This window comes from Litchfieldia sinesaloumensis (assembly GCF_900156865.1).
Taxonomy (GTDB): Bacteria; Bacillota; Bacilli; order Bacillales; family Bacillaceae_L; genus Ferdinandcohnia; species Ferdinandcohnia sinesaloumensis.
Genome location: NZ_LT732529.1, coordinates 1,681,422 through 1,739,092 on the forward strand (window position 1 = coordinate 1,681,422; position 57,671 = coordinate 1,739,092).

Sequence of the window (57,671 nt, forward strand, 5' to 3'; positions counted from 1 at the left end):
TAACCCGCCGCTCAAAAGCGACTTTAATAATATATCATTTCGCATTAACCTTAGTCAATACTTTTTTTGAAAATCTATCAAAAGTAATTTCCCAATAGATATCTCAAAGATAAAATTATTGTAACATAATAATTTCCCGGTGTCAAAACGTTGATGTTTTGTAATAACGAATCAACAATATGTATAGTATCATGTTGTAAAACTCTTATCAACAACCAAAATATGACAATACCATTTTTAAAAAAGTTATTTTTTATATAACAATATTGTATTTAATGTTTATTCCATTTCAGTCTACTCAGAAATAACAAATCAGATTTGATAATGATTATCTTTAAGTATAGATAGTATATCTTCTTTTGAAACCACTTGGTCGTCAAACTCTACTTTTACTTCACCGTCAACCGTATCGATTAATACCCGCTCTACCCCTTCCAATTGATTAATCAGATATTCTACCTCTTGTATATCTTTCTCATTAGTTGCTTCTTTTATAAAGATTGTCGCTTCACTCATTGAATATTCTCCTTCCATTCATATTGTGCTCTATGATAAAACCTACTTCTTTTATATTTTTCCCCTATATTGGGAATTTTATTTTTAATGGGTTCATATAGAAGAATTGTCCGCTCTTGAAGTAACAAATCTATATTCAAACATTGTTACTAACTTTTTAGGAACTTGTATGGCTACCGCTTTTAGTCAAGTCACGGAATCTGAAAAGGTTCGGAAATACATACTTAGAGGAAAAGAAATTTCACTAAAGCAAATAAAAGTAATGGAGAGTTACATGGAGATGTGCTCACTTCCTACACCAATGTCAATAGAACATGAAATAACAGATTCAACTGAATCACCCTTTTCGGATAAATTGATCATGTTTCATTTTGGGCTGATGATTTATGCGGGAATTGGCAACTATGGGGTGGCTATCTCCGAGAGTCAACGAAGCGATTTAATTGTAGACTACACACGACTTACATCTGAGATCATGAAGTATTCAGAGGATGGAGTAAATCTTATGATTGCAAACAAGTGGCTAGAACAGCCGCCATTATCGGCTAATCGTAGAGACTTAGCAAAATAGTTGCGGAGATTCATTGTAAAAGGGACAGATCCAATGGAAACTGAAACTGTCCCTTGTTTCGTATTTTAGGTTAGTTGTTGTTCAGCAAAGCTACGGTATAATTCATGTTTGTCGATTAATTCTTGGTGTGTTCCTTTTCCTGTTACTTTTCCTTTTTCGATGAAAATAATTTGGTCCGCATCGACAATAGTTGATAATCGATGGGCGATAACAAAGGTGGTGCGCCCTTCCATTAAGCGTGACAATGCGTCTTGAACGATACTTTCAGATTGGCTATCGAGGCTTGCTGTTGCTTCATCCATCATTAAGATTTTTGGATCACGCAAAAATGCACGTGCAATCGCGATACGTTGCCTTTGACCACCTGACAATTTAACACCGCGCTCACCTACTTCTGTGTCCAAACCATGTGAGAAGGCTCGAATAAATTCATCAGCATAGGCCATTTTTGCAACCTCCCAGAGACGCTCATCTGGAATTTCTTCTCCTTTCTTTAACCCATAACACAGATTTTCTCGTATCGTTCCAGCCATCATCGCACTCTCCTGCGATACATAGCCAATTTGACTTCTCCATGATTCTAATGAAAGTTCTTGAATTGGTATGTCACCGATACGTATCTCACCTGATGTTGGCTCATAATACCGTTCTAATAGTCCGAACATGGTTGACTTTCCACCACCACTCGGTCCTGCAAAGGCAATCATTTGACCAGGTTTAGCCTCAAATGACACATCCACAATAACCGGTTCCTCGTCACTATAAGCGAAGGATACATTTTCAACATGAATTGGCAAATTTGAAATATCCATATCGCGACCCTTTTGTCCTTCTTCTAACGGAAGTTCAATGATATCAATAATCCGCTCAGTGGCCCCTTTTGCTTTTTGTAGTTGGGTGAAAAACATCGCAAATGAAGTGATAGGAAAAATGATTTGAAACAGATAGAGCAAGAAAGCAACGAGTGAACCTGTTGTCATCGAGCCGTTTGCAACGCGAATGCCCCCGTATCCGATAATAATTACAATGACAATCATAACCATTGTGTACATAATCGGACCTATTAGCGCAAAAATCCGTGCCTCTTTTAATCCAAATGTTAATAAATTCCGTACACCACTAACACCTTTTTGTTCTTCAAAGCCTTCAGCTGTTGAGGACTTCATTAATCGGATTTCACTAATCGTTTGTTGAATACTTCCCGAGAATTTTGCGGTTTCATCCTGTAAACCACGTGAGATTTTCGCCATTTTACTACCTAATGGCATCATAATGACCATTGTAATTGGAACGGAGATTAGCATGAGTAGTGTCATCTTCCAATCCATAATCAGTAAAATTACGATTGCTCCAATGATTGAAATAACCCCAGTAATAAATTGCGGAAAATGCTGAGATATTAAGTCCTTTACAATACCTGTATCGTTCACAACGCGGCTCACTGACTCCCCACTTTGCTGCTTATCAAAATAGCTGACCGGTAAACGAATGAGCTTTTCCCACATTTTTTCACGAAGCCTTGCAACAATCCGTTGACCAACTGCTGCAAGCATATAGGTTGATACCCCATCAACGACCGCTTGCAAAATAAACACAGCAGCAATAACGGCGATCAGTGTTGCATTAAGGGTTACACCCTCAAAACCATCCACTAGCTCCCTTGTCAACAACGGAATGGCTAATCCGACAAACGTTGTAATAATACTTCCAATTAAACCAACAGCAAGAGCTGCCTTTGGTATATTCGTAGATAAAATCAACCGAAAAAACGGGCGCAACCCATTATCCTCTTTCTTCATTACTACTTCTCCTTCCTGGCCTGAGGACAAGTCCATTATCCCAAGTTCTTATGTATACAAACATAGTACCCCATTACTACGATTCAAACACAAAAAAGTTACAAGTAAAAAACAAGCTCAGCAAGAATGTCCTTATCATCCTCAGTATCATTGTCTCTAAAGACAAAAACTCTCCCTTGGAACCCCTGTTATGGTTGAGATCATCCCTTTTATTCTCTCTCCATAAATTAGAACATGCACCTGTGTCCCACCCGTCCCATAGTCAGATAATCCATGTAAGTTGATATGGAAATCCATGTTCCCATTCTTCGTTATGAGGTACTCTTACTTTACGACATTTTTTAGAAGGTGATGGATTTGGCTGATAAATCGATTGTTCGAGATCATTTATTTCAGAACAAATGGCGATATTTGATTGGTGCCACTTTATTAACTATCTCACTTGTATTGCAACTTGTTGTACCTATGTTACTTGAGGTCTTTACAGATGGATTACAAAGCTTTTCGACAACCAGCGGAGAACTTCTGAAAATTGCTTTTTGGATGGTCATCGTAGGCTTAGGGGTTTTTGCCTTCAGATCGACAGGAAGAATTTATATTTTCCAATTATCAAGATTACTAGAACGGAATATTCGTGAGCGTCTCTTTTCACATTGGGAAAAGCTACAAGCGGAATATTACCAAAATCAACGAATTGGTAACTTAATGGCACATGCTGTTAATGACGTGAGTGTGTTAAGGCAGGTTTGTATGCAAGGTGTCTTTCAAGCCTTGGAAGCAATCGTACTTATTACCGTTACTGTTTTGATGATGGCTACAACCATTGATTTTCACTTAACATTATTAGTCCTTTTACCACTTCCAGGCCTTACCTACTTGGCTTATAGGTTTCGGATTAAAATCAGAACGGAGTCCAATCGAGTCCAAGAAGTCATCGGCGCCCTCACAAGTCGAGTGCAGGAGTATTGCTCTGGAATCAGAATCATTAAAACCTATGTACAAGAAAGCTCTGAACTAAAAAAATTCGAAAAAGAAAACCAAAACAATATCCATGCGAATCAACAATTAATTCAATCAAACTCTCTATTTAGTTCTCTTAGTCAAGGAATCGTCGGATTAAGTTATCTCATTTCTATTGTGTTCGGGTCAATACTCGTCATGCAAACTACCATTTCCCTAGGAGAATTTGTTGCGTTTAATACGTATTTGTCACTCCTCATCGCCCCTATTGAAAACTTAGGGAAGGTAATTAATTTACTGCAACAAGGAACAGCTGCCGATATCCGAGTTAGAGAAGTACTCTCCACAAAACCAACGATAAAAGATGAAGAGGGTGTTGTGAATATACCGTCCTTACAAGGTGACATCAAGATTAAAAGACTTTCTTTTTCCTATCACAACAAGCAAGACGAAGCACTATCAGATATTGAATTACATATTCCAAAAGGCTCAAGCCTAGCTATCGTCGGAAAAATCGGTAGTGGTAAATCAACACTTGTCAATTTACTTCTACGAATCTACAATCCAGCGCGAAATACCATCTATATCGATGATACAGATATTCGAGATATCCCACTTAAGACATTGCGAAGATCGATTGGATATGTGCCACAAGACAATTTTCTGTTTTCCACGACGATTAAAGAAAATATCGGGTTTGACCCAAAGGGATATGATGACAATCAAGTTGAACAGGCCGCCACACAAGCCCATGTTTATCACGATATTCTCGAATTGCCTCATAAATTTGAAACCAAATTGGGTGAACGAGGTTTGTCTTTATCCGGTGGACAACGCCAACGGGTTAGTATTGCTCGTGCCTTGGTCAAAAAGGCGCCTATCATGATTTTCGACGACAGTCTTTCTGCAGTTGATTCAAAGACTGAGAAGAATATCCTAAATACACTGAAAACAAAAATGAAAGAAAGCACCACAATTCTTATCAGTCATCGAATATCGACCATTCAGCATGCAGACCAAATCATTGTTCTTGACAGTGGAAAAATCGTCGAGCATGGTACACACCAGTCCCTTATCGAACATGATGGAATCTATAAAAAAATGTATGTACAACAATCAAGCGGACTTACGATTCAACTGCCCCATTCAAAAGGAAAAAAGATTGCGATTAAGAGGAGGGATTGACCATTCCTACTAATGAAGAACACCGACCCAAAAAATATAGTGATAAACAATTATTAAAGCACATTCTTACCTTTGCAAAACCATATTGGAAATTGTTTGTATTTTCTCTCCTTTTAACAACCGTCATTGTTATCGCTAGTCTAGCACAGCCCTATATCATTAAGGTTGCGATTGACAGTCATATCAATGGAATCTATGCACCAATGATTTTTGTCGACCATTCCGAAAAGGAGCATGTATTAGAGGTTTTGGATGAACAAGGAGTTAAAGGGAAAGAAATCACTACTTTCGAGGAACATACGTATTTTCGTATGAGCGAAACTGATCATGAACTCCCTGCAACTGTTCAAAAAGCAAGTATCGTCTCCATTGAAGGGTCACATTACCTCATACATGGCTGGGATACTGGTATAAAGAATCAAAATGATGTTCAACTTTCCAACGACACAATTGCTATAGATGGAATGGACTACCCGATTATATCATTGCAAGACGATGAGCAAGCCTTATTTCGAAGCCATGATTATTCAGGAATGATTTGGCTCGGTGTCCTCTATTTTATATTGATTATTACTTCTTCTGTCACTACGTATTTTCAGAATAATACCTTACAATTTACTGGGCAATCCGTCATATACGATATTCGTGAATCCATGATGAAGCATTTTTCGCGTCTGCAGGTTTCATTTTATGATAAAAATCCGATTGGTCGTCTAGTCACACGAATTACACATGATGTTGAAGCTTTGAATCAATTGTATTCTCAAGTTATTGTTAATTTAATCCGAGAAGTATTGATGTTAATTGGAATTGTCGTGATTATGTTACAGATGAGCGTAAAGCTTACGTTGATTAGTTTTACAGTAATCCCTCTCATCGCCATACTCACCCTTTATTTACAAAAAGTGTTGCGAAAAGCCCAGAGATATCTTCGGTTAGTCTTAAGTCAATTAAATGCCTATTTAGCTGAAAATTTATCAGGTATGAAAGTCATTCAAATCTTTGCTCGTGAAGAAAAGCAATTAGAGCAATTTAATGAATTGAACCAAGAACATTATCGAGCCGGTATGCGCCAAACCGTTTTGAGCTCCATTTTTAATCCTTCGATAGGCTTCTTTGGAAATATATCGATGGCACTGCTCATTTGGTACGGAGGGAGAAATGTTATTGATGGTGCATTAACGTTTGGTGTTGTGTATGCGTTTACTCATTACGTCCGACAATTTTTCGAGCCGTTACGCGGACTTGCTGATCGATTTAATCAAATTCAAGCAGCCCTTGCCTCTGCCGAACGAATTTTCGATACATTGGAGACTAAACCATCCATTGTAAACAAACCTGATGCTAGTAAACTACCAAATAAGGTCAATGGAAAAATTGAGTTTAAAAATGTATGGTTTGCCTATCAGGAAAAAGATTGGGTGTTAAAGGATGTTAGCTTTTCCATTTCTCCTGGTGAAACAGTCGGAATTGTCGGGGCAACCGGTGCAGGAAAAAGCTCCATTATTCAGCTAATCAATCGTTTTTATGATATTCAACAAGGAAGTATTCATTTAGATGGGGTGTCGATAAAAGATGTTGAGATAAGTGATTTACGTAAGCATGTGGGGATTATTCAGCAGGATAGCTTTGTGTTTTCAGGGACGGTATTTGATAATATTCGCTTAAATAATCGAGACATAAGTGATGAAGATATTATTCGTGCTGCGAGCTCTGTCGGCATTGACCCTTTCTTTAGTCACTTACCTAACCAATATGAAACCTTACTAGGAGAACAAGGAACGGTTCTATCAACTGGCCAAAGACAGCTTCTCTCTTTTTTACGCGCGATGATTGCAAATCCTGATGTGTTAATTTTAGATGAAGCAACGGCAAATATTGATACAGAAACAGAAATTGTTGTCCAAGATACACTTAAGAAAATCTCAAAAAACAGGACGACAATTATCATTGCACACCGCCTCTCCACCATTCAGCATGCCGATAACATCATCGTTTTAGATAAAGGAAAGATTATTGAAATGGGTGACCACGCAAGTCTTCTCCAACAAAAAGGCGCCTATTATCGGTTATGTATGAATCAAAACGAACAAAAAATGGCCAAAAAGCAAAAGAAGAGATTGTATCAGTAATAAACACAATGACTACCTTACTTTCCTATGTGAATAAGGTAGTCATTTTTTCATTGCACTACTAATTGTTTTATGGTTGTCACTAAATTGAGTCGGTGAAACGCCTACGATTCTCTTAAAAATTCGACTAAAATATAACTCGTCCTGATAGCCTACGCTTTGGCTAATCTCTTTAATACGAAAATCAGAGATTGCTAATAATTCCTTCGCACGGTCAATCCGTACATGAGTTAAATAATCAATCGGGCTGTAGCCAACATACTCTTTGAAAAGGCGAGCATAATGACTCGTACTCAAACCTGCCATTTTTGCTAAATCTGTTAAAGTCATATGTACGTGATAATTGGTTACTATGTAGTCGATCGTTGTATCGATGGCCATTGTTGAGTTTCCAGCGATTTTTTGCGACCGAAAATCTTGAACAATCATGAGCAATAATTCCTGGAAATGTAATTTACGTCGCATCGCTACAGTTGGACCTCTACGTTGGGAAAGTTGCTGGATGTGATCTAATTCATGAATCATGTTACCGCTATTTGTAATCGAAAACACTCCTTGTAAAGGAAAGGCTGTGCTATCAGGAGACTCGAAATGCCAGTTTTGTTTTTCTTCATATGCCACGGCATACGTAAAACGTACAAAGTAAAATTCAAGTGGATTGGAAGACGAGGTCCTTTTTTCACAAATCATGCCTGGCTTAAATACTACAAGTTTACCAGGGCTTAATTTATATTTTGTTCCATCCATCGTAACCTCCCCGCTCCCTTTTGTAATCAACCAAAGAGAATGGTGCCTTTGCTCGCGAAAGGGTTTGTACCAATCGGGTTTACATCTTTTGTAACCAGATAACAAAATGGAAAAAATCAAGCGATTTAATTGCTTTGCTATTTTCCCGGTATTCACCACAACACATCCTTTTTCTACCAAACATAAGAATCACCTTTATACTATACATCAACTTTTACAAATATTCCAAAAATATAACAAATCGACAAATCACCATATGCCTACGCACGTTTCTCAAAAGCGTCCCATAAAATGTCATAAATGGGGTGATGATTTGAAACGTTGGTTGAAATTCTTTATTTTAGTTTACCTCTCCGTCTTATTTTTCGGGAGCTTTTTAGCGATAGCGGTTTTGTGGATGGATATACTTGATGAACCTCTACACTTGCAGGAAAATATCAAAATGGTTTTATATTACTTTTTCGCTGGTGCTATTGGCGGCTCACTAAGACACCTATATATGTTCTGTTCCCATTACATGAATGATAAATTAATTGATCCCCGGCACTGGGTTATGTATATATTCTTTCCACTCTTTGCGACGGGAACGGCAGTTATTGCCGTCACCTTAATTCAAAGTGGTATTTTATTAATTGATTTTACCGACAATATTGACGGTCCATTTGCACAAGTAAGTGTCGCCTTTTTTGTTGGATTTGGCTTCAATCGGTTCCTCAATAAATTGAATGAAATATCAACAGGAATGTTTGACATGAGAAGAGTGAGACAAAAACAGGACTGAGGTTGCGCACCTCAGTCCTTGCTTTTTTCTTGGCTCTGTTCAACGTTGTTGATTACCGCTTCAGGCGGACGCTTTCCGTGGGCATGGCCTCAGCCTCCTCAACAAGCAAGCTTGTCTGCGGGGTCTTCACCTCATGCTATTCCCACTGGAGTCGCCGCCTTCCGCTACACTTATAATTCTTCAATAATCAAGTAAATTAACAAAGCCTTTTTGTTAAATTAAATTCGCAACTACATATAACAACACGATGCTCACCATAATCGTAATATTGGTGGCGGTTGCAATTAAGCGAATGTTTTCATTGCTATACTTAAATTCAACTGCAAACGGAATCGCAGATGCTGCAACTGGTAATAGTAAGCCAATTAAAATGGTGTAACGAAACATTTCCTCGAACGGGAGTAAGAAAAATAAGGTTAGCCCCACCAGTAAACCAACTCCGTACCGGAATGTTAAAAACTTAAGCAACGGCTTCACAAATTGCTTTTCAAATCTAAAATTTAAATACAGCCCTAAAAGTAGTAAACTTAGCGGTATGTTGGCTCCTGATATCGTGCTAGCCACATCAATAACCATTTCCGGTAATTTAATATGATTTAAATTTAAAATACTCGCGAATATATAGGTCATTAACGGAACTGATTTCACAAGCTTTTTTACAATTTCAATCGGCTTAAGGCTTAGCCCCTCTTTCGAGAAATAACTTCCTAAAATATAGGAAACACCAAAGACAATAAAGGATGTTCCGACATCAAACATACTGAAGTATGATAATCCATCGATTCCCCATAATGCAAAAACGAGAGGAAATGCGAACAAACCAACATTAAAACCTGAGGACATCATCAAAAATGTCCCTTTTAATTCTTTTTCCTCATTTTTAAAGATGACTAGACCCAGTAATGAAACGATAATTCCATAAACCAGGACAATAATAGGAAGCAAAATAAGATTCGTTTGAATCTCTACCGAATCGAACGTCACTACCACTAGTGCAGGAAGTGTTAGCTTAAATATAATTCTGGAGATTACCTCTCCATCCTTCTCCCGCAAAACACCAATCTGTTTCAGTAAATATCCAATTCCAATAATAATAACAATATAGAAAAATTCCGCATTCATACTAGTATGCTCCTCTAAGTTGCCAGGACTTATGTTCCTTGTCCTACCTAAGTTTCCCATTACCTACGGATTTTTCCGTAGAATGATAGGTTTCAAAATCATATTCTATCATACTTTTTTAGTTTTCTAAAAAATATAATAATGAAAATGAGATTTTAGTTTTAAGGAGATGGTTCAGGTTAATCCGCGCTACTTCTACCCGATAGGAAGATGAATAGTGAGAATAAACCAGTTTCCATCCAATTCTGCAGTCATTTCTCCATTCATTTTTTCAACAAGTTTTTTAGACAGATATAGACCTAGACCACTCGCTTCCGTATTGGTTCGACTGGTAACTTCCGTATAGAATCGCATAAATACTTTTTCGACGGCAACTTTACTATCGGGTTTTATATCATTTTTTACGTTCAGAGTGATATATTTTTCATTTCTACTGTAGCTAATTACGGCATTACTATTAGCATAACGAAGGATATTCTGTACGATATTTTGGATTACACGTGTTAGCATTAACTTGTCAGCAATAATTTGCCGATTCATTCGTTGCTCCTGAAATTGAAGGTCTATTTTCTTTTCTTCGAACTGATCATAATAAGTCAGGAATATCTCCTCTACTAGATTTGAAAGCGAAATCGTAGTAAAACTAACTTCACGTTGATTTGTTTCAATACGCGCCAACTCGTAAAAATGGTCTGTCATTTCAATTAGACGCATCACAGATTGTTCGATAACTTTTACATAATGCAACCTCTTCGTTTCATCAGTCGTTGCATGTAATAATTGCACATAGCCCTTAATTGACGTGAGAGGTGTTCGTAAATCATGAGATAGCCCCGCAATGGATAGCTTCACATTCTCTTCCATTTGTTTTGCTTGACGATTTTTCTCCTCAAACGCATCAACCATTTGATTCAATTCATCGATCAACTCCATCAGCGCCTTCTCACGAAAATCTAACGATAATCTTCCCCCAAAGGCGGACCGATTAGGAAGCTCCTTAACTTCACGTTTCAATGTCAACAGCTGTTTCTTTAGTAAAAAAATATAAAAAAGAAGCGCTAATGCAAGTAAGACAAAAATCCATCCCCACATCGTAGTACGCTCCTTTCAATCGAATTTAAAACCAATACCCCAAACTGTTTTAATATAGTTTGTACCGTTTTGGTTAAGTTTGTTACGCAAATTACTGATATGCATGTTAACTGTTTTATCACTATCAAAGAATGGTTCCTTCCAGACACTTTCATAAATATTAGCACGGCTGAACACTTTTTGTGGATTCTCTAAAAAAAGAAGAAGAATCGCGTATTCACGTCCGGTCAGATGTATGTGTTGTTCATTCATTTTCACTTCACGCGTGTCTAAATTAACACGGATGTTCTTATAATGAATTTCTTTCATTGAGCTAAAAGATGCTTTTTCAGCATGACGTAATTGAATTTGAATTCTTGCAAGAAGTTCCTTCACATCGAAGGGTTTTATGATGTAATCATCCGCACCATTCGTCAACAACTCGAGTTTCGAATCCTGATCATTCTTTGCTGAAATAACAATTACAGGAATGCTCGAGTGCTGCCGGAGTGTCTGAAGAAACTCCTCTCCATTCATCCCAGGCAACATCAGATCTAATAGAACAACATCAATTTGATTTTGTTCAAAGAGTAATTTTCCTTCAGTCCCTGAAAAAGCACTGAGTGTTTGAAAATTGTGGAGCTCCAAGGTTTCTTTAATAAGTGAATGAATCGCCATATCGTCTTCAATTATTAGTATCGTTGTCATATCTTTCCCTACTTAATATCTGTTCGATTAAATAATAGAATTCCTATTGTTGATGATAACACGATTGTAATAACACTTACCAATATCATCTCAGGAAATCTCGCAATATCCACTGGGCTTGCAAAATCTGAATAAAATAAGAATGATTCAGTAAACCAGAAAGTGACGTGCTTAAAGTTTTCAGTTTGTTGGAAGATTCCCGCACCAAATCCTGTTCCAATTGTATATATAAAACTCCAAACCAATGAGATGGCACTAGTTTTGGTTAAAAAACTAATCATCACAAATATCGATACATTAGCCAATATTAATATATAAAGAGTACTAAAAGATTTTACCGCAAAGCTAAGGTAATGACCAATTTCAGCAACACCCCCAAAACCAAATACGATTGAATAACTAATAATACCTAGAGCGCTCATAACAATCACTCCAACGAGAGTAAGCAGTGCAGCTACCACAAATTTTGATAGATAATAGTGTGTGCGGCTGCGACCTAATGACAAGGTATTCCGAATGGTACCATTTTGAAATTCTTCCCCAATAAAGAAACTCACAAAAGCACTGATGACGAGCAAGATAGTTAATGCGTTTTTCTCCATCATTAAAATACCCGTTGCACCGTTTATAACTGTATCAACTGCTTGGACTAGTTCTGCCCCAAAATGTACGGCTAATTTGCTATTTGCAGCTTGATAGATAGGTAGAACTGATAAAATAACCAAGACAATCCATAATTTTTTACTTCGTATTAATTTAATTCTCTCCGCTGTTAAAAGATTAAACATGTGTGGTTCCCCCTGTTAATTGCAAGAAATAATCTTCGAGTTTTTGTCTAGTTGTACCGATTCGTGTTACATCCACATTTGCAAGAACCAATGTGCGATTGATAGCTGCAACATCATCCAGGCGTTCAAATATATGGATATCCGTTCCGTTTACAACTTGATAATCCTTAATTCCAAGTTCGTCTAGTACGACAACTGCACGTTGCACTTCAGTTGTTTCTAATTCGATGTACCTGCGAGTTTCACGAGCTAACTCCTCTTTAGAAAATTCACGAATTAATTTTCCATCATGCAAAATCCCATAATGTGTCGCAAGCTGTGAAAGCTCATCTAGTAAGTGACTTGAGAGCAACACTGTAATCCCACGTTCTGTCACCAGTCGTTGAATAATTTCTCGCATTTCCACAATCCCTGATGGATCAAGACCGTTTATCGGCTCGTCTAAAATGAGGAATTCAGGGTTTGAAATTAGAGTTGACGCAATCGCTAAGCGTTGACGCATCCCTAAAGAGAAGTTTTTCGCTTTCTTCTTCCCTGTATGGCTAATGTTCATTAATCTAAGCAGTTCTTCAATTTCACGATCACTTACTCCACCATTCGCGGCTTGTACCCTTAAATTTTCTCTTGCTGTCAAATCAGGATATAAAGCAGGCGTTTCAATCGATTGTCCCATTTTACGCCTAGCACGTTGCAATCCCTTTGTTCCTGTCTGGCCGAACAGTTCGATATTACCCTCATCAACTTTTATTAACCCCATCACTGTCCGCATGAATGTCGATTTTCCTGCACCATTCTCACCAATTAATCCGTAAATCATCCCTCGTTTTATTTCAATCGATACTTTATCGAGTGCTTTATGGTTACCGTATATTTTTGAAACATTCGTAGCCTTAAGAATTATTTCTGACATAAAAAAATCGTCCTCTCACTGTTGATAAACTTAGTATAGGTCCGAGGTATAAATAATTAGACTAGAAAAGTATAAAGAAAGTGTAAAGAAATCAAACAAAAAATACAGTGCATTTCATCTAACACAATCTAATTTCAAGTAGACATATCGGAATAATTAGATTAAACTATATGTACATATAAATTACTTATCCAGAGAGGTGGAGGGACTGGCCCGATGAAACCTCAGCAACAGATTCCTTGGAATACTGTGCTAATTCCTGCAAGCTTACATGCTTGAACGATGAGTGAGGTTATTCGGTTCTTAAAAAACCTCTTCTTATCTAAGCCACTTTCGAAAGGAGAGGTTAATCATGGCCTTATTTAAAGTAAATGAAGAGAAACGGAAAAATTTTATTATTCAAAAGTTAAGTGAGTCCAATCATTATAAAAATGATGGTAAACATCTCTTTGAACTATCCCTGTCCGATTTAGAACATGAATACTATAGGCTCCAATCAAAAGGACACCCACATACTGGTCATGGATCAATACGGTGGATAAACATTTAATGCTCAATGAACATACTAAAAAAGCTAGGTCACCATGTGACTCTAGCTTTTTTGATTGGGACAGAGGGACAGGTCCCTTGTACCACAAATCATTTATACTTAAACACTCTTTTCTCAAAATCCCCACTAACTTTCTTCCTATTTTTGGGTTCCATCATGCTATAATATAAAGAAATACATATGAATTAAACGAAGGGATGAAGCCAGTTGGTCAAAGTTGAAAATGAAGTTTGGGAATGGATAAAGGCTTTATTTATTGGTCTGATCATCGCAATAATTGTTCGTACATTCTTTTTCACACCCTCATTAGTTGAAGGTGCCTCCATGAACCCTACCTTACACGACCAAAACCGTGTGATTGTTACGAAAATTGGTGAGCCACAAAGGTTTGACATCGTTGTATTTCAGGCAACTGAGGAAAAAAAATATGTCAAGCGAGTTATCGGATTACCAGGCGATCGTGTCGAATACAAAGACGATATTTTGTATATAAATGGACAACGATATGATGAACCTTATCTAGCTACATATAAAAAGGAAGTAATAGACGGGCCATTAACGTATTCATTCACTTTACAAGAGACCCCATTACGTAGTGAGGTCGTTCCTGAAGGACATTTGTTTGTCATGGGTGACAATCGGAGAAACAGCATGGACAGTCGGCATATAGGAGCAATACCAATGGAGACTATTATCGGGACAACAAGACTCGTCTATTGGCCATTAAAAGAAATAAAAATAGTTGATAATGGTATCGGAGAGTAAGACTGGGACAGAGTCCACTGTCCCACTGAGTGAAGGAACATGTAATCGTACTAAAATTAATAAAGACAGGTCAGTGTCCATATTGGTACACTGGCCTGTCCCTTTGTTGGAAGTTATGAAATTAATACGCTGTCCAGCCAGCATCTCCAGTTACAACTGTTCCGTTTACGAAGCTTGCGTCATCTGAAGCAAGGAATAAAGCAATTGTTGCAATTTCTTCTGGTTTTCCTGTGCGTGGGTTAATCGCCAATCCTGGCATAATGCGACCCATTCCGAAATCACTTCGACCTGTCATTGACGCACTGATATTTGTTTCAACACCACCTGGAGCAATTGCGTTACAACGAATACCATTTTGTGCGTACATAAATCCAGTGTTCTTCGTAAATCCAACTACCGCATGCTTAGAAGCCGTATACGCCGCACCCGCTCTAGCCCCTTGAAGTCCACCAGCAGATGCTACGTTAATAATCACACCAGCTTGTTTCTCTAAGAAGATTGGAAGTACTTTACGTGTTGCACGCATGACGCTAGTTGTATTGATTGCAAATATTCTCTCCCACTTTTCGTCTTCAATTTCACCAGCAGGTTCAAAGTTGTCCATGATTCCAGCATTATTTACTAAAATATCCACTGTTCCATACGTATTCACAGCAGTGTCGATTAAGTGTTGGATATCTTCTTCTTTTGCAACATTTGCCATAACAGCGATTGCTTCGCCACCGTTGGCTTTTATTTCTTCAACCGTTGCATTAGCAGCTTCAATATTAATATCGGAAACGACTACCTTCGCGCCTTCTTTCGCATAAAGAATAGCAATTGATTTTCCCATTCCTGAAGCAGCACCAGTTACTACAGATACCTTATTTTCAAGTCTCATGTTCATTCCTCCAATTATGATAGAATGCATTAGAATTAATAAACAGTTGTTTACTATTCAATAACTACTTTTAGTATAATAAAAGAGTTAATCCGCTTACAATCAGCAAAATCGTTTCATATTGTTTACTAACCAACAAAAACCAACCCTTTTGTATATTATTTCAGGTAACTAAACACAGGAGGAACTACATGTCCAGTAAAAATGATTATCTAGACCGAAGAATAATTAAGTCGAAGAGAGCAATGAAGGATGCCATTTTAGTATTGTTGAATGAAAAGGATTATGAGGAGATTTCGATAACTGATATTGTGCGAGTAGCGGACTTAAATCGTGGTACATTTTACAAACATTATCAATATAAAGAGGACATTTTGAATGAAATTTTAAACGAAGTAATAGAAGATTTAATCGAATCCTACCGTGAACCATATAAAAGAGTTGAATTACTTGAAATCCGAAAACTAACGACATCCGCTGTAAAAATCTTTGATCACGTATATAAATATGCAAATTTTTATACCCATATCGTTAAAACAACCAACCTGACAAGCTTTCAAAACAAGTTTTGCACTGTCTTAAAGGAGCTTGTGTTAACTGACTTACATGATTCCTTTAGTAACCAAAGAATTGATAGAGAAATCCATGCCAACTATCAAGCCTATGCGATATTGGGTATGGTGATAGAATGGATAAACGGCGGATTCAAATACAGTCCTAATTATATGGCGGAGCAGCTTCTCGAAATCATTAAGTATAACCGAGCAGATTCTGTTGTAAAGCCAATGATTAAAAAATAGCTGTGTTAAATGACAGGTACATTATCCATTTTGGCACAATGTACCTGACCTAAGTATTAACTGAAGAAAGTTGCATCTCCTACATCTACATACATGGCTTTTCCTGTAATTGCGTCGATTGCCCGGACATGGCCAACCGTACTCGGAAAACTAGGAGTATATGCCAGTGTATAGATGGACTTTCCATCTTCATCGTATTCACGGATGAACATTAATTCCATTTTCAAATGTTTCTTATAGATTTCCTTCGCTTCTGCAATCGTAACTTCAGGAGATGTTCGTAAATTTTCAAATATATCCGCATCAGGTAAATCTACGTTTACATGCGTGATTTTCCCTGTAAACTGCCCTACTTGAATGATTGAAACATGTTGATCAATTCGAACTCCATTATGATACACATGAATATAGAATGCATAGCTATCCTCTTGCTCAATATATTCGTCCCATTCGTCTTCATCAAAGTTTTCCTCTTCAAACTCCCCATCTATAAATTCATCTGGTGTAAAACCTTCATCCTCAACTTCTTCCACCTCATCTTCGAAATTATCCATTTCGGTTTCAGAGGCTTCTAAACGGAACCTTTCATGCGCATCAGGAAACAGCGTAAACAACACTTCTAGCGCACGTTCCTTCGCACGGTCTACGCCAATGTCTTCCCCACCACTGTTATACTCTTCACCGCTTACAACCTGTAGAAGCAAATTCGTTTCTTCATCAAAGCATAGCTTAATCACATGGTCATCACTTTCTTCCATGTCAAAACTATATTCACCAATCGACTCTAGTGTAGACCAAATTTCAATCACTTTGCCTTCCTTGACCCGTTTATCTAAAAGCTTGTACCCAGCTGTTAAGCCGATTAATTCATAGATATTATGATTATGAACTACCATTTTTTCGATTTCTGAATCCATCTCAAACTCTTCTCGAATACTAGATGATTCAGAACCGTTAACAGGGATTTCCATAAGCTGCTCAATCACACTATAAGCTAGATGGTATTGATCATCCCCATTTTCAAATATATCTCGATTAAATCTTTGAATACTTAACTCGAACTTTATACCATTAATGTATTTGTCCAAAGCTTCCTCTTCTGATACTACGATATCGGTATAACGAACTTCATACTCTTCATCATCCGCACAATAAAAGCTTGTAATTTGTCCCGACGTTGAAACGGAAACGGTAAAACCAGTACTATGGATAAAGATTCCGTACTTTTCATCTCTCTTTTCATATGAAATCATATACGGATTATCTAAATCTAGAATGGCAGATAGTTCAAATTCCTTTTGATCCGGATAAAAGGTATCGACAAATTTTTGTGCTATTTCAGCCATTTGTTCTTTTTGAAGATTACCTTTTGAAGGTTCATCCATTAATGAAAATCCAACAAGCTCCCCGTTTTCATTTAAAGAATAACTACCGATTTCCTCATTCGTCTCGGCATCAACTATTTCAAAACTACTTTCATCAAATTCTGACTCTTTATCGTATACTTTGACTGGTAAAAAACGCTGTATTTTCCCCAATGTTTCACTCATGATTGTCCTCCAATAAACCGTCTTATATGGTATTTTACCATTTCAGTCGATGATTGAAATATGTATTTTTCATATATCTTCCAGGTTGCTACTTAGGTAGTAATTTTACAAGTTTCTCTTGAAAATAAAGTGATTTTCCTTATGATTAATAAGTACCATAGTTACAATAGTAAAGGAAGATATCATGAAAAACGTATTAAAAACATCCATCCTTCTATTCATCATTACTATATTATCCGCATGTACGGGTTCTGTTGACAGTAAAGGGATTCAGGATTTAGCTGACAACGTAAAAAAAGCCAGCGAAGTGGTTGGTTCACAAGAACTAGAAGAAGTCAGCGATGCAGTTGGAAATGCTGCTGAACTTGCCGGTGAGATCGAAAGCTTAGCTGATGTCCTTACGAAATTACCCGAAGAGGTTAATGAAGATAATGTTGTTACGGCTCATATTGAATCATGTTATGACGGTGACACATGTAGAGCCATCGTTAACGGGCAAAAGGAATCCCTTCGATTTTTACTAGTGGACTCTAGTGAAATTAAAGGTGGGCCAATGCCGTATGCTGAAGAAGCTCGTGATTTCCTAAATGATTTAGTTGAGGGTAAAGAAATTGTTCTTGAGTTGGGTAAAGGTGATAGCCGTGATAAGTATGACCGTTTGCTTGTCTACGGATTTCTACCAAGTGGAGAAAACATCCAAGAAATGATGCTTAGAGAAGGACTACTCACCGTACGGTACATCTATGAAGATCAAAAATATCTTAATGACTATACTGACGCTCTTGAAGAGGCAAAAAATGCTAAAATCGGTATTTGGTCCATACCAGGTTACGCTGGTTACGACCAACCATATAATGTAGATGCTGTAATACGGTAATAACTTATCCAATGATCAAATTAATTCCGTATATTACCTACCAAAAAAGATAAATCTACCGTTAGAGGTGATTTGATGAACGTTATTTGGGGGATATTCGGAATTTTTGTAGTTTTAGGGATTGCTTTATTACTTTCCCAAAAACGGCGAAGTATTAATCTCCGTACCATTCTTATTGGTTTACTCATCCAGTTTAGCTTTGCATTCATCGTTTTAAAATGGGAAGCAGGAAGAGCAGCACTTAAATGGTTTTCAGCGAGAGTTCAAGATGTTATAAATTATGCGAATGAAGGTATATCTTTTCTATTTGGTTCATTGGCCAATACCAATGAATTCGGAGTCATCTTTGCTTTTCACGTATTAACCATTATCGTCTTCTTTTCGTCACTCATTTCTGTTCTTTATTATCTTGGGGTGATGCAATGGTTTATTAAGATTATTGGCGGAGGCTTATCTAAGCTACTTGGAACCTCCATGACTGAATCTATGTCTGCAGCAGCTAATATCTTTGTTGGCCAGACAGAAGCACCGTTAGTCATCCGGCCTTACTTAGCAAAAATGACAAACTCTGAACTTTTTGCCGTCATGACAGGAGGACTTGCTTCTGTTGCAGGGTCCGTTCTTGTTGGGTATGCACTATTAGGTGTTCCCTTAGAATACCTTCTAGCAGCAAGTTTTATGGCTGCACCATCTGGGCTTGTTTTAGCAAAGATTATGCTACCTGAAACCGACCGCTCTAACGTCAAAGAATTCGAAATGGAAAAAGATACAGATTCTACGAATGTCATTGATGCAGCAGCACGTGGTGCAAGTGATGGTTTACAGCTCGCTTTAAATGTCGGGGCCATGTTATTAGCTTTTATTGCACTAATTGCGTTAATTAATGGGATTTTGGGTGGTATTGGAAACATCTTTAATTACGACGCGTTAAGTCTTGAAGGAATATTGGGTGTTATCTTTTCACCTATAGCATTTGCGATAGGTGTACCATGGGCAGAAGCGATTACAGCAGGAAGTTTTATAGGTCAAAAGTTAGTCTTAAACGAATTCGTTGCCTATTCCGCCTTTGCTCCTCAAATTGGCCAACTAACTGAAAAAACCGTTATCGTTGTAAGTTTTGCTTTATGTGGCTTTGCCAATTTAAGCTCAATGGCGATTTTACTTGGGGGATTAGGTGGACTAGCACCTTCTCGCCGATCTGATATCGCTAAATTAGGGTTACGAGCAGTTGCTGCTGGAATGCTAGCTTCCTTACTAAATGCAGCCATTGCCGGGATGTTTATTTAAAGGATAAGGTTGACCTTACCCAATAAATAATTAATAAGAAAACCTCCAAACACTTATGTTGGGGGTTTTTGTTTTTCTTATTAATATGCACCTTGCTTCACATCGTCTGAAACAATTAATTCGGCCTCTGTGGATTCAATTATATCTTGAATACTGTATCCGTTCGCTACCTCAACTAGCTTCAATCCGTTCTCTGTTACATCGATAACTGCTCGATCTGTAATAATTCGATCAACGACTCTTTTACCGGTGAGTGGTAAACTACATTCCTTCAGAATCTTCGGTTGACCATGCTTATTTACATGTTCCATAATGACGATTGTCTTTTTCGCACCATGCACTAAATCCATCGCACCACCCATACCTTTAATCATCTTACCGGGAATCATCCAGTTAGCTAGGTCGCCATTCTCAGCTACTTCCATTCCCCCTAGAATTGCAATGTCAATATGCCCACCGCGTATCATTGCGAATGATTCAGAACTGCTAAAGAAACTTGCACCTTGAATGGCCGTGACTGTTTCTTTTCCAGCATTAATGAGATCCGGGTCTACCTCTTCCTTTGAAGGATAAGGTCCAATACCCAATAATCCATTCTCCGATTGCAAAACCACATGTTTATTGTCAGAAATATAATTCGCCACCATTGTCGGCATTCCGATACCAAGATTCACATAATTTCCGTCCTGAATTTCCTGCTCCGCCCTTTGTGCAATCTTCACTCTTACGTTATTCGACATCACTAGACCTCCTTAATTACTAACCGTTAATCGTTCAATGCGTTTTTCGTGTTTACCAACAATAAGACCTTGGACATAAATACTTGGTGTGTGTATTTCATTCGGGTCGAGTTCGCCAACCTCGACGATTTCCTCTACCTCTGCAATCGTATATTTTCCAGCAGCAGCCATCATTGGATTGAAGTTTTGTGCTGTTTTTCGGTACACTAAATTCCCCATTTTATCCGCCTTCCAAGCCTTTACTAAACTAAAATCAGCGGTTAACCCTTCTTCTAATAGATATTCTTTTCCATTAAACTCTCTAGTTTCTCGTCCTTCAGCTATTGGTGTACCTACTCCAGCCGGTGTGTAGAATGCTGGAATCCCCGCTCCTCCAGCACGAATTTTTTCTGCTAACGAACCTTGTGGGACAAGTTCAACCTCTAATTCCCCGCTTAAAACCTGTCTTTCAAATTCTTTGTTTTCTCCTACATAGGAGGAGATCATCTTTTTAATTTGTTTGTTTTGCAATAGGATACCGAGTCCCCAATCATCTACACCACAATTATTTGAAATGACAGTTAAATCTCCTACATTCGTCTTACGTAGACCATGAATCAGATTTTCCGGAATTCCTACAAGGCCGAAGCCACCTACCATTAAAGTCATTCCATCTTTGATACCGCTAACAGCTTCTTCAAAGCTTGTAAATATTGTTTTCATACATTTCCCCTCCTACAATACTTCTCAACGCCACTCCGTTTCGAAATTTTCAGTATCTTCTTAATAAAATTTTACAACAACCATATTTATCCGTAAAATGAATAATAAGAATAATCAATATTACGAATTGGAATAAAAGGAGTATTCAATGGAACTGAAAGATTTACGCTACTTTATGGAAGTTGTCGATTATGGAAGTTTTACAAAAGCAGCAGTTAACACCTATATATCGCAGCCCACATTAAGTAAGTCCATTAAAAAATTGGAAACTGACCTCAATGTCGAGCTGTTTGAACGGTCAACCCGAAAGTTGGTTTTGACGGATGCGGGTGAAATTGTCTATAAGCAAGCAACTAAAATCCTTGGCTCTACCAAAGAACTTCATACTCTACTAGATGATCTTATGAATCTGCCAACCGGTACGATTAAAATTGGGATACCCCCTTTGATTGGTACTCTTTTCTTCCCAACTATTGCCGGGAAGTTTGGCATGCAACATACACACGTTTCACTAGAATTAATCGAACTTGGGGCCAAACGGATTGAACACCTTGTTGATGATGGACAAGTTGACGTTGGAATTGTAGTAAATCCAACAGACAACAAAAGATTTAGCGTCCAACCATTTATCAAAGAAGAATTTATGCTCTTTACTCACCCGGATCATCCATTCTCAAATGAGGAAACTATTAAACTAGAACAATTACAACATGAATCGTTTATTCTATTTAATCAAGAATTTGCTTTGCATCATTTAATTATCCAGCACTGTCAGCGTGCAGGATTTACTCCAAACATTGCGTATGTAAGTTCGCAATGGGACCTAATCACCGAACTGGTCATCGCTCAGCTTGGGATTACCCTTTTGCCAAAATCCATTTATTCGAAAATGGATGAATCCACCATCACAATGATTCCAATAGAATCCCCACCAATGTGGGAGCTGTCGGTTATTACAAAAAAAGACCGATACCAGTCCTTTGCGGTAAGGGCGTTATTGGATTTTCTTGGTGAGGCGTTTAACCATTAACAAAACCCTTTATTAAAGAATTCTTATAAAAAAAACCTACAAACAAGTTTTATATGTTTGTAGGTTTTGCTATTACTTATTTCGTAACTTCCCTTGTAAACGCTTCCGCCTTCAACAAAATCTCATCCCGCTTCACTTCGTATAACCCATAAGGTACCAAGCGTAAACCTGGTAAGAAATCACAGGTTAAAAAGAGTAACGTATACAGTATATCATGGAATGGAAATCCACGTTCTTGCAGGGTTTGAAGAAGATCATCATGATATTCGACTGCTTTATCAAATGATGAACTCGTTGTCATCATTCCTGTAAGTGGTAATGGAATTTCAAGGATGATTTCCTCACCATCAACAATAACGATTCCCCCGCCTATTTCATGTACGCGCGTTGCAGCTTTAGCCATTGCTTGTGGACTTCTACCAACAGCCAGTAATTCTGTGGTTGTATTATACGTCGAGGCCATTCCATCAAGCGTAACAGCAAATCGCTCCAAGATGGCTCTGCTTATCCAATTCCCACGACGATCAATCAACGCGGAATACATAAGCCCTTCTTGATCAGACAAATCGGCGTAACCATCCACAGACGGGATTATCGTATCCTTCCTAGCAGTAATGACATTACTCTTAAAATAAGAAACAGGTAACGGTTGTTGTTCATCATGATGTGGATATTGATAAAGTTTTGGGTTTTCGAGAACAGATTTCGGAAATTCAAACGCTTCACGTACAGCGTATTTCATCCAGTCTACTTCAGGCATCGATGCCAATAATTGACCATTTTCAGCGACAATTTCGCCACCTGCTACAACTAAATCAGGTCTAAAATCGACTAAATCAGGTAGTAATAGGATGTCTGCCTTTCTTCCTGGTGCTATTCCGCCGATATAATCCTCGAGACGTAGAAAAGTTGCGGCATTAATTGTCACCATTTGGATGGCATCCATGACAGGTACCCCGAGTTCGACCGCTCGACGCACAAGTCCATCGACAAAGCCTTCTCTTTCAATAAAACCAGGGTGTGGCCCATCCGTTGTCATGACGATTCGACTTGTATTAACGTTTCCTTCAGTTATCATTTTTATCACTTCTTCAAGGTCCGGCCTGAGCGAACTGTTTCTAAGTGTCGTCCACATGCCTAATCGAAGTCGATCGAGTGCCTCTTTTGCGGTAATCGCCTCATGACAGGCTGTCACACCTGATGCGACAATCGCATTCAATTTTTCATATGAACAACCTGAAGTATGCCCATCAGAAATTTTTCCAATCTCTTTGACATAGTCCATTGTTTCAAGCAAGAATGGATCTCCATTATAAAGCAACGGCCAACGTGTGACTTCCGCTGAACCAACTACCTCATCCATTGCTAAAAGCTCCCTGATGTCCTCATGGTTATACCAGTCTCGTTCACCAGGATAATCAGCTTGCGAAACCAGTCTAACAAGCCAAAGAAAGTTTCCTGGTAAAGATTTCAAGTCATGAACCATATCCATGAAGCCTTTCGCTCCCATATGTAAGTAGAAAAATAGATTATCATTAACCGAGGTGGTTGTGCCCAGTGGCAACACCTTGCTCGTCATACTGATTGGATTATAAACAACCCAAGGGTGAGAATGCGCCTCAATAAACCCAGGCGATACATACTTTCCTTCGGCATTTATAACTTTTGTATGTTCCCCCACCATTGCCTCACTTTCACCAACATACGCTATACTGTCCTTATATACGGCTACATTCATCTTTAAAAATTCTCCAGAGTACACATTAATAACTGTCCCACCTTTAATATACAAATCGGCAGGAATAGTACCCTTTGCTACTTCCACTAACTCACTTCTTTTTGCCCTAAGCTTCAAACTCCTTCACTCCCCACTCACTATATATTACGTTTTTATTTCTACCGTTTATATAACATAATAGTAATAAGAAAAGTGAATACCTGTCAATCATATTGCACAAATTTATTAAAAATTAAGATATTTGATAAAGGGACAGGTCCCTTGTCCCAGTTTCTACACAAAAGGCAGTCCGATTTGGACTGCCTTCGTTATCCTCTATTTACTAAACCGCTGAATAGCAAATGGGCGAATATCAAACGTTGTTTGATGATTTCCCGTTACTAACTCACTAAGTATTTCTCCTACGACACTACTAAATTTGAAACCGTGCCCTGAGAAGCCACAAGCAATCACAACATGGTCATACTTCGGATGTCTGTCAATGATAAAATCCTCATCTGGAGTGTTTGTATATGTACAGACCTTCCCCAGCTTGTGTTCTCCGACTTTATGAAGATAGCGCTCTGCAAAACGACTTACATCAGCACTATCTTGTTCATAGGATCCAAATTCCGGATTTGGTTTATCCATATCTCTAGGTTGACCTCCATCATGTCTTCCAATCTTAACACCCGCTCCGTTAATACTCGGAAATCCGTAATACGTTTCATCCGGTAATTCAAAGGCGAAGGCAGGGAATATGTCAGAATGATAGATTTCCTCATCTGTATCAAACCACGAAAACGTTTTTCTCACTTCCTGTAACGGCAATTCTAAGCCAACGAGCGGAAGTAGTTTTCGCGCTCCCGCACCAGGAGTGACAAGGAGTGTTTCACCTGTAAATATCTCTGTCTCGGTATTTACCTGTACATGATTCTCATAAATCGATATAGATGTAACTGGTGAATAAGGTTTAAAAATGGCACCATGTTTCAGCGCTTGCGTTTTATACGCGCTAATACAAAACTCACTCATCAGAACACCTGAATCACGTTCATAACAGCCAATGAAGCCTTCAGGCACAGTAACACCGTCCCATCTTCGCGTAATTTCCTCAGCTGACAACTGTTCAACATTTAATGAATATTTATGTGCCGACCTTATGACATTCTGAATAAATGTCGAGTGAGGTGCAGCAACATTCAAAACACCTGTTTTTATAAAAATCTCTTCTGGCGATAATTCCTGTAACTCATTCCACAGTTCCTGTGCTCTAAGCGCCATCTCAACATAGCTTTCACCTTCACCGTAGGCATGTCGAATGATTCGAGTTTCCCCATGATGCGAGCCTTCTGTATGTGGTGGATTGTGAGAATCTAGTAATAAGACACGTTTCCCTTTCTTAGCCAGATAATAGCCAGCGGCCATCCCCATCGAGCCTGCACCTACAATAATTACTTCAAAGTCCATTATGACAACCTCCAAATCAATTACAGCAGAAAACACTATAAATCTACAAGTTTGAATAAATAGAATCTTACTCCTAAGTAGATTAAAATTCAATGTGCTGTACCGTAATTTCCCTACTAAAAAAGTTCGTCATATGACGAACCTTCACATTTATTTCTCATTTAATTCTATTGCTTTTTTAATAAGAGACTCAAAAAGCTCTGGCTGAATGTCTCCCATTTTTTTAATCCTAATATGCCTCATACCTTTTCCTGAACCTTGTAATAGTGAATTATTATCGTTTTCCTGAAGTTCAACACCTCTATGGAAACCGAGATTCACATGTTTTTTGGATGATTGCAAATAACAAACCAATCCATTGTAGTTGTAATTCGGCATGGACCATTTATATTCCTCAACTAAGTTCTGTGACGTATTCAAAATAATGTCTCGTAATGCATTCGTAATGCTTTGAATTTCTTCTGGTAGATCCAAAATATACTGGTCAACCGCCTCTATTGTTCTTCCGTTTTCCATTTATTTCACCTTCATTCGTTTTCGATGTCCAACTCATAATCAACAAATACACGTCTTACGCTTCAAACCTACTCTATTTTTCGCTTCCACTTTTTTTATGTAATCTGCCGCCAGTGGAACCTTACATGCAGTATTCCCGACATCCACATGCACTTTTCCAATTTGTTCTGCAACTTGCTTCGCTTCTTCATTTAGTTCAGCCACATAGGTACCCACAGACAAGACGAAGCTATTCATAACATACCGTACGCGGTTTCGCTCTTCATGGATGTTCGTTTTCACTTGATTTAAAAGCTCTTTGATTTCTAAAATATCAAGTTGTTCATCTGGTGTGATTGATAAGTAGTTTGAATATGTACTCCATCCACAAACTGCAATCATTTCTTCTTCTGCGTTCATCCATTCTCTAGCCAATTCAAGCGCATACTCACTTTCAGCTGCCACTTGTGCAACCGTGTATTCAGCAGCCATATACCAATATGCTTTAGAAACCCAATCTTGTAACGTCTCCTTCGTCATTAACTTAGGATTCACCGAAAGACCTGCTAAATACATGGCATCGTGATTACCAGAATCATATAATTTCAGTGCTAATTCATGATCTTTCTTTACAAACTTGACAAGCTTCTTTAAATCTCCTATTTTCACTCCAAAATGAGGCTCTTTTACACCGTGATTCTGATAAATTTGCTTTATTTGTTCGGAACCTAATTTTTCAAGTTTTTGCATTATCTCATCATAGGTCACACGACTCACCCTTTCTTAAAATCTTATTTTTGATGCAACATATCCTGTGATTCTTGTGGTTTTCTACACACTCATTTATAGTTAAATTATTACAATTTAGGAGGAGAAAATAATGAAACTAGGTGCTTTTTCAGTAAGTTTAAACGTTAAGGACATCCATAAGTCAAAGGAATTCTACGAAAACCTTGGATTTAAAACGCTTGGTGGGGACATCTCTCAAAATTGGCTCATCTTGAAAAATGAGAACACTGTCATCGGATTATTCCAGGGAATGTTTGATAAAAACATTCTCACTTTTAATCCTGGTTGGGATTCAAACGCCCAAAATCTCGATTCGTTTACAGACGTTCGTGATATCCAAAAGCAATTAAAAGAAAAAGGAATCACCATGTTAACCGAAGCAGAGGAATCTGGTGAAGGACCTGCACATTTTGTAATAGAAGATCCTGACGGCAATCAAATTCTTTTCGATCAGCATCGATAAATCAAATACATAGCAACTAACAAGCCTTTCACCCGTTTTGGGCAAAAGGCTTTTTTAAAACCTATTTTGCGTTTTCGTCAGGTTGATGAATTCCGAAGATATTTCCTTCTGTATCGATATAGTAACCCTGCCACGCCATTCCAGGAAGCGCATATTTCGGCATAGCAACCTTGCCACCATTCGCCAAGATTTTCTGTTCAACAGAATCGTAATCTGCCACACCCATTGTACAAGCATAACCATTCAAAGGCTGATTTGCTCCTGGGGGAGGACTTTGCCTTTGCATCAACGCTCCATCAATACCATGCTCTGACTTGTCTCCTGTAACAGCCCCAAAGTAAGGCATCCCTGCATAATCAGACCAATCTTGAAATTGCCATCCAAATACTTCACCATAAAACGTTTTTGCACGATCCATGTCATCAACATGTATTTCAAAATGTACGATTCTTCCCATACCATTCACCCACATTCCAATTATTTTCCTACAGTATGTAAATTCTACAAAGAGGTTATTATACCTCCTCCATTATTGGAATGTAAGATAAAGGTTAATCACTTTACCACTATTTTTTTGCTTCTAGATAGCTTTTTAAGGCATTTAAATCTTTTTCACACGCTTTTTTGAAGGTACCGGCCATCGATTTATCCAATAATCTTTTGTAGACTGCTTCTTGTCCGACATGCAAAGTCTTCTTCACTTCAAAGCGAATACTTAAACGTCTCTCTCCTTTTAAGCATTTTGTATCAGTATATCACGTAAGCCAAGATTAGGTAGTTTTCATCCATACAACAAAAGCAGCCCCTAAGGACTGCTATATATTAATGCATGTACTGAATCACAAAATTACTAATAAACAAAATTGCAATCATATAGAGTGCTGGATGGATTTCCTTGCCTTTACCCATTAATAGCTTCATCACAGGATACATAATAAAACCGATTGCCATACCGTCCGCTATGCTGTAGGTTAATGGAATTAATACAATGATTAACAGTGCTGGAAAGCTTTCTGTAAAATCTTCCATCGAGATATTGACGATGTTCTGCAACATTAGTACACCAATTAAGATAAGGATTGGCGATACCGCGCTTGCCGGAACGATTTTAATTACTGGAATAAATAAAATGGATACTAAAAACATAACCCCTGTAACGATACTAGTTAGTCCTGTTCTTCCACCTGCGGTTATCCCAGCGGCTGATTCCACTGACGCCACTGTTGGACTTGTTCCAAAAACACCTGACGATAACACAGATACCGCAGTTGCTTGAAGTGACTTTTTGCTACTTTCTGGGCGTTTTAGCATATTAGTATGTCCGTGTATCAAACCAATATTTTCAAAGACTAGGACCATCGCTAATGAGATTGAAGTTAACCAAAAAATGATGTTCCCTGCTTGAGCCCATGATAATTGACCAAACACCCCAAAGTATTCTTTAAAATCAGGTGTCGATAAGGAGACGCCTTCGAAGCTTGCTCCACCAAACCAAATCGCTAATACCGACGTAATTAAAATACTTAAAAGTAGGTTACCAGGTACATTTTTAATAAATAATATAACCGTAATAATTAACCCAATGAAAGTCGTAATAACAGTCGGGCTACTAAGATCCCCAATCGCAAGTAAAGTATGCTCTGAGCTTGTGATGATACCTGCATTGTCAAACCCGATTAAAATTAACAGAATTCCAATTCCAATTGTGATTGCTTCTTTTAACGAATTCGGAATTGAAGAAGTAATTACTTTTGCTAACGGAGTAAAAGCAATTACAATGAATATCAGACCTGAAACGAATACCATCGTCAATGCTTCTTGCCACGTAAAACCACCCGATTGAACAATCGTGTAAGTAAACATTGCGTTAAGTCCCATTCCAGGAATAAGGAGTATTGGTGTATTACTCCAGAACCCGATAATCACGCAACCTAGAAAACTAGTTAAAATGGTCGCAATAATTCCTGCTTCCATCGGAATACCCGCTACTGATAATATCGTAGCATTTACAATAATAATGTAAACAACCGTTATATATGAGATAAATCCAGCAGAAAATTCTCGTCCGATTGTAGTTCCATGTTGTTGTAATTTAAAAAAACGTTCCATCTTTATCACCTCTCTAACGTCCATATAAAACACGATGTTTATCATACCATGGACTTTTACTATATTAAAAATATATAATTCATATAGAAACCATAGTTTTTTTATATAGAAGGTGAAATGGATGGATATTAAGCAACTGCGTTATTTTATTGCAATCGCTGAAGAGAAAAATATTACAGCCGCTGCCAATCGACTTCATATGTCACAACCACCACTAAGTATGCAGTTGAAGCAATTAGAAGAAGAACTTAGCGTGAAATTATTTGAGCGGAATGGTAAGAGGATGGAGTTAACCGATAAAGGTGAGCTTCTCTATAAAAGAGCACTACAGCTCGTTCACAATATCGAGGAAGTTAAAAATGAAATACAGGAAACTGAGGAAGGAAAAAGAGGCGTACTTGCTGTTGGAATTAATACGTTGTCCGTATCAAGATTTTCGAACATGTTGCAGGCCTTTCATGATAAATACCCATTAGTATCATTGAAGATTGTTCAAAATGACTCCTTTTACCTTGCAGAAATGGTAAAAACACGAGCAATTGAAATGGCCTTTGTTCGTCTTCCATTAGAGCATCAAGATTTTATTTTTCAGCATCTCGTCAATGAACCGTTTGTGTTTGTAAGCAATGAGAAAAAACAATCAGTGACACTTGAGGAGATTTCGCATCTCCCCCTCATCATACCTAGTACTGAGGGCCTAGGAAGCTACAATATTATCCACGAGGCATTCTCACGTGAGAAACTTCGTTTTACAAGCATTGCAGAATGCTCTGATATGCATGTTCTAATGGAAATGGTTAAGAATGGAATGGGTTCGACGATTGTGCCAAAATCCGTACTGGACGTATATGGAGACAACACACTCCACTCTGCCCCGATTGAAGATGCCAATCTGATTTCCTCATTGGGAGTCATCTGGCTTGAGCATCATTACGTCTCCACCCCTGCGAAAAACTTTATTGAGTTGGTGAAAGAGAGGTTATCTTGAGTGTGTTAATTGCTACGGGGGAATAGAAGTGTGATCTGAATGTATGTACTTTTCTAGTAGGACATCGTCAAGGTTTTTTTGCCTCTACGTGTACCGCGAGACTCTTCTTGCGGGACATCCCCAACCCTTCTTCACTTCTGCATGTACCGCAATACATCTCTTGCAGCGACACATCCCTATTTTTTCCACTTTTGCCCGCACAGAGATCCCTAACCTAACCCGCACACCTACACATGAAAAAAACAGCCCTACAACGTAGGACTGTTTTGTGATTTCATTTATATGTTAGATTATAATTTAACTACGTTAGATGCTTGAGGTCCGCGGTTACCTTCAACGATTTCGAAAGAAACTTCTTGACCTTCTTCTAAAGTTTTGAAGCCATCGCCTTGGATTGCTGAGAAGTGTACGAATACATCGTCTCCACCTTGTACTTCGATGAATCCGAAGCCTTTTTCGCTGTTAAACCATTTTACTTTACCATTTTGCATGAAATATGCCTCCTAAAATGAACACACAAACCATTTGTGCATTTAAAAAATTAACCATTGTACACTTACATAAATCTAAAACAAATTCACATATAACTTCAGAAGAATAGTCTAATTCAAATTGAAATTAACGATCTTTTCTAACTTTTAAACTTATATAACGCAACAAAATGGTCTACTTAATCATAGCACCGCAGATTACCAGAGTCAACCAACAAATTTTAAAATAGTCTTTTTCTACCAATAGTTGTATAGACATCTACTAGATAAGTATTATTTGCTAAAAAGCTTGGTATACTCGGCATAGCCCTCTTTTTCAAGGTCTTCTTTCGGGATAAATCGAAGTGCCGCTGAGTTGATGCAGTAGCGCATACGAGTTGGGCCGGGTCCATCGTAAAATAAATGCCCAAGATGTGAATCGGCGGTATTACTTCTGACCTCTGTACGAATCATCCCATGAGATGTATCAAGCTCTTCCACGATTTCTTTTGCATCAATCGCCTTGGTAAAACTTGGCCAGCCGCAGCCTGCATCATATTGGTCCAGCGAACTGAATAACGGCTTGCCCGAAACAATATCGACATAAATACCGTCTTTAAAATTGTTCCAGAACTCATTTTGAAACGGAGGCTCAGTACCCTGCTCCTGCGTTACATAATATTGCATGTCTGTTAGATTTTTTTTCGCCTCTTCAAATTCCTTTGCCGCCCAATGCTTTCTAATAAATGTGTCCCTACCAGATCCTTTTCGATAACGATTATAGTGTTCAGGTTTTTTCTTATAATAATCTTGATGATACTCCTCAGCACGATAAAACTCTTTCGCAGGAATGATTGGCGTTACAATCGGTTTTGAGAAAATACCGCTTTCTGCAAGCTTTTGCTTCGATTGTTCGGCAATCTCTTTCTGTTCTTCGCTATGATAAAAAATCGCTGTTCGGTAGGATTCGCCACGGTCATAAAATTGTCCACCTGCATCAGTTGGATCAATTTGCTGCCAAAAGGTCTCCACTAGCTTTTCATAAGGAAAAATGTCTGGGTTAAATGTGATTTGCACAGCTTCGTAATGGCCCGTTGTTTCAGAACAAACCTCTTCATATGTTGGGTTTTCTTTCGTTCCGCCCGTATAACCAGAAACCACTTCAATGATGCCTGGTTGTGTGTCAAACGGCTTAACCATACACCAGAAGCAACCACCCGCAAAGGTCGCTTTTTCAACTTTTTCATGTGTATTTTCCATGTACCTCTTCCTTTCACCTTTTGCTATCACCATTATATCATTTCTATCGCTTCTACAAAAAAATACGCTCATACTCTAACCAAAAATGGAAAAAGTAAAAATTAGGAGGTGTAGAAATGAGTAGTCCTTATTTATGTCCTAATTGCAAATCCAATCGTTCCAGATTTAATATTATTGAACAAGTACCAAAATCAGTGAAAATGGACCCACAAAGTGGTGAAGTTGTAGAAGAATACACTGCGAACCTTGATCCTTTTCATGTCCCATACCGAGGACCAGAAATCAAAGTTCAATGTGGAGTCTGTGGCCTAATTGAAGATGAACAATCCTTTATTAAAAGAGCCCAGAACTATAAAGCCTAGAACCACGGAGCCCTGCTAGTCGTTTTTAACAAAAACCAAAGGGACAATTCTCAAATTCCCAGTGTGTACTGGAACCAAGAGAACAGTCCCTACGGATCTAAACTCTAATATACTTCTTTAGAATGGAAATTCTTAACTCGATTAACGGTTGTGTTATCGCGCGTATTGTTTTGGTTGACAATAGCAATGTTAGTATTAGTGAGGCAATGACCAGTATCGCAATATTTCCGACGTCACTTATAAGGTCAAGCCATTCACTATTTCTGAAATACTTAATAACAAATCCATGTAACAAGTAGACATACAATGTGTGTGGTCCCCAACTTGTGAAGAAATATTGTTTTTTTGGTAGCAATGAGAAAAACGCGACCGTCATTACAATGGATACCGAATAGATTGCTAATCTTATAAGCCCACCTAGATTTTCCTGAGAAAGCGTCTCATAGGACTTTGAACCAAGTAGCCAGCCGGTATTGAATTCTGGAATGAAGTAGTAACCAATAAAAATCGCCAAAAGAACTAACGCTGACCCCACCTGAACTGCAGGGCGTTTTAACGCTGTGAAATGTTCCTTTTTACAATAGAATCCTAGTAAAAACAGTGGGAAAAAGACAAAGGTTCGTGATAAACTTAAATAGTTTTCCACGAATGGTAGATAACCAACCCCAATTCCTACTAAGACCGCAATCGCCACCGACCATTTCATTGGCAGCTTCGTATACGCATACAGCATCACATTCCAACAAAACAAACTAATTAGAAACCAGAGTGACCACTGTGGATTAAAGGGTTCAAAGAGTAGTGACTCACCCTTATATAAAAAGTAATAATAAATTGTATACAGTAATTGAAAAATTAAATATGGAATTAACAGCTTTTTCGCCGTCTTTTTAATATAGCCTTCTTTCTTAAAGCCTTTTGCAAAATAACCAGAAACTAAAATGAATGCAGGCATATGAAACGAATACACAAAGTGATAAATTGTCATGACGATTTTATGATCATTTATAAAAGGCTGGATAAAATGTCCAAAGACAACAAGGAATATTAAAATGAACTTTGCGTTATCAAAATAATACTCTCGCTTAGTAGCCATCAAATAACCTCCAAACTATTGTTATCGTATTATAGCATCAGAAGGAGGTTGTTTATGACAATGTCTTTGATTTGTAAATGTCTTATCAACTAAGAGAACTCGTTTGTAATTATACTGAAAAATCTTAATCAAAATGAAACAACTGTAATGTAAGCAGTTAATCTCGACCGCTACATCAAATACAAGGCTATTTTCCACATAAAAAAATACTCAGCATCACTGAGTACTTCCTTTTTATGTATTAAATACTTAATATCTCAGCTCATATTTTCCGAAAGAAACGTTTTCCGTGCAAGTGCAATAGTAATTAGGAAAGCTGCAAAACTTAAAATAAAAAAGCCGGTTGTATATCCCGGTATACTCTTTACTGGCACACGATCATTAATTTCCATTCCAAGAAAATATATACCGATGCCATCTCCATCTACATTACTACCAATTGACCAAAGTTCTAATCCTTTCACGAATAACGTAACAGTCAAAAAAACTAGAACAACCGAAACCAGTAATTGTGTAGGTTTATTCAATTTTACACCTCCAAGATGAGAATAACATATTCTTCCAAGATGAAAAAGATAGTTTTTATAATTTTCTGTAAAGCAACCCAAAGTATTTCTAAACCCGAAACTTTCGCCCGTGAAAATATCCAAAAAATGTGTTACTATAAATCTATTATTAGTTAAGAACATACGTAGGAGATGGAAAATAACATGCCGACTTGGCAACGAAATTTATGGGTTCTTTGGATTGGAGTCTTCTTTACAGCCTCTGGTTTCTCAATGGTTATCCCCTTCTTACCTATTTTTCTATTAGAGATCGGGGTGCACGAAAACACTGAGTTATGGTCAGGACTAATCTATGGAGCAGCGTTTTTTGCAGGTGCCTTTGCGACACCTTTTTGGGGAAGAGTTGCAGACAAATATGGACGTAAACCAATGATCATAAGGGCAGGATTTGCCCTATTTCTTGTTTATACATTAATGGCTTTTGTGACAAATCCCTATCAAATCTTAGGACTACGAGTGATGCAAGGATTACTTACTGGATTTATTCCTGGTGCGATTGCCCTCGTTGGAACCAATACTCCAACAAAAAATGTGGGCTATGCCCTTTCAATGATCTCATCAGCAGCAGCTACAGGGATGATTTTAGGACCCCTTCTTGGTGGTGGGCTAGCAGAATTATTTGGTAATCGTTGGGCTTTCGGAAGTGCTGGAATCATTGTCTTATTTGCCACAATTTTAATTATTTTCTTTGTAAGAGAAGAGAATTTTAAGGCAAGCAAGGAAAAAGGATCTGTAATCAAGGACTTTAGCATCGCGATCAGCAATCGTCCGTTCTTGCTGGTATTAATTCTAACGCTAATGGTTAGCTGTTCTACAATGATTATTGACCCGATTCTACCTTTATACATTGCCGGTATCGCTAGTAATAGCAGCTATGCGACGTTACTAACTGGTTTTGTCATCGCATTACCAGGACTCGCAAGTGCATTATTCGCACCGGTATGGGGAAAATGGGCAGATAAAGTTGGCTTCCACCGCATCTTATTTATCGGACTTTTAGGGGCTGGGATTGGAACATTGGCTCAAATTATCTTTACCCATATCTGGGGCTTCTCGATGATTCGTTTTGTATATGGAATCTTTTTCTGTGCGATATTCCCCGCTCTAAACGGGCTCATTGTTAAATACACGCCAGAAGATTTTCGTGGAAGAGCTTTTAGTTTAAACCAAACAGCCAATCAAATTGGTGGTATGTTTGGACCACTGATTGGAGGTTTACTTGGAGGTATTTTTCCAACGCAAATGCTGTTCACTGTTACAGGAATATTACTATTAGTGGCTATGGCTACGGCCTATCTAAATAATGACCAACGAAAACAGTCCGTAAAACAAGTACTTGCAAAAAGTAAATAGTTACCTCATACGCGCTAGGCTCTAATAGCCTAGCGTTTTTAATGTTAATATTATATAAAAAAAAGAACTCCCAAATAGTAAGAAGTTCAATTTCTAGTATATTTTTAGAACCCTTCTGAACCCAGTTCCATGGAGTATTTATTTCTAACCTCTAAATGAAAAAGTTGGACTTCCTTTTATATCCAGTTTAATCCTAAAAAGCCCTCCTGATAAAGGGTAATTATTCAACTGTTCTTCACTTAATCCGGTTCTTGCAGTTGTTATATACAATTCACTCAGATCTTTTCCTCCAAATACACACGATGTTACATTCAATGCTGGGACCTCAATTGCGGTTAGTTGTTCTCCTGTTTTAGGATTCCATCTAGATACTTTTGAGCCACCCCAATGGGCAATCCACAACATTCCTTCTTCATCAATCGTCATCCCATCAGGGAATCCCTCACCTTCTGGGAATGTAATAATATCAATTGGATTTTCAATATCTCCCGTCTCAATATTAAAATTAAAACAACTAACCTTTTTAGTTAAAGTATCTATGTGATACATAAACTTATTATCCGGGGACCAAGCTAGCCCATTTGATAATCCAACCTTATCTAACTTCTTTTTTACTTTACGTTTTGTATCTAAGCAATAAAGAGCACCTTGCTCTTCAGCTGAAGATTTATCCATCGTACCCGCCCAAAAACGTCCATATGCATCGCATTTACCATCATTGAATCGATTATTTTCCAAATGCCTCTCCGGTTCATCAATTAGGATAACTTCTTCCGTAGAATAATTTAAAAAGTAAAAACCATTTTCCAATACCAATACAGCTTCGTCTATATTCCTAGGAACAATTGCTCCAACATATTGTTCTAACTGAATTGCACGGTTTTCATTTGTAACTGGATTAAAAATGTTTACCTTTTTTTCTAAAATATCTACCCAATACAATAATTGTTTTGCACGGTCCCAACATGGGCCTTCTCCTAGTGTCGCTTTTACATCTAGAACCAATTCTAATTCCCCTACCACAATACCACCTCGTCCAGTTTTCATCATATATACATTATTCTGTAATGAAGAGACGAATTCCTTCTTCTACTAAACTTCTCATCCTTGTTCGTCAGAATAGTTCTTAAACCTTATTATAAGAAACACCATCCAAGGGATCAACAGCACTAAAAATAAGAAGAATGAGTGAGCCCAACACTCGGGAAACATCAGAACCGCCTCCCCATACCCACACCACTCATTCACACCTCACATATAATAAAAAATCAAGGTGAGGTGATGACATGACAGAAACAATATTTAATCGAGTTTTAACAATCGTAATTGGGTTCCTTTTATGCTGTGCGGTGTATTTCTATTTTACCGAAGACAATCCTAAGCCTGTAGCATCAAACCCTACCGCCCAAGCACCATCAACACCCCCTCCTTCAACCAATGACAAGCCGCCTCAAGTCAACGAACAAGACAATGAGCAGAAAGAAAATAAGAATGAAAATGAAAAAAATAACGAAAATGAGCAAAACAACAATAAAGATGAACAGCCGAAGGAGCAAGAAAAGGAAAAAAACGAGAATGAGCAACAGCAAAACAGCGAAGAGCAAGCTAAACCAAGTGATGATTTACCTGATATTGTCTGGGGTATCGATTCCGCAAGCGAAACCACAACCGATTTTTATGCTTGTGTAAAAGAGAATTTCGGTGATCCCGTTATCTTTGGACGCTATTTAGGTGATCGTGAAGGAATTTCAGCAGGTCTTACTGAAGAACAGGTGAAAATCATCCATGCCAAAGGAGATTTCATCCTCCCAATCTATAACCATTTCAATGATGCGACAGGTTATGACAATGGTGTCTCCCAAGCAAATGAAGCTATTAAAATGGCGGATGAGCTTGGCATTCCTGAGGGTGTAGCGATATTTGCAGATATCGAACCAGATTACCCAGTAGATTCAGAGTTTATTAGAGGATGGTTTGAAACGATAGAAGGTTCACAGTATAAATCGGGGATTTACGGTGTCTTTGATCCCGAACAAGCACTATTTGCAGCTTACCAGGAGGCAGGTCAAAATAACCCTGCTATTATTGAACAGAACTATATATGGACAGCGGCACCAAGTATAGGTATTACAGCAGAAGCGAAAGCTCCTGAATTCAACCCGTCCGCCCCAGAAGGCTCACTGGCATGGGGTTGGCAATACGGATTAGACGCAGAAACCTGTAACATTGATACGAATCTTTTTAAAGGCGAACTCGTTGATGTCCTGTGGGGACCATAATGATGATAAAAAGAAGCATGGACCGAACCATGCTTCTTCACGTTGGTTAACTATTGGATTGCTGCATATAAACTTCTTCATACGGTTGAACAATGACAAAGCCACCCCCTTCAAACCTCATCTGGATCGACTCGCCACTACCGCGGCCAACAAAGGTTTTAAAGGATATATCCGTTTGAAACTCTGGCTGAAGATTCCCAGACCAAGCGACGGTTGCATTTGGATCGGTTATAACCGGCTTGCCTGGAGTTACCCGTAATGTGAGTGGTTCATAATGAGTCGTAATCGCTAACATTCCACTGCCCTCACAACGGACATTGAATAAGCCACCAGCCATCATTCCTGCTACACGTCTCATCAGCTTAATTTCATGTCTAAGTGAAGGTTCAAAAGCAAGTAGATCATTTCCATTTACGTAAATAGATTCGTTCTGAAGTTCTAGAATAATAATTTTTTTCCCGCTGTCGGCCAGGTATAATTTTCCTTGACCGTTTGCTTTCATCAATGAAGCTCCTTCACCAGTAAAAGCCTTCTTAAACATACTACTTAGACCATGCTCAAGAATCCCTTCACGCTCATACTTGATTTTCCCATTATAAGCAACCATGGAACCCGCTTTTGCCCATACCATTCCGTTCAAATTAACCTCAAGCATTCTAGGAGTCTCTAATTCAAACAGCCCTTCTCCCTTGTCCTCTTGTTCGGTGTTCCTAATAAATTCCGCGATTGAATATTTACTCATCGCCCCACATCCTTTCTTTACATTGTATTACGGTTGGCTTATTAAAAAGGTTTCAGAAATGTAAAGAGTTTGTAAACTTTCAACTCACCTCTTTCCACTATCACTTTTCCATGCTATAATTCCGATATCGATTTCCGATATTGATTATCAATATTAATTTGATAGGTGGTAAATGCAGTGGAAGACAAAATACTACGTAAACTTTTTCTCGGATTCATTCAGATTCACATTCTACACCATGCAAAGGAACATCCTATTTACGGATCATGGATGCTAGAAGAACTTAGAGAGCATGGATATACAATCAGTTCCGGGACACTATATCCCATTCTCCACAGCATGGAATCAGATGGACTTCTTGAAAAAGAAGAAAAAAATGTAGAAGGTAAAATTAGAAAGTACTATACCACAACGGATAAAGGAAATTCTATCCTTATCGAAGCTAGAAACAAAGCATACGAGCTCTTTAAGGAAATCAAAGATTAATTTGAGAGGAGAACAGAATGAAAAACTTACTAGAGATTTTACTAGTTTCAACAAGACTTGGGCTAACCTCCTTCGGTGGGCCAGTTGCCCATTTAGGTTATTTTCATGAAGAATACATTCGACGCCGTAAGTGGATGGATGAGAAAACATATGCAGACCTGGTAGCTTTGTGTCAGTTTTTACCTGGACCTGCAAGCAGTCAGGTCGGAATCGGAATTGGTGTAATGCGAGCAGGTGTCCTCGGTGGTATCGTGTCCTTCCTAGGCTTCACACTACCTTCAGTAATTGCACTAATTGTGTTTGCACTCATTCTCCAAGGATTAGATGTTGGAACAGCCGGCTGGATTCATGGATTAAAATTAGTTGCAGTTGCCGTAGTTGCCCATGCGATTCTTGGTATGGCACAAAAGTTAACTCCAGATTTAACGAGAAAAGCACTTGCACTGTTTGCATTAGTTGCGACACTATTATGGCAAACTGCTTTTACACAGGTTGGTGTTATCCTTGCTGCAGCAGTCTTAGGTTTTGTACTCTTTAAGAATCAAACAGACAGCGAGGTTGCAAATATAAAGGTTCCTATATCTCGAGGATTTGCTATTATCTGCTTAACATTATTCTTCGGACTACTCATCCTCTTACCGATTGTAAGAGAAGCAACCTCACTCGAATGGGTTGCGATGTTTGATAGCTTTTACCGTTCAGGTTCTCTTGTATTTGGTGGTGGTCATGTCGTACTACCTCTACTAGAACGAGAATTTGTTCCGACTGGTTGGTTAAGCGAGGAAGCCTTTTTAGCTGGGTATGGTGCTGCTCAAGCTGTACCAGGGCCACTGTTTACATTTGCTGCCTATCTCGGAGCTGTAATGAATGGCTGGCAAGGTGGTTTACTAGCAACGGTTGCTATTTTCCTACCCGCATTTCTTCTCATTTTAGGAACATTACCTTTCTGGGATTCTCTACGCAGAAACCCTAAGATTAAAGGTGCACTGATGGGAGTAAATGCAGCAGTTGTAGGTATTCTAATATCTGCTTTCTACCACCCGATTTGGACCAGTTCCGTATTCGCTCCGATAGATTTCGCGTTTGCAGCAATCTTATTCAGCATGCTTGTCTATTGGAAACTTCCACCTTGGATTGTAGTTGTAACGGGCGCTATTGGTGGAGCATTAATACAGTTAATTTAAGACTACCGGTTTGGTAGTCTTTTTGGCAGTTTCGTGGAATGCTAGTCCTCTTCATCCTCACGAAATAGCTCTTTTAAATACCCTTCTCTACGGTTTAAGAAGCCCATCGTAATCTGATAATGTTCGGTTTCCTCGTACTCAATCTCCTCAATCGGACTACTATCAAAATTATAAATCTGTGCCCCGGGATAACCCAGGAGGATTGGCGAATGTGTGGCAATAATAAACTGTGTATCGCCTGCTCTTGCCAGATCATGAATCACTCGTAAAAAAGCCAATTGACGTGCTGGAGACAATGCTGCCTCTGGCTCATCCAGCAGATAAATACTACGATCACCAAATCGATTTATGAATAATGACAAAAACGACTCACCATGTGATTGCTCGTGAAGCGACTTTCCGCCATATCCCTCATAGTTAAACGTAGGGTCCTCCTCTGCCAGTCGGTCTAAATAAGAGGCAAACTGAAAGAAGCTTTCTGCACGTAAAAAGAAACCCTGATTGACCTTTGGCATCCACGACAGCCGAATATACTCACTTAAGGCAGGTGTTGCATCTTCAAATGTATAATAATTATTTCGACCTCCTCCTCCGCTATTAAAACCACACTGGTGGGCTATTGCTTCTAGCAGAGTAGATTTTCCAGAGCCATTCTCCCCCACAAAAAACGTCACAGGCTCATGAAAATCAAGTTGGTCGAGCCCCCTTATACTAGGTATTGAAAACGGATATTCGCGTACATTATGTATGTTGTCAGACATTATTTTAACACTTCGTAAAAACACTCGATCACCACTCTATTCGAATTAAACTCATTTTAACATGAATAAATGGTTCTTCCACCTATTCCCAATCAAAATAGATGATAATATCTTGATATTATACAGAAGACATGATAAAATTCTAAAAATTTACTAGTAGGAGGCCAAATATAATGAGATACGTTACATTATCCGAAGTTTATACTCATAGAATTGCCCAAAAGTACCTGTCTCGCTCAGGGAAGGCTCATGCTATCGCGTGTGCATACCATGCGTTTAAAATGGCCAAGCAGCAAAATGTGTCAGTTGATCTTGCTACAAAGGCAGCTTTACTACATGACATGGGCCACTATACATGGTACAAAAACGGCAAATGGGATTATCGGCTGTACAAGGAAAATGACATTCATGCCATTAAAGGGGCAGAACGAGCACATAAGTTATTAATTCGATTAGGTGAAAATCCACAGTATGCAAAAGAAATTGCCTATGCGATTTTATTTCATACTGATTCGTATATCGAGGAAGGCTTTATCAAGCGTACCCCTCTTCAAGCCATCACAAAGCTTGCTGATGAAATGGATGAAGAAGAAGGCGGACTTCACCATTATCGACAAATTGATGAAGACAAAGCGAAGAACATGATTGAACGATTAGACGCTTTAGTTGAGGAAGAATTGGTTAAACAACAATAGTGTGATTTAAGATTTACAAAAAAAGCCCAAGAAACGGCTATTACTAAGCTGTCTCCTGGACCCCCTCATACATCTTATATCGCCCAATCTCCATTTCTGAAAATCGGAACAACTGTACCATCTTGCTTGATGCCATCAATATCCATTTCGCTTGAACCAATCATGAAATCAACGTGAACGGTTGACACATTCAGTCCATTTTCTCTCAATTGTTCCTCATTCATTTTGGTGCCACCTTGAAGATTAGTCGGATATGCCGCACCAATCGCAAGGTGATTGGATGCATTTTCATCAAACAACGTATTAAAGAACGTTATACCTGATTTTGAAATTGGACTTGGATCTGGTACTAATGCAACCTCACCAAGACCCGTTCCACCTTCATTATCAAATACCAATTTTTTCATAATTTCATCTCCGGTTTCCGCTGAGATGTCTACAATTTTACCATCCTTGAAATGAACTTCGATGCCTTCGATTAATGTACCTGCATAGCTTAAAGGCTTCGTACTACGAACAACACCGTCCATCCGACGCGTATCTGGAGCAGTATATACCTCTTCAGTTGGCATGTTCGCTATAAATTCCTCTTTTTTAGGATTGAAACTTCTTGCACTGTCCCAAATATGATTTTTCGGTAGGCCTAATTTTAAATCAGTCCCAGGTGCACGGAAATGAAGCGAATCAAACTGAATCTCATTTAATAGAGATGCCTTCTCGTTCAGAACTTTTGTATGTTCATCCCAAGCAGCGACAGGATCATCCTCGTAAACTCTGCATGTTTTAAAAATTTGGTCCCAAAGAGCATCAACCTGCTCCTCAGATGTTGCTAGATTTGGGAACACTTTTGCTGCCCAACCGGCTCCTGCCGCACCTGCAACAGTCCATTTCAAGTCATTATTTTGTGTGGCAACTCTTTGTACTTTAAAAGCCTTTGCCGCCTTACTCTGATATGCTGAAATTTTAGAAGAATCGACCCCACTCAACATTCCTGGATCACTAGATACAATCGAGAGACGACACACCTTATGATTTAAAACATGGTCATCAGATTCTTGAATTTCATACTCTGGAATATCAGTTAATACCTCTTCTGGCTGGTGAAGATAATGCTGTTTTGTAATTTCGTCATCAGACCATTTTACAATCACCTTTTGGGCACCAAGTGCATATGCTTCTTTTGTTACAAGTCGAGCAAGTGGAGCTTGATCAACCGTAATCGTCATTTTTACCCAGTCACCTTTTTGTACGTTAAGCCCATTTGCGACTAATAATCTTGCGTATTTTTGCAAATTTGCTTCAAAGTTTGGAAGAACCATATTATTACCCCCAATAAATTTATGTATATTGTTATACTAGCATATGTTCATTTACAAGTACTAATCAGGAGAAAAAAAGCAAATCAACTCTGATTTGCTTTTAACTTACTTGGTCGGAACTTGTAAGGTAAACCTTAATTCGTCTTTGCTTAGGTCAAAGGTTTCGACTGCAACCTTCATATCACTTTTCATTTCCATTTCAGACAAATACACATAAATATCCTGTTGCTTCGCATCAATTTGGACCCATTCAGGAAGATTATAATAATCATTAATATATCTTAGGACAAACGATACTGGTAAACTCACCTGTCCGACAGTAAATGCCTCCTGTTGCAAACGTAGATCGCCATTATCTAATACCTCGGGCTTAAAAGTCATCACCATATCAATTTCTTTTCCAAAAACGGTAATGGTTCCAAGAAGCATAACGCGCTCCGTCAATAATACCTTATAGTTTAACGGATTGTTCTTTGCTTCTTTTTTTAAGAAATTATTGATAACCCTCGTCAGGTCCTCTTTGTTCGTTTGAACCGACAAATTTACATATTCATTGGAATCCACAATTTCCTTCTTTTTGACCTCTTTATTCGGAGCAAAAAGGAACCCGAAAAACAGTAACACGCATACAAGATTGATTCCAATCAGTGTGAGAAAAAGAAATTTCCATTTGTTTCTTATCTTCATCCTAGACCCCCTCTACGAAGGAAATCACTCATTAATGATTGTCTCAAAAATCCTCTCACTCATTATTTCATACCCTTTTGCGTTAGGATGAAACTCATCATCCGCTAAAAGATTATCACTAGATTGACTAAATACATCGTCTAGCATCACAAATTTGGTACGCTCAAAGTTTGAAAGAATGTTTTGACTGCCTTCGTTCCAATTGTCAACAATTGTATTAATTTCCGTAGATAGGTCAATAAACCAGCCAAACGGATTGTAAAGGCCCACCAGGACAATTTCTGCATCACTATTATAATTTCGAATATTTTCAAGGACTTTTTCGAGGCGAACCTCATACTTTTCCTGTTCATTTTGAAACACATGAAGTGATAAATCAAAGAGGTTATCCTTTACGATTTTCATTATATCATTTCCACCGATTGTAATGATAATAATGTCAGCATCCGCAATCCCTTGTTGAACTTCCTCAATCTGCAATCGTTTAAGGAGATCAGTTGTTTTATGTCCTTTCACGCCGAAGTTCTGGATTGTAACTGATTTCACATCTTTTTCCTGGATTAATTTTTTCTCTAGTAAAGAAGTATATCCACCTTGCTTTGTTTCATCACCGACACCCTTTGTAAGAGAGTCGCCAATTGACGCAATCTGAATATCTTTTGGAATAAAATCATCGGGAATTTCACTTTTTGGACTTAGACCTGTATCGTGCTGACTGGTGGATTCACCCGTCGTCGCAGGCATAACCCCGGAACAACCACTCATTAAAAAACCAAAAATTAAAATAGCTAAAAACTTGTTCAAGTTACTCACCACATTTCCATTCAGACTGTTGTCTACAAGTTTAGTACTATAGCATACGTAAAAAAACCTTGAAGGATTCACATTTTGAGAAATATCTTGGAATCTTAGTACTATTTTTAGACAATTATTAAACAAGCCAACGCTTCTTAGTAAATGATGAAAAAAGACGTCTAAATGGACGTCTTCCTTTCAGATATACAATGGGCATTTTATATAGCTTGTCTATTACCTACATCCTCAGCACCTAGTGTTAACGTGTGTATAGTAATTTCTGGGTTACTGCGAACACGGATATTAATTCCTGTCTGCCCCAATCCTTCATTGATATAGAACTGTTTTCCGTCGTGTATGTGAAAACCTTTTATCATATTCATTCTAACAAGTTTCCCCATTTTCACCAAGTGATATGGTTTCGGGTAACAAATTTGTCCACCATGAAAGTGACCGGATAATAGATAATCAAAATGATAATTCTTCATATGCAAGACTAGGTTCGGATCATGGGTTAATACTAAATTGTAGCCTGTCTTTAATGACGCATAAGATTCTACCAGATTACTACGCTTCGTACTAAAGTCATCAATTCCAATCAAATTCAGACGATGCCCGTGAATCATGAAGGACTCATTTTCATTTTGGAATGTCTTTACTCCATTTTCGTTTAAAAGCTGCTTTAACTTCACAAAATTCTTTTGTCGTAATACATAATCATGATTACCAAACACGGCAAAAGTGCCATGTGTAGGTGCAATTTTTTTAAAAACGTCTAAATAAGGAATGAGTTTCGGTATACTGCGAGTACGGTCTAAAAAGTCACCTGTAATAGCAATGATATCTATCTTTTCATTCTTCACTTGTCTGTACAATTCATCAGGGGAAATCGATAGGTTTTCAAGATGTAAATCTGACAGGTGTAAAATCGTAACCTCTGTTGAATTCTGAATAGCTTGTTCAGGTTTCACAGCAATTTTATTTAACTTCACATGATATGTGTTTTTATTTGCTTTTCTAATAAAATAAAAAACTACTAGTATCGCGATAACTGCGAGCAGAAGTTTCATAAAAAAACACCACCTTCTCTCCTCCATTATAAATAATAGAAATCGAGAAAAGCAGTGGTAATGAATGGATGCTTACTTATACAGTTCAAATAGCTTATCTTTGGACATGAGTAAATACATAGGTGGCCTACGGATGTTTTTCGCTGAGATAGAAGATACTGACATACAATACATCGGGAGAATGACTAGGAATTTGAACCAGAGGTAGATTCTATTTGAAATTGCAACTGTTTCAAAACCTAATCGGTTGCTGCCCTTGTTTAACCCGGTAATCCCGATGATTCCTTTTATTTCATCCTTTTTGGGATGGTTATACAAATAGTTTGCAACCCCTGGCAATGCGGACTTTACATGGTTATAAATCACTCTTGCTTTTGACGTCTCTCCTTTAAGACTCATCAATTCTCTTAGTAACATTACATTATGTAAATGTATTTTGATTAATAGATCATTTCGTTTAATTTCGGTACCGTCAGAAAGGACACAAGGCCGTCCTTTATATTTCGTAACTCTCACTCGCAAGATTTCCTTGTCTTCAACGTATTTAAGGCGTGTAAACGCATAGTAAAGCGGATCTAGAATGGTCCATACTGTAATTACGCATACCTTCATTTTTGCGAGCATCGATATGATTTCTCCTTTTACTAGCTTTTTCAGTTTCATTTTCTCTATTTTCGGAAGAAATTATTTTGGAAAAGTTAGGAAGGATAAAAACGAGACACATTCTAAAAAATATAGATGTATGTTATGAAGGGGGATTTTTCATGAAAAGAATTCTATTTATGCCTTTCTTACAGCTTCCATCCGGTCATCATCAGGTGGCAGATGCAATAATTGATTCACTCGACCCCTCTTTCCACTGCGAAAAAATCGATATTTTGAATTATTCATATGGTAAAATCGAAGCCCTTGTCTCTTCTATTTACCTTAAGTGGATACACCTCTTTCCAAAAACCTATAGCTGGATTTATAAAAAATCTGTATTCCAACAAATTGAGCAGGATAAAAACTATCGTCTTTACGAGCTCCTTTTTAAACAATTTGTGCACAAACTCATTTTCGAAACAAATCCACATTTAATTATTTGCTCTCATGCATTACCTTCATACATGTTAAACAAACTAAAAGAAAAAAAGAAGCTGAACACTCCAGTTGTAAATGTCTATACCGATTTTTTCATCCATACGTTTTGGGGAATTAGGCATATTGACTATCATTTCGTCGCGCATGCGAACATGAAAACATATTTGTTAGACAAAGGTGTCAGTGAGGAAAAAATTTTTGTGACTGGGATCCCTGTTCATCCTCTATTGCAAAATGAATCTTCTAGGATATCGCAACCAGCTAATGGGCTGACTTGTACAATCATGGGTGGGAGTCTAGGTGTTGGCGCGATTGAAGAGCTTGTAGGAACCTTGCTTCAATCGAAAAAAATAACTTTCCAAATTCTTTGTGGCAAAAATAATCGCTTGTATACAAAACTAAAAAGTCTTGGCCACCCAAGAATCACCCCTCTTCGTTACATCTCATCACGCGAAGAAATGAATGAGCTCTATGAAAAAACAGATTTGGTCATTACAAAGCCTGGTGGTGTGACAATTAGTGAATGTTTAATGAAGCGAATCCCTACTTTTATCTATCACGCCCTTCCCGGCCAAGAAGAAATCAACCTAGACGAGCTATTGAAAATGGGTTTAGTTGTTAAATTACCTCACTGGGATGAAATTTACGATTTTGAGGGGTTATTGCTGAAAGAGGTTAAAAAGCTTAACCAACTTTATAAAAATATAGATGGATTTCATGCTCATCTTTCCCCAAAAACGGCAGGTGAACTTGTTCAAGAAATCATACATGAAAGGAGGTCGTTCCATGGAGAAGAAGGAACATATAGATTCACAGGAAAAACAAGAATTCCCGGAGCAAATCGCACGTAACTGCTATACGTTTACCAGCCACGAGCTGTTCTGGAGAGAACTTAACACAATAGTGGAAGAAGGCGTTGAAATGGCAGAGGATTAATGAATAATAAAAGGACTCCACCTGGATGGAGTCCTTACTTGTGCTATTGAATTTTTTTAATATCCTCAATGATTTCTTCATACGGAGTATTTGAGACTCCATCGTAATCCTTTAGGACCGTTCCATTTTGATCAACCAAATAAAAATTGATGACGTGCATAACTTGGTCTTGTCCTTCTGGTTTTGCAACTATTGCGGCAAAACTGTCTTTTGCAAATTTAGTAATCTCTTCTAAGCTGTATCCAGTTAACAAATGCCAGTTAGATAAGTCATCACTGTACCCTTCCGCATATTCCTTCAGCATTTCAGGTGTATCCACCTCTGGGTCCACAGAGAAAGAAACAAATTCAACATCTAGCCCCTCATCTTTTACCATTTGTTGAAGCTTGGCCATATGTGCTGACATCGGTGGACAAACCGTGTCACACTGTGTAAAAATCATATCCGCTATCCATACTTTTCCCTCTAAATCCTTCAGGCTTAAGCTTTCACCGTTCTGATCAGTATAGGAAAAATCAGAGACCTCATAATTAAGTGGATTAGCAATTCCACTATTCCCACAAGCAGCTAAAATAAGAATAAGTGCGATTACACCCATTATCTTTATCTTTTTCACATCTTCACCTGCATTCTTCTTTTTATGAATTCAAATCTTATTTTAAAGAACTTATTACAAAGATACAACTAAATAGGCTGTGAACAATTTTCGAACATATTGAATAGCTTGTCATCATAAAATGGACAAGGAGAGTTAGTTTTATTAGGGGGTTAAAGTTATGAGGTTCTATCATACTTGTCAGAAAGGTCATGTTTTCAAATGCCCAAAATTGTAATTACGTATGTATGTATCGTAGTTGGTGCACTATTACAGGGACTTGGCATGTCCTTATTTTTATTTCCTCATAATATCCCTTCCGGTGGAGCTGCAGGATTAGCAATATTGTTGAACCATTGGGTTCAGCTACCCTTAGGCATGTCCCTATGGATTGTCAATTTCTCCTTCTTGGTACTAGCTTTAAAATATTTCGGATTCACATGGACTGTGAAGACGATGATTGCTGTTACAATTACGTCGGTAACCGTTAGCTTCACGACAAACCTTGGCACATATTTAACACCCTTTTTCTGGCTTGATTTACTTTTGGGAGCGATGATTTTTGGAGTGGGTGTCGGGCTTTTAATCCGTAGCGGTTCTTCAAGTGGTGGAATGGTTATCCCGACTTTGATGATTGCACAATACAATGATTGGTCACCAGGTAAAGTGATGTTATGGCTGAATTTTTTCATTTTCCTACTAACAGCTTCTGTCATTGATATCCGAATTGTGTTTTACGCAATCCTCTGTCAGACTGTTTCTACCAATATTATTGACTTTATCTATCATCTGAGAGCACCTTCATTTATTACAACACCATCATTTGGTTGGAGAAAAAAATAAGTAAGAAAGCTGAATACTTTCTTACTTAAAGAAGAATTTCCCTATTCTTTAAATAGCTAATGATGGTTTCAACCGATTGAGAGATGGTTAATTTATCGCTTTCAATTACCAGTTCGGGTTGGTTCGGTTCTTCATAGGGGGAGCTAATTCCGGTAAATTCGGAGATCTCCCCGCTTCTTGCTTTCTTATATAAGCCCTTTGGATCACGATTCTCACAAACTGATATCGGACATTTGACAAAAACCTCAATAAATTCTCCGTCAGGAAACAGGGCTCTTACCTGTTCACGGTCCTCACGGAATGGTGAAATGAATGCTGTTGAGACAATCTGACCACTATCCACGAAAAGCTTAGACACCTCACCAATTCTACGAATATTCTCTTTCCGATCCTCTTTGCTAAAACCAAGTCCTGCATTTAAGCCATGGCGAATATTATCCCCATCGAGGACGTAGCTTTGAATATTGAGTGAAAATAACTCCTTATCAAGGGCATTTGCTAAAGAAGATTTACCCGATCCCGAAAGGCCGGTAAACCAAATTACACAGCTTTTATGATTATTTTGTTGTTGTCGTGCTTGTTTAGTTATTGTTGATTGATGCCAAATTAAATGTTGTTCTTCGCCCATATTCCCCACCTATCAAATACGCCTTGGCGAATTTGCGCCCGATTTTAGGCCCACAGGACGTGGGTCATGAAGATGTTGCCACATGATGTGGCGTATTTAGTCTTCGATCTTACTGCTCGAAAATTTACCTATTAAAAATCGTGGCATCCGCCGGAGGCTTTTAGTTTATTCAGTCAGGGTTAGAACCCCAACTGAAGTGTACTTTATCAATCTTTTATTCCATTAATGGAAGCGTGATTTCTAGCTGAATAAAGTTAAATTTTCGAATATTGTTCTGCCATCCCTCGAATAAGGACCTCGACTACTTCAGGTCGACTAAATTCCTTTGGTGGCTTTTGTCCTGCTTTTAGCATCTCACGGACCTTAGTACCCGATAAAATAACATGGTCTTCTGTGCTATGAGGGCATGTTTTGGCTGAGGCCATGTTCCCACACTTTTGACAGAAAAAACTATGCTCAAAAAACAATGGTGAGATCCCTAGTTCATCTTCAGTAAAATGACTAAAGATGTTCTGCGAATCATAGGTGCCATAGTAATTTCCAACTCCGGCATGGTCACGACCCACGATAAAATGTGTGCACCCATAATTTTTCCGCACAAGTGCGTGAAAAATAGCCTCTCTAGGACCTGCGTAGCGCATTGCAGCTGGAAAAACAGATAGGAACACTCTGTTTTTAGGATAATATTTTTCTAAGAGGACCATATAGCTTTCCATCCGTATATCACTCGGGATATCGTCAGCTTTTGTTTCACCAACTAATGGGTTTAAAAATAGCCCATCTACTACCTCAAGCGCCGACTTTTGAATATATTCATGAGCACGATGCACAGGATTTCTTGTCTGAAATCCAACTACTTTTTTCCATCCTAAATGTTCAAAAACAGCTCTTGTTTCACTCGGATCCAGATAAAATTTTTCAAACTTTTTCTTTTTCGGTCGGTTAACAAGATGGATAGGCCCTGCAATATACACATCCGGTCTTTCATATAACTTCTTAACCCCTGGATGGGCCGAATCCGTTGTACGATACACCTTAAAGGCCTCTGCTTCTTTGTTCGGTACATATTTTTCAGTAACTTCAATAACCCCATATACCTCATTATTTTGAACTAAGCGAACTTTATCACCACTTGATATCTTCTTTGCCGTCGTTTTGTCTACAGCCAAGGTGATTGGAATCGACCATGGCAAACCATTGGCAAGTCTCATCGTATGGATTATGGATTCGTAATCTTCCTTACCAATAAATCCATCGAGTGGACTGTATGCTCCGATTGCCAGCAACTCCAAATCGCTTAATTCCATATTGCTAAGTTCAATCTGTTTATCAATATCATCATAGTTATACGTTGGGTTAATACGATTAACTAGTGTACCGCCATGCGGTTTACTTAATGCCACCAAAAAAACCCCCTTATTCTTTTACATGTAACCCGCATTCAGTTTTTGTAGAATTTGCCCATCTTCCCGAACGTAAATCACCATTAAGCACTTGGTTCGTACAAGGGGCACAACCAATACTTGGGTAATGATTATCGTGCAATTCGTTATAAGGGAGGTTATTAAGTTTGATATAGTTCCAAACATCATCCCACGTCCAGTGGATCAGTGGACAAATCTTAATATTTTTAAATTTTTCATCTTTGTTCAGATATTCTGTGTTTTTTCGCGTAGGACCTTGCTCCCGACGCAAACCCGAAATCCACGCCTTTGAGCCATTTAGCACCTCTTGCAATGGTTCAATTTTTCGAATCTGACAGCACAGATTCGGATTCGTCATCCATAGTTCATCTCCATGAAGATTCGCCTGTGCGTTGAGATCTAAGGTAGGTTTCTTCAATTCAATCTGAAGAGTAGGATATTTTTCTTTTATCTTATCTATGAGTTCATATGTTTCTTTAAAATGAAGCCCTGTATCAAGAAAAACAATTCTAGCCCCCTTATTGACTTTTGATAATAGATCAATAAGAACGATTCCTTCTGCACCGAAACTGCAGGCATAGACAATTTCATCAGCTGAATATGCTTGATACGCCCATTTTAAAATGTCGTAGTAATCCTTATTTGCTTCCGTTACTTCCTTTACCCTCTTTTCGTTCCAATTTTCATAGGTGATAGCGCTCAATCTCGAATTCCTCCTCTCGAACCTCAATTGTTAGCAGCTGATTATTCTTTATTTCGAACTGATTCATTTTATTGATCGTGCCATATCTATAATGTGATAAGCATGCACGAATCCATGAACCGTGACCAAATACTAATATCGATTCATACTGCTTATATTTTTTTATGAAAGTAAGCATTCGGTTTTCCAAGTCAACCAGTCTCTCACCTAACTCAAGCTTACGTGGCTGTGAAAACCAGTCACTACTATGAGCATCAATCAGAAGCTTTTTTTCCTTCCCTTCATATTCACCAAAATTGAGCTCATTCAGCAGTGGTTCAAGCTTAAAGTCCTCGTAACCATAAGCTTTTGCGGTTTGTTGAGTACGGATTAATGTACTCGTTAACACCAGAGAGTATTTTTGTTTTAACTTCTGTTTATTTTCATCAATCGCCAATTTGTTCGTATCATTAACCTCTAAAATTGGAATGTCCTTACTTCCTTGCAGAACTCCTAATTCGTTCCATCTAGTTGGAAGATGCCTTATTAGGGTAAGTTCCATGATTTCTCTCCCATGAAAAAGGTTTCACTGCGAAGTCCAAGTCGCTGTGCTTCTAACACGAGCACATCCTGTATTTTGACATTTCCAAGATTAACATTTGTTCCAAATTGGTTAATGAAGAACATTTGTTGTTTTGGAGTAGGTGCTTCGAAAATTACTTTATTCACATCAATATTTGATGAAATTTGATGAATCAACTCCATATTGACTTGACCAGAACGATTATAAATACCCGCTGTTCCTGAGTCTCTCCCCTCAGTAATTACATATTTACAACCCGTCGCAAGTAGTAAGTTAATTTCTTGTTCCCATTCGGATAACGGCATTTCTTTATCTTGATCTTTCGAACCAACCTCTGCAATGACATTGAATTGATGTTTGAGCTTTTTAATTAATGCAATTCTTTTATGAAGTGGGATATCAACCGTTCCATTTGAAATTTCAATCCATTCAATCCCAAGTTCTTGTAAGCTCTTTGCGTACTCATCGATTTTCTCCTGTACGTAGCATTTTTCGAAAAGCGTTCCGCCACAATATGGGATTATCTTATATTTTTTATAGAGATTGATCTTTTCTTGTAGGTTTGGGGTCACATAAGCGGAGCCAATCCCAATCTTCGCGATATCAATATAGGAATGATAATCCTCTAAAAATGACTCCAACTGACCTATCGGAGTGCCAAAATCTGCGATTGAGGTAAGTCCATAGCTTCGTTCACCCGTTGTTCGAAATGGAACTTCTAAAAAATCCATAGGGTATTTCCTCCTTTATCAGAGCGTAAGACAAGGAACGCTTCGACAGCATAACCATGCACGAAGAAAATGCAAGGCTTTTTTTCGAAGATGTGCTGATAATCAACTTCTGCCACAGTCACAGTGTGAGTTGTCGATTTTCCTCTATCAAGACGCTAACGCATAGTTCTTTACCCAACTTCTTACAGTTGCTATGTTATTCGCTGAATAGGTAAATGGTGTATATAATGGGCGTAATCTAGGCATTCCCCCAATTGGAAACTACTAACAGAATAGGTATCAGGATAATTTGAAAAAATAGTAAGGCAATAATTGATTCAAAACAACGAGAGAGGAACGGATGAAGTTCATCCAGCCTTTTACACACCGTAAAAGAAGGAGATGCAAAAACTTGTCCAGTCAAAAAAATTCAGCAATGACAATTGTTGCGATTGGTTCTATTCCATTAATACTGGTGCTTGGGAATTCAATGCTCATTCCTGTTTTACCAGAAATGCAAAAAGAGCTTGGGATTAGCCAATTTCAGGTGAGTCTCGTCATAACTGCATTCTCAGTTGCAGCGGCGATATCAATCCCACTGCTCGGCTATTTTTCAGATAGATTTACAAGGAAAGCGGTGATTATTCCAGCCCTCATTCTTTATGGAACAGGTGGTTTGATTGCAGGGGTTGCATCCGCATGGTTTTCCAACCCTTATTTTTGGATCATGGCTGGTCGGGTTATGCAGGGTATCGGCGCAGCAGGAACAGCACCTATCGCAATGGCACTTACTGGTGATTTGTTTAAAGGTGGCAAACAAAGCCGAGTCTTAGGACTTGTAGAAGCATCCAATGGTTTTGGGAAGGTAATATCACCAATAATCGGTTCCCTTCTTGCATTATTATTTTGGTATGCTGCTTTCTTTGCATTCCCTATTTTTTGTTTGATTTCCGTACTTCTAACGATGTTCTTTGTCAAAGAAAAGAAAGAAAAGAAAGAACCACCACCATTAAAGCAATATGTGAGGGGATTATTCTCAGTCTTTAAAAAAGAAGGTAGATGGTTATTTACAGCTTACCTTGCTGGAGCAACCTGTTTATTTACCCTATTTGGGATTCTCTTCTATTTATCCGATGTACTTGAAAAAACCTATAATACGGATGGTGTACTTAAAGGAGCTATACTAGCCATCCCGCTTTTGTGTATGACTACAACATCTTATATAACAGGTAGTAAAATTGGTAAGAAAATGCCACTCATGAAGAAACTCATCATCATAGGTCTTTTTCTTATGACTGTATCCTTTGCATTGTTAGTCTTTTTTGAAAGCTTGATTCCATTTATTGCGGTCTTAGCGATCAGCAGTATTGGTACTGGTTTAGTGTTACCATGTATTAACAGCTTCATTACGGGGTCTGTATCAACCGAGAAAAGAGGATTTGTGACATCTCTTTATGGGTCCGTCCGATTTCTTGGTGTGGCAGTCGGACCACCTATCTATGGCTGGCTCATGAATTGGTCAAGAGCAGGCATGTTTTTAACCACTGCGTCACTAACACTGATCGTTGGTTTTTTATGTATGATGTTAATTCATGTAAAAAAGAAAAATCCAAATAAAGAAACAAATGATTCATTGTTCAAAAAGCTACAACTTACTTAATAATCCGTTGGATACTTCGTGTTTATTTCATTTAAATTACATTAAAAAGGAGAGGTTATCGTGCAAATTTTCGTTTCTCCAGAGGTCATAAAGGAAGATTGTCAAATATTAAATATTGTCAATCAAGAAAAAAAGGCACTCGGTTATATCTCTTTTTTCTTTGATGAAAAGAAGATGTATGTCTATGGACATTGTGAAGAATTGGGTGTAAGTAAGGATTTTAAAGACACGATTACACCCTACATTCAAGGTATGGCGAAAGCAAAGCCAGACTTAGATATCATGTCATATATTTCGATTGGTGGAGAAAAATTAGATTTATCTGAGGAAGACACAGAAGGTAAGTAAAGGATATCGATTTTGATATCCTTTTTTCTTGTTAAAACATGCAACGGTCTATTTTGACAAAATAGTGAACTCATATGGTGATTACGTTTGATATGATAAAATGGACTTACATAGAAAACGAAAGGTTGTTAATCATGAAAAAACGATATGTCCTCCTTATACTAGTGCTCATGTTTGGAACGTTTGGTTGCTCTCAAAGTGAAGAAAGTCATGAGTCTGAAGGGCAAGACCATGTAATGGGAGATATACGTGAGGAAACAGTATCAATAGAAGTACTTCCCTCCTTCTTAGAAGATAAATCAGAGGAAATGGTGACAATTTATCAGGCCGCGGCGATGCATCAAGATTTACTTGAAACGATACCATGCTATTGTGGGTGTGCAGATTCTGTTGGCCATCGCGATAGCTATGACTGCTTTGTTCACGATACTAAGGGCGAAAAAATTGTGTGGGATGACCACGGTACAAAATGTGGAGTATGCTTAGATATTGCTGCCACAGCTGTGCTTGAGTTTTCACAAGGGAAGTCACCTAGTGAAATCCGTTCCCTAATCGATGAAACCTATAAAGAAGGCTATTCAAATCCAACACCAACTCCAATGCCCGGAATTTAATAAAAACGACGTGTGAGACTTGCTCACACGTCGTTTTTTTATTCTATTCTGCGTAATACATAAATCCAATTGCACCTGGACCTGTGTGGGTGCTAATAACAGGAGTTGTCTCGACAATGTCGACCGCCTCATAGCCAGTAAGCTTTTTAATAGCAGCTTTCAAATTGGTTGCTAGCTCCATTGCGTCCACTTGAGCAATCGCAACTCCTTTAATTGTTTTATTACTAACATCTTCAGCAAATTTTTTGCTTAAATATTTTACAATTTGAGCATGGCTTCGAACTTTTGATACCGGAGTATACACACCGTCCTGCAAAGAGGCGATTGGCTTAATATTTAATAAGGAACCTATTAGCGCCTTCCCTCTTCCAATACGGCCACCTTTTACAAGGTTTTCTAATGTATCAACCGTCACAAATAATGTTGAGTTATCTCTGATTTCACGAACACGTTTTAAGATCTCTTCTTTTGATTGCCCAGCATTAGCCATTTTGGCTGCCTCTACTACTTGAAATCCTAGAGCTCTAGAAATATACATGGAGTCAATTACAGTAACATCTGATTCGCTTAGCCTAGCAGCATTTTCTGCAGATGCGACTGTTCCACTCATTCCACCTGTCATGTGAATCGAGATAACTTCACTACCGTCACTTCCTAAACGATCAAATAACTCCACGAAATGGCCAACTGCTGGCTGAGAGCTCTTGGGTAGTTCGGCTGACTGTTTCATTTTCTTTAAGAATTCCTGTTGTGTAATATCTACACGGTCAAGATACGTTTCTCCATCGATTGTAATGGATAATGGAACGACCGAGATTCCTAATTCCTTTACTAAATCCTCTGATAGGTCTGCAGTTGAATCTGTTACAATTTTTACTTTTGTCATACGTCACTTCCTACGTCTGGCTATCTTTTACTAATTAGCTTGTCCATTTTTATAACGGGCAATCAAAACAAACTATTCATTCGAAGTTTTATACTTGTATCTCAAAAAAAAGAGCCGATTTTGTTTTAAAATCAGCTCATTCTAAAACTACTATGCATTATGTTTTAAAATATCTAGTTGAAAAATCCGTTCATAATCAGTCCATTTTAGTACTGTCTTCAAATGTTCTCGGAACGAATAGATTTGATTTGGACTTGATTTTGTCATGATTTTCGACAAATATGCTTGCAAACGAAAATCGAGCATAAAGCGATATGTGTTGCCTATCTCCAATACTGGAATTTCTATTACTTTTACCTTCTGTCCATAACAATTCTTGAACTCTAGGCTTTTAAATAGCAAACTATCAGTCCTTTTTCACCCGTTTCCTTTATTATACATGAGAACAAGCATTACGTCTTTGTCTAATTATGTAACTTTTTCAGTTTTGGGGACCAAAACTGAAAAAAATTTTCGTCGTCAGATTAATAAATTGAAGAGAGTGTTCTCTTTATTAAGTTCACGGAATGGAAAGCCCTTTTTCATCATTCGATTTACAAGCGCTTCGTAATCTTCCTTCTTCTTAAGTTCAATTCCAACTAGTGCTGGCCCGTTATCCTTGTTATTTTTCTTAGTATATTCAAAGCGAGTAATGTCATCAGTTGGCCCTAAAACATCAAGTAAGAACTCACGTAGAGCACCGGCTCTTTGTGGAAAATTCACGATAAAATAACATTGTAATCCTTCATACAACATTGAACGCTCTTTAATTTCCTGCATTCTGCTGATATCATTGTTTCCACCACTGAGTACACAGACAACCGTTTTCCCCTTAATCTGATCCTTGTACAAATCAAGTGCCGCAATCGATAGTGCCCCCGCAGGCTCAGCAACAATAGCATTTTCATTATATAAGTCTAAAATGGTTGTACATACTTTTCCTTCAGGCACAACAATAATATCGTCAACTAAATCTTTACTAATCACGAACGTTTGTTCGCCTACAGTCTTAA

General features: G+C 38.2%; 63 protein-coding genes and 1 riboswitch (1 of these 64 only partly in view). Of the genes, 23 read left to right on the top strand and 40 right to left on the bottom strand.

Annotation, left to right across the window (positions count from 1 at the left end):
- Positions 1-312: 312 nt before the first annotated feature.
- A complete protein-coding gene (locus tag CZ490_RS08290; RefSeq protein WP_077618449.1) occupies positions 313-516 on the bottom strand; it encodes a hypothetical protein in 204 nt (67 codons plus the stop codon).
- Positions 517-622: 106 nt separating this feature from the next.
- Between CZ490_RS08290 and CZ490_RS08295 the strand changes: the two genes are divergently transcribed.
- Entirely contained in the window at positions 623-1,087 is a 465-nt protein-coding gene (locus tag CZ490_RS08295; protein WP_234987205.1) for a DUF3231 family protein, read from the top strand.
- A 65-nt stretch (positions 1,088-1,152) separates the two neighbouring features.
- Here the strand turns inward: CZ490_RS08295 and CZ490_RS08300 are convergent, their stop codons facing one another.
- Positions 1,153-2,886, bottom strand: a complete 1,734-nt coding sequence (locus tag CZ490_RS08300) for an ABC transporter ATP-binding protein (protein WP_077618451.1) — start codon at positions 2,884-2,886, stop codon at positions 1,153-1,155.
- A 357-nt stretch (positions 2,887-3,243) separates the two neighbouring features.
- On the opposite strand from CZ490_RS08300, the gene CZ490_RS08305 reads away from it, so the two are divergent.
- Positions 3,244-5,031 (top strand): ABC transporter ATP-binding protein, encoded by a 1,788-nt coding sequence (locus tag CZ490_RS08305; protein ID WP_159439933.1) that lies wholly within the window; start codon positions 3,244-3,246, stop codon positions 5,029-5,031.
- On the top strand, positions 5,028-7,163 hold the full coding sequence (locus CZ490_RS08310) for an ABC transporter ATP-binding protein (protein WP_077618453.1): 2,136 nt from the start codon (positions 5,028-5,030) through the stop codon (positions 7,161-7,163). Before CZ490_RS08305 ends, CZ490_RS08310 begins: the two co-directional genes overlap by 4 nt.
- Positions 7,164-7,205: 42 nt before the next feature.
- Here the strand turns inward: CZ490_RS08310 and CZ490_RS08315 are convergent, their stop codons facing one another.
- Positions 7,206-8,069 carry an AraC family transcriptional regulator gene (locus CZ490_RS08315; RefSeq protein ID WP_077620996.1) on the bottom strand — a complete coding sequence of 288 codons (864 nt, stop codon included), beginning with the start codon at positions 8,067-8,069 and terminating at the stop codon, positions 7,206-7,208.
- Here CZ490_RS08315 and CZ490_RS08320 point away from each other — a divergent pair.
- Positions 8,017-8,691 carry a hypothetical protein gene (locus tag CZ490_RS08320; protein ID WP_234987330.1) on the top strand — a complete coding sequence of 225 codons (675 nt, stop codon included), beginning with the start codon at positions 8,017-8,019 and terminating at the stop codon, positions 8,689-8,691. The two genes, CZ490_RS08315 and CZ490_RS08320, sit on opposite strands and share 53 nt — an antisense overlap.
- 213 nt (positions 8,692-8,904) lie before the next feature.
- On the opposite strand, the gene CZ490_RS08325 is transcribed toward CZ490_RS08320, so the two are convergent.
- The 5 genes from CZ490_RS08325 to CZ490_RS08345 all read right to left on the bottom strand — a co-directional run bounded on the left by CZ490_RS08325 (position 8,905) and on the right by CZ490_RS08345 (position 13,290).
- Positions 8,905-9,813 carry an AEC family transporter gene (locus CZ490_RS08325; RefSeq protein WP_077618455.1) on the bottom strand — a complete coding sequence of 303 codons (909 nt, stop codon included), beginning with the start codon at positions 9,811-9,813 and terminating at the stop codon, positions 8,905-8,907.
- Between the two features lie 195 nt (positions 9,814-10,008).
- Positions 10,009-10,905: a sensor histidine kinase gene (locus CZ490_RS08330; RefSeq protein WP_077618456.1), complete on the bottom strand. Its 897-nt coding sequence runs from the start codon at positions 10,903-10,905 to the stop codon at positions 10,009-10,011.
- 15 nt (positions 10,906-10,920) lie between these two features.
- Positions 10,921-11,592: a response regulator transcription factor gene (locus CZ490_RS08335; RefSeq protein ID WP_077618457.1), complete on the bottom strand. Its 672-nt coding sequence runs from the start codon at positions 11,590-11,592 to the stop codon at positions 10,921-10,923.
- A gap of 8 nt (positions 11,593-11,600) precedes the next feature.
- On the bottom strand, positions 11,601-12,380 hold the full coding sequence (locus CZ490_RS08340; RefSeq protein WP_077618458.1) for an ABC transporter permease: 780 nt from the start codon (positions 12,378-12,380) through the stop codon (positions 11,601-11,603).
- Entirely contained in the window at positions 12,373-13,290 is a 918-nt protein-coding gene (locus CZ490_RS08345) for an ATP-binding cassette domain-containing protein (RefSeq protein ID WP_077618459.1), read from the bottom strand. The genes CZ490_RS08340 and CZ490_RS08345 overlap by 8 nt, the downstream gene beginning before the upstream one ends.
- A gap of 184 nt (positions 13,291-13,474) precedes the next feature.
- Positions 13,475-13,579: riboswitch (SAM riboswitch) on the top strand.
- A 63-nt stretch (positions 13,580-13,642) separates the two neighbouring features.
- Here CZ490_RS08345 and CZ490_RS08350 point away from each other — a divergent pair.
- Positions 13,643-13,840 carry a Fur-regulated basic protein FbpA gene (locus CZ490_RS08350; protein WP_077618460.1) on the top strand — a complete coding sequence of 66 codons (198 nt, stop codon included), beginning with the start codon at positions 13,643-13,645 and terminating at the stop codon, positions 13,838-13,840.
- Between the two features lie 207 nt (positions 13,841-14,047).
- A complete protein-coding gene (gene lepB, locus CZ490_RS08355; RefSeq protein WP_077618461.1) occupies positions 14,048-14,605 on the top strand; it encodes a signal peptidase I in 558 nt (185 codons plus the stop codon).
- A 121-nt stretch (positions 14,606-14,726) separates the two neighbouring features.
- Here lepB and CZ490_RS08360 read toward each other — a convergent pair whose 3' ends face one another.
- Complete coding sequence (locus CZ490_RS08360; protein ID WP_077618462.1) at positions 14,727-15,485, bottom strand: SDR family oxidoreductase; 759 nt, start codon at positions 15,483-15,485, stop codon at positions 14,727-14,729.
- Positions 15,486-15,676: 191 nt separating this feature from the next.
- On the opposite strand from CZ490_RS08360, the gene CZ490_RS08365 reads away from it, so the two are divergent.
- On the top strand, positions 15,677-16,285 hold the full coding sequence (locus CZ490_RS08365) for a TetR/AcrR family transcriptional regulator (RefSeq protein WP_077618463.1): 609 nt from the start codon (positions 15,677-15,679) through the stop codon (positions 16,283-16,285).
- Between the two features lie 56 nt (positions 16,286-16,341).
- On the opposite strand, the gene CZ490_RS08370 is transcribed toward CZ490_RS08365, so the two are convergent.
- Complete coding sequence (locus tag CZ490_RS08370; protein ID WP_077618464.1) at positions 16,342-17,835, bottom strand: YcdB/YcdC domain-containing protein; 1,494 nt, start codon at positions 17,833-17,835, stop codon at positions 16,342-16,344.
- Between the two features lie 184 nt (positions 17,836-18,019).
- Here CZ490_RS08370 and CZ490_RS08375 point away from each other — a divergent pair, with 184 nt between their 5' ends.
- On the top strand, positions 18,020-18,712 hold the full coding sequence (locus CZ490_RS08375; protein ID WP_077618465.1) for a thermonuclease family protein: 693 nt from the start codon (positions 18,020-18,022) through the stop codon (positions 18,710-18,712).
- Positions 18,713-18,787: 75 nt separating this feature from the next.
- Entirely contained in the window at positions 18,788-19,999 is a 1,212-nt protein-coding gene (locus CZ490_RS08380; protein WP_077618466.1) for a NupC/NupG family nucleoside CNT transporter, read from the top strand.
- A gap of 80 nt (positions 20,000-20,079) precedes the next feature.
- On the opposite strand, the gene CZ490_RS08385 is transcribed toward CZ490_RS08380, so the two are convergent.
- Positions 20,080-20,739: a 3-oxoacid CoA-transferase subunit B gene (locus CZ490_RS08385; RefSeq protein ID WP_077618467.1), complete on the bottom strand. Its 660-nt coding sequence runs from the start codon at positions 20,737-20,739 to the stop codon at positions 20,080-20,082.
- A gap of 12 nt (positions 20,740-20,751) precedes the next feature.
- Positions 20,752-21,441, bottom strand: a complete 690-nt coding sequence (locus CZ490_RS08390; protein ID WP_077618468.1) for a CoA transferase subunit A — start codon at positions 21,439-21,441, stop codon at positions 20,752-20,754.
- 148 nt (positions 21,442-21,589) lie between these two features.
- Here CZ490_RS08390 and CZ490_RS08395 point away from each other — a divergent pair, with 148 nt between their 5' ends.
- Entirely contained in the window at positions 21,590-22,471 is an 882-nt protein-coding gene (locus tag CZ490_RS08395) for a LysR family transcriptional regulator (protein WP_077618469.1), read from the top strand.
- Positions 22,472-22,547: 76 nt separating this feature from the next.
- Here CZ490_RS08395 and CZ490_RS08400 read toward each other — a convergent pair whose 3' ends face one another.
- The 4 genes from CZ490_RS08400 to CZ490_RS08415 all read right to left on the bottom strand — a co-directional run bounded on the left by CZ490_RS08400 (position 22,548) and on the right by CZ490_RS08415 (position 26,921).
- Positions 22,548-24,326 carry an adenine deaminase C-terminal domain-containing protein gene (locus CZ490_RS08400; protein ID WP_077618470.1) on the bottom strand — a complete coding sequence of 593 codons (1,779 nt, stop codon included), beginning with the start codon at positions 24,324-24,326 and terminating at the stop codon, positions 22,548-22,550.
- Between the two features lie 198 nt (positions 24,327-24,524).
- Positions 24,525-25,658 (bottom strand): N-methyl-L-tryptophan oxidase, encoded by a 1,134-nt coding sequence (gene solA, locus CZ490_RS08405; RefSeq protein WP_077618471.1) that lies wholly within the window; start codon positions 25,656-25,658, stop codon positions 24,525-24,527.
- A 150-nt stretch (positions 25,659-25,808) separates the two neighbouring features.
- A complete protein-coding gene (locus CZ490_RS08410; RefSeq protein WP_077618472.1) occupies positions 25,809-26,174 on the bottom strand; it encodes a DUF1801 domain-containing protein in 366 nt (121 codons plus the stop codon).
- A gap of 39 nt (positions 26,175-26,213) precedes the next feature.
- Entirely contained in the window at positions 26,214-26,921 is a 708-nt protein-coding gene (locus tag CZ490_RS08415; RefSeq protein ID WP_077618473.1) for a DNA alkylation repair protein, read from the bottom strand.
- Positions 26,922-27,033: 112 nt separating this feature from the next.
- On the opposite strand from CZ490_RS08415, the gene CZ490_RS08420 reads away from it, so the two are divergent.
- Entirely contained in the window at positions 27,034-27,405 is a 372-nt protein-coding gene (locus CZ490_RS08420) for a VOC family protein (protein WP_077618474.1), read from the top strand.
- Positions 27,406-27,466: 61 nt separating this feature from the next.
- Here CZ490_RS08420 and CZ490_RS08425 read toward each other — a convergent pair whose 3' ends face one another.
- The 3 genes from CZ490_RS08425 to CZ490_RS08430 all read right to left on the bottom strand — a co-directional run bounded on the left by CZ490_RS08425 (position 27,467) and on the right by CZ490_RS08430 (position 29,514).
- A complete protein-coding gene (locus tag CZ490_RS08425; RefSeq protein WP_077620997.1) occupies positions 27,467-27,862 on the bottom strand; it encodes a VOC family protein in 396 nt (131 codons plus the stop codon).
- 109 nt (positions 27,863-27,971) lie between these two features.
- On the bottom strand, positions 27,972-28,106 hold the full coding sequence (locus CZ490_RS22905) for a hypothetical protein (protein ID WP_268762059.1): 135 nt from the start codon (positions 28,104-28,106) through the stop codon (positions 27,972-27,974).
- A gap of 121 nt (positions 28,107-28,227) precedes the next feature.
- A complete protein-coding gene (locus tag CZ490_RS08430; protein ID WP_077618475.1) occupies positions 28,228-29,514 on the bottom strand; it encodes an NCS2 family permease in 1,287 nt (428 codons plus the stop codon).
- 121 nt (positions 29,515-29,635) lie between these two features.
- Here CZ490_RS08430 and CZ490_RS08435 point away from each other — a divergent pair, with 121 nt between their 5' ends.
- The gene (locus tag CZ490_RS08435; RefSeq protein ID WP_077618476.1) at positions 29,636-30,502 is read left to right on the top strand and encodes a LysR family transcriptional regulator; all 867 of its coding nucleotides are present in this window, start codon (positions 29,636-29,638) and stop codon (positions 30,500-30,502) included.
- Positions 30,503-30,792: 290 nt separating this feature from the next.
- Here CZ490_RS08435 and cspD read toward each other — a convergent pair whose 3' ends face one another.
- Positions 30,793-30,993, bottom strand: a complete 201-nt coding sequence (gene cspD, locus CZ490_RS08440; RefSeq protein WP_077618477.1) for a cold-shock protein CspD — start codon at positions 30,991-30,993, stop codon at positions 30,793-30,795.
- Between the two features lie 273 nt (positions 30,994-31,266).
- Positions 31,267-32,232, bottom strand: a complete 966-nt coding sequence (gene msrA, locus CZ490_RS23150; protein WP_077618478.1) for a peptide-methionine (S)-S-oxide reductase MsrA — start codon at positions 32,230-32,232, stop codon at positions 31,267-31,269.
- 116 nt (positions 32,233-32,348) lie between these two features.
- Between msrA and CZ490_RS08450 the strand changes: the two genes are divergently transcribed.
- A complete protein-coding gene (locus CZ490_RS08450; RefSeq protein WP_077618479.1) occupies positions 32,349-32,594 on the top strand; it encodes a DNA alkylation repair protein in 246 nt (81 codons plus the stop codon).
- A 97-nt stretch (positions 32,595-32,691) separates the two neighbouring features.
- Here CZ490_RS08450 and CZ490_RS08455 read toward each other — a convergent pair whose 3' ends face one another.
- Both CZ490_RS08455 and CZ490_RS08460 read right to left on the bottom strand, forming a co-directional pair.
- Entirely contained in the window at positions 32,692-33,690 is a 999-nt protein-coding gene (locus CZ490_RS08455; protein ID WP_077618480.1) for an acyltransferase family protein, read from the bottom strand.
- 257 nt (positions 33,691-33,947) lie between these two features.
- Positions 33,948-34,217 (bottom strand): hypothetical protein, encoded by a 270-nt coding sequence (locus CZ490_RS08460; protein WP_077618481.1) that lies wholly within the window; start codon positions 34,215-34,217, stop codon positions 33,948-33,950.
- Positions 34,218-34,400: 183 nt separating this feature from the next.
- Between CZ490_RS08460 and CZ490_RS08465 the strand changes: the two genes are divergently transcribed.
- A complete protein-coding gene (locus tag CZ490_RS08465) occupies positions 34,401-35,609 on the top strand; it encodes an MFS transporter (RefSeq protein WP_077618482.1) in 1,209 nt (402 codons plus the stop codon).
- Positions 35,610-35,753: 144 nt separating this feature from the next.
- Here the strand turns inward: CZ490_RS08465 and CZ490_RS08470 are convergent, their stop codons facing one another.
- Complete coding sequence (locus tag CZ490_RS08470; protein ID WP_200801630.1) at positions 35,754-36,632, bottom strand: SMP-30/gluconolactonase/LRE family protein; 879 nt, start codon at positions 36,630-36,632, stop codon at positions 35,754-35,756.
- Between the two features lie 263 nt (positions 36,633-36,895).
- Between CZ490_RS08470 and CZ490_RS08475 the strand changes: the two genes are divergently transcribed.
- Entirely contained in the window at positions 36,896-37,888 is a 993-nt protein-coding gene (locus CZ490_RS08475; RefSeq protein WP_077618483.1) for a glycoside hydrolase domain-containing protein, read from the top strand.
- A 46-nt stretch (positions 37,889-37,934) separates the two neighbouring features.
- Here the strand turns inward: CZ490_RS08475 and CZ490_RS08480 are convergent, their stop codons facing one another.
- Positions 37,935-38,630, bottom strand: a complete 696-nt coding sequence (locus CZ490_RS08480) for an AIM24 family protein (protein WP_077618484.1) — start codon at positions 38,628-38,630, stop codon at positions 37,935-37,937.
- A 177-nt stretch (positions 38,631-38,807) separates the two neighbouring features.
- On the opposite strand from CZ490_RS08480, the gene CZ490_RS08485 reads away from it, so the two are divergent.
- Both CZ490_RS08485 and CZ490_RS08490 read left to right on the top strand, forming a co-directional pair.
- A complete protein-coding gene (locus CZ490_RS08485; protein ID WP_077618485.1) occupies positions 38,808-39,116 on the top strand; it encodes a PadR family transcriptional regulator in 309 nt (102 codons plus the stop codon).
- A gap of 17 nt (positions 39,117-39,133) precedes the next feature.
- Positions 39,134-40,300: a chromate transporter gene (locus CZ490_RS08490; RefSeq protein WP_077618486.1), complete on the top strand. Its 1,167-nt coding sequence runs from the start codon at positions 39,134-39,136 to the stop codon at positions 40,298-40,300.
- 41 nt (positions 40,301-40,341) lie between these two features.
- Here CZ490_RS08490 and CZ490_RS08495 read toward each other — a convergent pair whose 3' ends face one another.
- Positions 40,342-41,085 carry an AAA family ATPase gene (locus CZ490_RS08495; RefSeq protein ID WP_077618487.1) on the bottom strand — a complete coding sequence of 248 codons (744 nt, stop codon included), beginning with the start codon at positions 41,083-41,085 and terminating at the stop codon, positions 40,342-40,344.
- 149 nt (positions 41,086-41,234) lie between these two features.
- Here CZ490_RS08495 and CZ490_RS08500 point away from each other — a divergent pair, with 149 nt between their 5' ends.
- The gene (locus CZ490_RS08500) at positions 41,235-41,756 is read left to right on the top strand and encodes an HD domain-containing protein (RefSeq protein ID WP_077618488.1); all 522 of its coding nucleotides are present in this window, start codon (positions 41,235-41,237) and stop codon (positions 41,754-41,756) included.
- A 74-nt stretch (positions 41,757-41,830) separates the two neighbouring features.
- Here the strand turns inward: CZ490_RS08500 and CZ490_RS08505 are convergent, their stop codons facing one another.
- The 5 genes from CZ490_RS08505 to CZ490_RS08525 all read right to left on the bottom strand — a co-directional run bounded on the left by CZ490_RS08505 (position 41,831) and on the right by CZ490_RS08525 (position 46,290).
- Positions 41,831-43,075 carry an aminopeptidase gene (locus tag CZ490_RS08505; protein ID WP_077618489.1) on the bottom strand — a complete coding sequence of 415 codons (1,245 nt, stop codon included), beginning with the start codon at positions 43,073-43,075 and terminating at the stop codon, positions 41,831-41,833.
- Positions 43,076-43,180: 105 nt separating this feature from the next.
- Positions 43,181-43,762, bottom strand: a complete 582-nt coding sequence (locus CZ490_RS08510; protein ID WP_077618490.1) for a YpmS family protein — start codon at positions 43,760-43,762, stop codon at positions 43,181-43,183.
- Between the two features lie 24 nt (positions 43,763-43,786).
- The gene (locus CZ490_RS08515) at positions 43,787-44,566 is read right to left on the bottom strand and encodes a GDSL-type esterase/lipase family protein (RefSeq protein ID WP_077618491.1); all 780 of its coding nucleotides are present in this window, start codon (positions 44,564-44,566) and stop codon (positions 43,787-43,789) included.
- A gap of 209 nt (positions 44,567-44,775) precedes the next feature.
- A complete protein-coding gene (locus CZ490_RS08520; protein WP_200801564.1) occupies positions 44,776-45,627 on the bottom strand; it encodes a metallophosphoesterase in 852 nt (283 codons plus the stop codon).
- 72 nt (positions 45,628-45,699) lie between these two features.
- A complete protein-coding gene (locus CZ490_RS08525) occupies positions 45,700-46,290 on the bottom strand; it encodes a YkoP family protein (protein WP_234987206.1) in 591 nt (196 codons plus the stop codon).
- Between the two features lie 101 nt (positions 46,291-46,391).
- Between CZ490_RS08525 and CZ490_RS08530 the strand changes: the two genes are divergently transcribed.
- Positions 46,392-47,561 (top strand): MGDG synthase family glycosyltransferase, encoded by a 1,170-nt coding sequence (locus CZ490_RS08530; RefSeq protein ID WP_077618493.1) that lies wholly within the window; start codon positions 46,392-46,394, stop codon positions 47,559-47,561.
- A 128-nt stretch (positions 47,562-47,689) separates the two neighbouring features.
- Here CZ490_RS08530 and CZ490_RS08535 read toward each other — a convergent pair whose 3' ends face one another.
- Positions 47,690-48,244, bottom strand: coding sequence for an SCO family protein (locus tag CZ490_RS08535; protein ID WP_077618494.1), 555 nt, complete (start codon positions 48,242-48,244; stop codon positions 47,690-47,692).
- 219 nt (positions 48,245-48,463) lie between these two features.
- Between CZ490_RS08535 and CZ490_RS08540 the strand changes: the two genes are divergently transcribed.
- A complete protein-coding gene (locus CZ490_RS08540) occupies positions 48,464-49,084 on the top strand; it encodes a YitT family protein (protein ID WP_077621000.1) in 621 nt (206 codons plus the stop codon).
- 25 nt (positions 49,085-49,109) lie between these two features.
- Here CZ490_RS08540 and cysC read toward each other — a convergent pair whose 3' ends face one another.
- The 5 genes from cysC to CZ490_RS08565 form a co-directional block, all read right to left on the bottom strand.
- Positions 49,110-49,712: an adenylyl-sulfate kinase gene (cysC, locus tag CZ490_RS08545; protein ID WP_077618495.1), complete on the bottom strand. Its 603-nt coding sequence runs from the start codon at positions 49,710-49,712 to the stop codon at positions 49,110-49,112.
- A gap of 254 nt (positions 49,713-49,966) precedes the next feature.
- Positions 49,967-51,115 (bottom strand): sulfate adenylyltransferase, encoded by a 1,149-nt coding sequence (gene sat / locus CZ490_RS08550; RefSeq protein ID WP_077618496.1) that lies wholly within the window; start codon positions 51,113-51,115, stop codon positions 49,967-49,969.
- Between the two features lie 13 nt (positions 51,116-51,128).
- Positions 51,129-51,839 (bottom strand): phosphoadenylyl-sulfate reductase, encoded by a 711-nt coding sequence (locus tag CZ490_RS08555; RefSeq protein WP_077618497.1) that lies wholly within the window; start codon positions 51,837-51,839, stop codon positions 51,129-51,131.
- The gene (locus tag CZ490_RS08560; protein WP_077618498.1) at positions 51,820-52,380 is read right to left on the bottom strand and encodes a histidine phosphatase family protein; all 561 of its coding nucleotides are present in this window, start codon (positions 52,378-52,380) and stop codon (positions 51,820-51,822) included. Before CZ490_RS08560 ends, CZ490_RS08555 begins: the two co-directional genes overlap by 20 nt.
- On the bottom strand, positions 52,365-53,132 hold the full coding sequence (locus tag CZ490_RS08565) for a phosphosulfolactate synthase (protein ID WP_077618499.1): 768 nt from the start codon (positions 53,130-53,132) through the stop codon (positions 52,365-52,367). Before CZ490_RS08565 ends, CZ490_RS08560 begins: the two co-directional genes overlap by 16 nt.
- A 340-nt stretch (positions 53,133-53,472) precedes the next feature.
- On the opposite strand from CZ490_RS08565, the gene CZ490_RS08570 reads away from it, so the two are divergent.
- From CZ490_RS08570 to CZ490_RS08580, 3 genes are all read left to right on the top strand, one after another.
- Positions 53,473-54,771 carry an MFS transporter gene (locus CZ490_RS08570; protein ID WP_234987207.1) on the top strand — a complete coding sequence of 433 codons (1,299 nt, stop codon included), beginning with the start codon at positions 53,473-53,475 and terminating at the stop codon, positions 54,769-54,771.
- Positions 54,772-54,831: 60 nt separating this feature from the next.
- Positions 54,832-55,119 carry a hypothetical protein gene (locus tag CZ490_RS08575; protein ID WP_077618501.1) on the top strand — a complete coding sequence of 96 codons (288 nt, stop codon included), beginning with the start codon at positions 54,832-54,834 and terminating at the stop codon, positions 55,117-55,119.
- Between the two features lie 134 nt (positions 55,120-55,253).
- A complete protein-coding gene (locus tag CZ490_RS08580) occupies positions 55,254-55,733 on the top strand; it encodes a PCYCGC motif-containing (lipo)protein (protein ID WP_200801566.1) in 480 nt (159 codons plus the stop codon).
- A 43-nt stretch (positions 55,734-55,776) separates the two neighbouring features.
- On the opposite strand, the gene CZ490_RS08585 is transcribed toward CZ490_RS08580, so the two are convergent.
- The 3 genes from CZ490_RS08585 to ilvA form a co-directional block, all read right to left on the bottom strand.
- A complete protein-coding gene (locus CZ490_RS08585) occupies positions 55,777-56,619 on the bottom strand; it encodes a DegV family protein (protein WP_077618502.1) in 843 nt (280 codons plus the stop codon).
- Positions 56,620-56,769: 150 nt separating this feature from the next.
- Complete coding sequence (locus tag CZ490_RS08590; RefSeq protein ID WP_077618503.1) at positions 56,770-57,021, bottom strand: DUF2535 family protein; 252 nt, start codon at positions 57,019-57,021, stop codon at positions 56,770-56,772.
- A 117-nt stretch (positions 57,022-57,138) separates the two neighbouring features.
- A protein-coding gene (gene ilvA, locus CZ490_RS08595; protein ID WP_077618504.1) for a threonine ammonia-lyase IlvA crosses the window boundary here: on the bottom strand, positions 57,139-57,671 show its end. The gene runs 739 nt beyond the window's last position; 533 of the gene's 1,272 nt are visible here — the last part of the coding sequence; its start codon lies beyond the right edge, outside the window — the gene reads right to left on this strand; its stop codon occupies positions 57,139-57,141.

Excerpts from the sequence above, each read along its gene's own strand:
- CZ490_RS08535 (WP_077618494.1), bottom strand. The coding sequence starts at position 48,244 with ATGGGTGTAATCGCACTTATTCTTATTTTAGCTGCTTGTGGGAATAGT.
- CZ490_RS08370 (WP_077618464.1), bottom strand. The coding sequence starts at position 17,835 with ATGAGTGAAACATTGGGGAAAATACAGCGTTTTTTACCAGTCAAAGTA.
- CZ490_RS08360 (WP_077618462.1), bottom strand. The coding sequence starts at position 15,485 with ATGAGACTTGAAAATAAGGTATCTGTAGTAACTGGTGCTGCTTCAGGA.
- CZ490_RS08480 (WP_077618484.1), bottom strand. The coding sequence starts at position 38,630 with ATGAGTAAATATTCAATCGCGGAATTTATTAGGAACACCGAACAAGAG.
- cspD (WP_077618477.1), bottom strand. The coding sequence starts at position 30,993 with ATGCAAAATGGTAAAGTAAAATGGTTTAACAGCGAAAAAGGCTTCGGA.
- CZ490_RS08380 (WP_077618466.1), top strand. The coding sequence starts at position 18,788 with ATGAACGTTATTTGGGGGATATTCGGAATTTTTGTAGTTTTAGGGATT.
- CZ490_RS08500 (WP_077618488.1), top strand. The coding sequence starts at position 41,235 with ATGAGATACGTTACATTATCCGAAGTTTATACTCATAGAATTGCCCAA.
- CZ490_RS08505 (WP_077618489.1), bottom strand. The coding sequence starts at position 43,075 with ATGGTTCTTCCAAACTTTGAAGCAAATTTGCAAAAATACGCAAGATTA.
- CZ490_RS08330 (WP_077618456.1), bottom strand. The coding sequence starts at position 10,905 with ATGTGGGGATGGATTTTTGTCTTACTTGCATTAGCGCTTCTTTTTTAT.
- CZ490_RS08425 (WP_077620997.1), bottom strand. The coding sequence starts at position 27,862 with ATGGGAAGAATCGTACATTTTGAAATACATGTTGATGACATGGATCGT.
- CZ490_RS08300 (WP_077618451.1), bottom strand. The coding sequence starts at position 2,886 with ATGAAGAAAGAGGATAATGGGTTGCGCCCGTTTTTTCGGTTGATTTTA.
- CZ490_RS08450 (WP_077618479.1), top strand. The coding sequence starts at position 32,349 with ATGAGTAGTCCTTATTTATGTCCTAATTGCAAATCCAATCGTTCCAGA.
- msrA (WP_077618478.1), bottom strand. The coding sequence starts at position 32,232 with ATGGAAAATACACATGAAAAAGTTGAAAAAGCGACCTTTGCGGGTGGT.
- CZ490_RS08385 (WP_077618467.1), bottom strand. The coding sequence starts at position 20,739 with ATGTCGAATAACGTAAGAGTGAAGATTGCACAAAGGGCGGAGCAGGAA.
- CZ490_RS08435 (WP_077618476.1), top strand. The coding sequence starts at position 29,636 with ATGGATATTAAGCAACTGCGTTATTTTATTGCAATCGCTGAAGAGAAA.
- CZ490_RS08490 (WP_077618486.1), top strand. The coding sequence starts at position 39,134 with ATGAAAAACTTACTAGAGATTTTACTAGTTTCAACAAGACTTGGGCTA.
- CZ490_RS08410 (WP_077618472.1), bottom strand. The coding sequence starts at position 26,174 with ATGGAAAACGGAAGAACAATAGAGGCGGTTGACCAGTATATTTTGGAT.
- CZ490_RS08475 (WP_077618483.1), top strand. The coding sequence starts at position 36,896 with ATGACAGAAACAATATTTAATCGAGTTTTAACAATCGTAATTGGGTTC.
- CZ490_RS08565 (WP_077618499.1), bottom strand. The coding sequence starts at position 53,132 with ATGGATTTTTTAGAAGTTCCATTTCGAACAACGGGTGAACGAAGCTAT.
- CZ490_RS08540 (WP_077621000.1), top strand. The coding sequence starts at position 48,464 with ATGCCCAAAATTGTAATTACGTATGTATGTATCGTAGTTGGTGCACTA.
- CZ490_RS08530 (WP_077618493.1), top strand. The coding sequence starts at position 46,392 with ATGAAAAGAATTCTATTTATGCCTTTCTTACAGCTTCCATCCGGTCAT.
- CZ490_RS08455 (WP_077618480.1), bottom strand. The coding sequence starts at position 33,690 with ATGGCTACTAAGCGAGAGTATTATTTTGATAACGCAAAGTTCATTTTA.
- CZ490_RS08420 (WP_077618474.1), top strand. The coding sequence starts at position 27,034 with ATGAAACTAGGTGCTTTTTCAGTAAGTTTAAACGTTAAGGACATCCAT.
- CZ490_RS08325 (WP_077618455.1), bottom strand. The coding sequence starts at position 9,813 with ATGAATGCGGAATTTTTCTATATTGTTATTATTATTGGAATTGGATAT.
- solA (WP_077618471.1), bottom strand. The coding sequence starts at position 25,658 with ATGGACTTTGAAGTAATTATTGTAGGTGCAGGCTCGATGGGGATGGCC.
- CZ490_RS08375 (WP_077618465.1), top strand. The coding sequence starts at position 18,020 with ATGAAAAACGTATTAAAAACATCCATCCTTCTATTCATCATTACTATA.
- CZ490_RS08510 (WP_077618490.1), bottom strand. The coding sequence starts at position 43,762 with ATGAAGATAAGAAACAAATGGAAATTTCTTTTTCTCACACTGATTGGA.
- CZ490_RS08290 (WP_077618449.1), bottom strand. The coding sequence starts at position 516 with ATGAGTGAAGCGACAATCTTTATAAAAGAAGCAACTAATGAGAAAGAT.
- CZ490_RS08580 (WP_200801566.1), top strand. The coding sequence starts at position 55,254 with ATGAAAAAACGATATGTCCTCCTTATACTAGTGCTCATGTTTGGAACG.
- CZ490_RS08340 (WP_077618458.1), bottom strand. The coding sequence starts at position 12,380 with ATGTTTAATCTTTTAACAGCGGAGAGAATTAAATTAATACGAAGTAAA.
- CZ490_RS08560 (WP_077618498.1), bottom strand. The coding sequence starts at position 52,380 with ATGGAACTTACCCTAATAAGGCATCTTCCAACTAGATGGAACGAATTA.
- cysC (WP_077618495.1), bottom strand. The coding sequence starts at position 49,712 with ATGGGCGAAGAACAACATTTAATTTGGCATCAATCAACAATAACTAAA.
- CZ490_RS08525 (WP_234987206.1), bottom strand. The coding sequence starts at position 46,290 with ATGAAACTGAAAAAGCTAGTAAAAGGAGAAATCATATCGATGCTCGCA.
- CZ490_RS08365 (WP_077618463.1), top strand. The coding sequence starts at position 15,677 with ATGTCCAGTAAAAATGATTATCTAGACCGAAGAATAATTAAGTCGAAG.
- CZ490_RS08345 (WP_077618459.1), bottom strand. The coding sequence starts at position 13,290 with ATGTCAGAAATAATTCTTAAGGCTACGAATGTTTCAAAAATATACGGT.
- CZ490_RS08320 (WP_234987330.1), top strand. The coding sequence starts at position 8,017 with ATGGAAAAAATCAAGCGATTTAATTGCTTTGCTATTTTCCCGGTATTC.
- CZ490_RS08520 (WP_200801564.1), bottom strand. The coding sequence starts at position 45,627 with ATGAAACTTCTGCTCGCAGTTATCGCGATACTAGTAGTTTTTTATTTT.
- CZ490_RS08430 (WP_077618475.1), bottom strand. The coding sequence starts at position 29,514 with ATGGAACGTTTTTTTAAATTACAACAACATGGAACTACAATCGGACGA.
- CZ490_RS08390 (WP_077618468.1), bottom strand. The coding sequence starts at position 21,441 with ATGAAAACAATATTTACAAGCTTTGAAGAAGCTGTTAGCGGTATCAAA.
- CZ490_RS08465 (WP_077618482.1), top strand. The coding sequence starts at position 34,401 with ATGCCGACTTGGCAACGAAATTTATGGGTTCTTTGGATTGGAGTCTTC.
- CZ490_RS08570 (WP_234987207.1), top strand. The coding sequence starts at position 53,473 with ATGAAGTTCATCCAGCCTTTTACACACCGTAAAAGAAGGAGATGCAAA.
- CZ490_RS08395 (WP_077618469.1), top strand. The coding sequence starts at position 21,590 with ATGGAACTGAAAGATTTACGCTACTTTATGGAAGTTGTCGATTATGGA.
- CZ490_RS08335 (WP_077618457.1), bottom strand. The coding sequence starts at position 11,592 with ATGACAACGATACTAATAATTGAAGACGATATGGCGATTCATTCACTT.
- CZ490_RS08350 (WP_077618460.1), top strand. The coding sequence starts at position 13,643 with ATGGCCTTATTTAAAGTAAATGAAGAGAAACGGAAAAATTTTATTATT.
- CZ490_RS08585 (WP_077618502.1), bottom strand. The coding sequence starts at position 56,619 with ATGACAAAAGTAAAAATTGTAACAGATTCAACTGCAGACCTATCAGAG.